We start from the raw sequence: 57,671 nt of genomic DNA on the forward strand, positions 1-57,671 counted from the left end.
CTTCCTGTGACATGCAATGAGCGCCTCCTCATTAATGAGGTGTCCAATGGAAGTAAATCTTAGATTCGGGTCTGACTTCGCCATGTTTGCTATTCTTGCTAATTTGGTTTCCACTTTGGTTCTGCCTCCGTTGTGCAGGAAATGTTTTCTTAACAAGATCGATCTTTGTGTCGCTCGCCTTCCCTCCACCAACATTACATCGGCTTCTTTGGTACTATGCGGCGATCCGACTCCCTGACTACCATTTGGCTTTCTTGCGTTTCATTGCTTGGCCGCCATACTCCTCATACCGTTCCTAAAGAGTACTTAGTATGGGAAGAGTGTCAGGGTCTCCCAAGTTGCCGAGTGATTATTGGTATACATGCCTGGCTCTTCGACCCCGGGGAAGCCCCGTCTAGACTCACCTATTACGCCTAGTGGAATGTTGCCTTCCGGTAAAATGACGCCGTCGGCCTTCCCAATTTCTGCATTTCGAGGCTCATTCACTTTCAGGCCTGCATCCTATCTGTCTACGCTTAAACGGACCTGTTACCATGTCCGCTCCAAGACTCGTTATTGGTGGCGTGGTTGGCGCCTTTCCAAGCAGGGTTCACACCTACTACCTCACTCGACCTAGGCTTGGTCGCTCCATTTTTGCAGGCAATCGATATTGTTTTGATTTACACTCTTTCTTGCGCACCTTACTCTATTTACTCGTATTACTATGTAACCTTGCTGTTTTCCAGTTCCCGACGCTTCATAGAAATACTCTTCTAACTGCTTTCTAACTGCTTTCTAACTACTCTTTTAACTGCTTTCCAACTACTTTTCTAACCGCTCTTACAACTACCCTTCTAACTGCTTTTCTAACGCTTTTCCAACTCCTCTTTTATCTCCCCTTCTTAACTCTTCTGTCCACTCTTTTCTTCCTCTTTTTGTTGCTCCATCTCGGCTTTCCGCAGCTCCCTACTCTATTCATCGGCATTCGGTTTGGATTCTGTCACAAAACGTTTAGAAGTCCAGTTTGTCGGGAGATACCCGATCTGTTAAAATGAGCTTGCAGTTACTAGGAGGGGGAAGTCGACATGAAGCTTAAAGCGACGTTGATTTTATTGGCGCTTTTGGCCGGAACGACGCTTATCGTTTTCCTGTTAATGTACGGGACCGGGAACCAGAATCTACGGCAGAATATGGCGAAGGATTTGCCGACGCACGATGCGGCCCAAGCCTATGTACTGGATCAAAAATTACTTGCCTCTGTAGATGAAATTCAAGCGATCCATCCGGGAGGTCCCTCGTTTTTGATGCTGACAGGCAAAGATGATAACGGACTGGACAAATATGTATGGGTTGCAGGGAAGGACGATTCGATAGAAGTTTATGGAGCTGTTCTTGAGACCGATGGCGTAGCCGAACAAGCCATCGTAGAATCTCTACAGGCCAAAGGGATTGAGACGGATCAAATTGCCGAAATGCACATCGTTCCCCATGACTATAGATCACAGAACATCGTATGGTTTGTCCGGGAAAAGGGTGAAAAGAGGCACATGCTCTGGTATGACTTCGCAACCGGAGATTTAGTCTGGGAAGCCTACGGCGAGCCTACCGCCTGGGAAAGAGACAAAGCCTTCCAATCGTTCAAAAAAGATCGCTGAGCCATTACAGGTCAGCGGTTTTTTTATTTCTTCAGCGCTTCTCCCCACTGCGACAAAAATCGTCATCCTCTCCCCAACCCGTTCTCCCGATCCCCCTATTCCGACATCACTCGAACTTTCTGTATATGTTTGCCATTATAGCGGATAAGAGCCCTCTTAGGGAATCCAATTTAGAGAAAAACTACAATCGGAGTCATTCGAGTATGAGCAATCGCGGTTAGACAGCATCGCTGGCTGCTTTTTGGAGGTGTCGCCGAATAGATATGTCCTCATGATTTTGGTTCGAGCATGAACAAAGTGTATAATAACAAATATAGCATCCTGGCTTAGGATGACAGCTTGGAGGTGTATGATGTCACGACGCCATTTTTTGAAAATGCTTTTTTCTGTTTTCATTCTAGTTTTTGGCGGATTTTGGTCTTTCTTGCGGCGGCTGTTCGGAATGACGGAGGAGCCCGAGCCGGATGAACCCGATCAGGTAGTCGCAGCGGGAGAGAGAACCGAGCAGGAAAGAACAGGACAACTGCTATTCTCAATGTTTCTGCTGAGCGACTTGCATATAAGTCTTTATGATACGACGACATCGGATAAGCTCAAAGCAACTCTGGACGATATTACGCAGTTGAACCCCAACGCCGACGCCGTAGTGATGGGCGGAGATCTGACCGATTACGGCCGAGAAGGAGAATATAAGCTGCTTTGGTCCTTGCTGGACAGCTATGATTTACCCAAACTGCACGCCAATATGGGGAATCACGATTACTATGATATTTGGATTAACGATAAAGGCGGCTTTGCTACGGACACGATGCCGAACGGTAAAACCGATGCCCAGTCAAGAGAGCGGTTTCAGCAGTATATGAATTACGATAAACCCTATGCCGACGAATGGATTAACGGCATTCATCTGATCATGCTGTCTCAAGAAGCTTATCTGCAAGAAAGAGAAGAGGTAGGTGAAGGGGCCTGGTACTCCGACGAGCAACTGAATTGGCTGCAAAATAAAATGGCCGAGCATACGGACGGAGAACCGGCTTTAATCATGATTCACCAACCGCTGCCTGCCGTCGGCTCCGATGGAGGAACACACCGGCTCATCCGGGCCAATGAATTCCGCGAGATTCTGAAGCCCTATCGCAACGTCTTCGTATTCTCCGGGCATACCCACCGCGATTTTTACACGGATAACCATTATGCCACACAGGAAAACATCCACTGGTTCTCCAATTCGGCTGTGGGAAGGCTTCGTCCTTCCGCCCCTTCAACCGACAGTCATGCTCAAGGAATGTATATCCAGGTTTATGAAAAAGAAATCCATGTGCGAGGCCGGGAATTCACCACTCGCCAATGGATTGACGTCGCAGAATGGCGGGTTCCTATGGAATCAGCATCCAAATGATACCTCCATTAAATAAAGCTACATATGCGGCTGAAATAAGGGTAATAATACCCTTGTTTTCATCCGAAAGCTTCAATGCCGGCGTATTAGAGGTAAAAATGCTCTTATTTTGAGCCGCAACATTCATGTGCGGTGCATTAATTGACTGCCGTCATGCTACGCCACACCGCGCTCTGGGGATCTGCCCTCAGTGCGCAAGAATAAACTTGCTAAGCAGCTACTAGTGGGCGCAACAGCTGCAAAAACCCGCTCTCTCTACCGCCGTAAGGCCGTAGGGAGAGCGGGTTTTTATACTAGTACTTCCAATGGAAACTTACTACTCTTCAAACAGCCGTTCTCCCCGGTGAAGCCGCCAAGCGATTCTGGCCACGTGCGGCAGCTCCCTTGCCGTCGGCGCATGCGCTGCCAGATACCGCGTGATCGCCAGCACCATCGTCTCCTGCGCCCTCTTCGCGAGGGGTCCGGACAGCTCGGACCAGCGGTCGTATTCCTGAATTCCAGCCTCCAGCATCTGATAGGAATGGAATTCAGCGTCCTCCCGCAGCAAAGAGTGCCCGAGCGTATTGAATAGCGCCTGAACGTCGCCGTCCCGGCTCATGTAATGCGCCGCCCAGTCGGCCGCTTGTTCCACCTGCTGACGCTGGTTCAGCAGCTCGAGCAGCTCGCTCGGATCGGTCGTATGCCCGCGCTTGGCGGCCTGCTCCGGATTCGCCTTAGGCGCGGTCGGAATATTCAAGAAGCGGTCGAGGTAAATGCTGACCGCCGAATAATAGACCGCCCGCACGGTTGGCGTTCCGGACCCGCGCAGCAAGCTTTTGTGAACGGCATGGGCATGCGTGAACGTATGCAGGACGGCGATCCAATCGCCGAAGTCATTCTGCGTATGGAAGCGGACGATCCGTTCTGCCGCAGCCAAGGCGGCCAGGCGGGCGATGCGCACCGGAGAAACGCCGTCCACCAGCGCTGCAGTTATGGCCGCGATCGTCTCAAGCGGCTCATCCCCGAGCAGCAGCTCCACCAGCGCCTCTTCATCCAGAGGCACAGCGCTCTCCGAATCATCGTCCGCGGCTTCCCGTATGTCCGGCAGCTTGGCGAACGCCTCCCATAATGGCGCAACGAGATTGATCGGATGCCGCCAGTTATTTCTCTCCTCGCTTCTCGTCGGATTGGCCAGCAGCGGAACGAGCGAAGCGAGGACCAATCCCTCCTGCCCTTCGTCCAGATGCTCCAGCATTTCGAAGGCTTTGTTATGAAAATCGAATGTATGTCCGCCATCGAGGTAGAAGTGATCCGTAACGGCAGCAAGCATCATGTCCGCCAGTTCGTTCTTCGCCGCCCCTTGGCGGATAGCCGTTAGAAGCACCCTTTCCGCCCCCTGCGTATCCCGAACCTCCACGCATTGGCGATACCAAGCGGCCAAGCGCTCAAGCGATGCCTCCGTATCCGGCAGCGGCTCCAGCAGGAAACGGGGCGGGCTTCCGGCACAATCGGCAGCCACGCGGCGCAAACCGTGGAATAAAGCGAGAATCCGTCCATAACGGTCCAGCTTCGGCAGAATATTAACCATAGCTGCGAGAATAGTCAGTCCCGAGCCCCAGCCTCTCGAGCGATGGACGATCCCATATTCGATTCCCACCCGCGCGATCTGCTGCTCCGGCACTCCTGCATCAAGCAGAGCAATGACGGATTTGGCAAGGACCAGCGATATGTTCTGCTCCAGCCCTTCCCGCAGCCGCTTCAGATGCTTTTCCGCTCCTCCACGCGTTCGCGGCTCCGGATGGACCCATACGCCGCCTTCCTCCACTTTGACCTCGTAAGTCGGCACGTCATCGGCCCACGGATCGAGCGTCCCCCCGCTGCATATATCGAATCGGGCGTGATGCCAGTGACAGGTTAGAATTCCATCGCATAAGCTCCCCATATGAAGCGGAAAACCCATATGAGGGCAACGATTATCGACCGCATATACCTGTCTTTCGTGCACGAACACGGCGATTCCGCCTTTAATCACCTTTGCCCCGGCGCTTTGCAGTTCCTGCAACGATCCGGCGTAAGTCCACTGGCTCATTCTAATTCCTCCCTAAATCGCTTACATGTCCTATGTGAGTACGAGTATAGGATGAAATAGATCAGAAATGCGGTGATATGCTATAACACATAAGTCATGTCGCTTATTTAACTGCCTATTATTTCCATTATACATAAAAAAGGAGGCAGCAGGGGAAGATCCTTTATTTTGTTATTAGGGAATAGGGGCTTGATTCGATCCAGAGATAACCGGCTAATATAAACGGTCCGGAACGTACAGGCCATACTGACGGAAATAATTACGGTCCATGAACGCCACAGCGCGGCAGCAAACCGTTACGGTGAAAAACCTTCCCGGCTGATCAACAGCCGATCAGGCGGGAACTCGCGACTCATTCCTTCGATAACCCGCTGATAGGCATCAGGCCGGTACCATTCCTCCAGACCCAATCGCTTATAAAGGCTGCGCATTCCCAACTGCTCCGTTCGTTTGCCGCCGCTGCCGTCTCCCATAAAATAATCGTCAACGCATACTCTGTTGGTAACCCGGCTTAGCCTGGCAGCAAAGTCATCACCGGAGGGCAAAACAGGGGCAACCGCGGCCTGGGTCGGAATCCCTGCTTCTGTCAGTTCCTGCAGCGCTTTAAGTCTCGCCGGAATCGGTGGGGCATATGGCGCAAAAGCCTTGCGCACCTCCTCCAAATCCGTCTCCACCGTTACGCTGACCCGAATCCGATCCTGCAAAAGCAGGAACAAATCCTTGTCCCTCGTCACAAGCGGACTGCGTGTCTGAACAAACAGAAAGTCCGGCGGCTCCTCTATCATCGCCTCCAGCAAGGAGCGGGTCACCTGCTCCTTATATTCTACCGGCTGATACGGATCGGTGCTGGAGGACATGAAGATGGTTACCGGTCCTTTACGCCTGGCGCTGCGCAATTCCTTAAGCAGCTGTTCCCTGGCTCCGGTCTTGACATCGACCCAGTTCCCCCACTCCTTGCCGCGAAACAAACCGACAGGCATTCTGCGAACATAACAGTAAGTGCAAGCAAAAGTGCACCCTCCGTAAGGATTCAGCGTATGGGAATACCCCTGCAAAAAGCCGCTGCCCGGATTCAACAGCCTCGCGGATTTTTTATACTCGATATCCTTCTTCATGCTTATCCCTCCTAAGAGATCCTCTTGATCCGAAGCATGCCAAGAGGCGGCTTCAACCCGCAGCCTTGCATTTCACCTAAAGAGCCTCGTCCAATTAAGGACAGCCATTTAGAATCATATTCGCAAACATTCGCCGATCTATTTTGGAAACTTAGTGAAAATATAACACTGCAATCGTGCACTTGCAATGTTCAAAAATAGCATGTCATGCCCGAATGATTTGCATTGCAATTTCCATTGCGGAGGAAATGGATGGATAGCTGAAGCAAATTAGGAAGTCTTCCATAAGGATATTGCCTTTTAGCCTTGTATCGGTTACCTTTGATAACGAAACTTGGAAGGAGTGAGAAGCATTTGTTGAGTGCGTTCATCCTATTCCTGGCCGCAGGGCTGGCCGAGATCGGCGGGGGTTATCTGATTTGGCTGTGGCTGAGAGAGTCCAAACCATCCTGGTATGGCCTCTTGGGAAGTCTGGTACTCATTGTCTACGGGGTTGTTCTCACTATGCAAAGCTTCCCTAACTTTGGCAGAGTCTATGCTGCTTATGGCGGGGTCTTCATCGTATTGGCTGTCTTATGGGGATGGGCGGTGGACAAGCAGACGCCCGATTTCTATGATTGGTTGGGAGCCGCGATTTGTCTCGCCGGTGTAGCTGTTATCCTCTGGGCTCCCCGTTCCTAGCGGACAGGGACGAATTTCTTGGTTTATTAAACATTGAACCGCCTAAGAGAGCCAGTCTCGAATAATTTGCACCCATCCGAAGATGGAGAGCCACAATGGTATACTAAGCAGCACTCCCCAGACAAGACCGGCCAAACCCATTTCCCTCTCTTCCATCGTTCACCCGCCCCTTTGTCGTATTCTATGTTTCGGCGGCACGAAAGGGTGAAGAAGAGCAGGAATCCCCGTCAATCCATGAGGTGCCTCATTCCCTTAAGACTGTGAGGGACTGCCCCTGCAGTACGGAGAGGTGATTCAACCCTCAAGATAGAGAGAGGCTTCCTGCCAATCATGACCGACTCCCACCTTGTGTGCCCGATAGTATCCATTGTTTACCGACATGGGACAATCTAACCTTCCATGGAAATAATACGCTATAAAAAATGCGCAACGCGCGCCTTTCCGGCACGCGTTGCTGTGACCGTTCGATGATTTTCGAACGGATTTCATTAGCAATTGTCTCCTCTCCAGTGACAAGCTTCCAGATGATTCGTGAAAGTAAAGCTAAGATGGCCTCCCTCCGCCTTCGGTCTATTCCCAGTTATTTTTAGTGAGTTGCCGGGAAAGTTGTTGTCCTTGACGAATACGTATATCTCTTATTTCTGCCGAACGTTACACTGCCGGGATAGCAATGGAGGTTTCACGCGCGCGAGATATCAGGAGGCGTTTCGATGCGGCGGGTGGTTATTGCTTTTGGTAGCGTTCATAGGCCGTCTCATAGATTTTCATGTAACGTTCCAGCCCCATCTTCTCCATCTTTTGGACATAATCGTCCCACTCGGAGAACGAAGCGGCGCCCGTAATGAATTTATCTCTCATCTCTTCGATAAAGATATCCAGATCGGATTGAATCGTCGTCAATTCATCCTGCTCCTCGGTCGTAAAGTTAAAGGCGGGCCAGATTTCTTCATCTTTAAGGGTGTAGGGCAGAGCCTTAGTGGTGTTCTCTATTGAAGAGGGACGACCCTCCGCTCCTTTAAAAAACTTATGCTTAATAATGCCCGGATAATAGCCTCCCGGCCAAATCAAATACTGGCTGACCGCCTGATCCAGGTTAAGCCCTTTAGGATTGTTAATGATTTCATCCGTATATTCCAGTTCACCGCTCGGCTGCTCCTTGTAGGTTACGTCCTTAAAGCCCATGAAGAACATTCTCGCTCCTTCATCGCTATAGAAGTAATCCATCCAGCGAACGGCAGCTTCGGGATTTTGATTCTTGTCGGTAATAATGAATTGACCCAAATTTCCGAGCGGAGAACCGATCGCCGTATTTTTCCGATCCCCGTAAGGACCTTCCAAGACTGGCATCCCAATGTAGCCTTGTTGGTTAAAGATCGACTCCGGATTTACATTGGAGACGAAGCCGTATACCCCTTCCGAAGCTCTCGCCGTAAATTCCGCTGTTTTGAGCGATAAAATTTCCTTATCGATCAGCCCTTCGCTGTACAGCTTATTTGTATACTCCAATATTTCTTTATAACGTGGATCGGCAGGAATAAACCGCAGCTTCTTCGTCTCGGGATCTTCATCAATATGGACATTAGCTGTCCCGTGGTTGTTCAGCCCGAAGGAGCCTTTCAGGAAGTCCAGCAGTTGGCTGATTCCTAAGGCGCCATAAGGGATTTCATCCGCCTGCCCGTTCCCGTTCGGATCTCCTTCCTTAATCTGCTTCAGCACATTATAAAATTCGTCCAGCGTCGTCGGCTCCTGCAGGCCGAGGTTATCCAGCCATTCCTTCTTCATCCAGGGCGTTCTCGTTCGCACGGCCATGAATTCAGGATCGCGAATCGTCGGGAAAGAGTAGATGTTCCCGTCCGGCATCGTTATTCCTTTTTTGACAATCGGATAGTCATCCATCAGCTTTTTGAAATTGGGGGCATATTCCTCTATCAAATCATTCAGTGGAAGGAACACCCCTTCTGTTCCATACCGGATCAGATCGGGCTTGGAGACCGCGGTAGCATACAGCAGCTCCGGATAATCTCCCCCGGCTAGCAAAAGATTGCGCTTTTCAGTCAATGTTTCTACTTGAACCGTATCCCACTCCATATGAAGATTGGTCATTTTCTCATATTCCTGCCAGAGCATCAGATTGTTCCAATCGGCGGAGGCAAAAAACTTCCCGGCAAAAGCTTTCATCGTAATCGGCTCATTAACGATCGGCATTCCCGTTTCATTCAAATTATCCAGAATGCTGTCGTCCCTCTCCGCTTTACCGCCCCCGCCTCCACCTCCACATGCCGACAGTAATGTACCTGTCAAAGTAACAGACAATGCGAGCGAACACCACGCTCTTCTCCTCATCATGAATGGCCTCCTCCAGGGATAGACGATTCAGCCTCGACCGGCAACTGCCTGCTAGAGTCACTATATATCAAATCTGCCCGCCAGATCACTCACTGACCGAAATCCCATGTTATAAAAAACAAACGGTAAGCGTTTACAAAGGAGTCAGATTTAATTCACTGGGAACCTGGTACCTGGACAATCTCACTAAATTGGAATCACGCTCCCTTCTTAAGCGGCATTTCGGTACGGATCTTACAAAATACGGACATTCGAAAGTCTGCACCGCATCAAAATCGCTTCCATTTTATTGAATAAACCTCCTGCCGTCAAGGTTATATTCAGCTAACTTGCATTAAAATACGAAATATTTCGAATTTTATAAATATTTAGTAGGTGTAATAGATTCCGTATTCCTAATTCGATTGGGAGCTTGCAGAGAAAGGAGTGCTTCAGGTTAAATACTCCTTCCCCTATTCGGATCTAGATTACTCATCGGAAGAAGAGATTGGACAGAGCGGAAACGCATTGGAATTCGGTCATACGCTGGAAGCCCAAATACAAGGCCAGATTCGGGCCGGTTTCGTCATTGCTGGATTATATGAAGATACTTACGGAGGACAAAAGGCATTGGGCCAGTATACCCACACAGTTTTATCGCAACAAAGGCAATCAGGCCTGCCTGAGGATGACTTTAATGCGAAGGCTCATGGACCGCTGCTAGCAGGATAGGCTGCTTTATGATGAGACCTTTTGGACCATTATCCCCTTCATTCAGGAACTTTCTATTCCGCAACTACTCCCTTACCTCCATCCCTTCATTCGAGCAGTCGATTATGCCATGCCCCTTTCGAGCAGATCGATTAGAGCGCGCCCTTTTCGGAGAGTGATAAGGCCAATGCCCACACTCGGTCCAGAGGAAATCACACGACAGAAATCAACCGTTATTCCTTTGATGCAAAAAAGCTCGCCTGAGGCCGAGGTGGCTATTGCTTATTATCATTCCGCTCTCCTGATTGAAGGGGATAGCGGTCAAAAGCATTCCGGGCTCCTGATCGAAGGGGATAGCGGTTAAAAGCATTCCAGGCTCCTGATCGAAGGGGATAGCGGTCAAAAGCATTCCGGGCTCCTGATCGAAGGGGATAGCGGTTAAAAGCATTCCAGGCTCCTGATCGAAGGGGATAGCGGTCAAAAGCATTCCAGGCTCCTGATCGAAGGGGATAGCGGTCAAAAGCATTCCAGGCTCCTGATCGAAGGGGATAGCAGTCAAAAGGGGATATAGGAGACATATGAAGGGATCTATGACCTGCTAGTATAGGCCCTGTTCCTTAATATTGTGAAGGGGGTATTCCCTATGCCAATGCCTGTGCAGCCATGCAAGTCAGGAGAGGTCCGCGTCGTAAAGAAAGGGACAGGTCCATACCACCCTTCAAGCATCCGTCCAATCCAAGCAGACGGGGTATTGCCACTTCATGTTAGCGTCCAGATTCGCTCGTCGCAGAATCGTCTTTCCCCTTATGCCTCATCCGATATTCGTTAGGGGTATGTCCTTCGTATTTCTTGAAAACTTTACTGAAGTATTTCTCATCCACATAACCAACCATCGCCGCCACCTGAGCAACTTTTAAATTCCGGTTAGCCAGCAGTTCCTTCGCTTTGCTCATCCGGATGCGGGTCGTGTAGTCGGACAGATTCTCCCCGAATACCTGTTTAAACTTTCGAGAAATATATTCCCGGCTTAAATGGAATCGGGCAGACAGATCATGAAGAGCGACTTCCTCATCATAGTGCTGACGGATATACCGCTCTATTTCATAAATCCCGTTACGTTCCCTTTTGCGATTCTCCTCGATCCGCCTGGACAGTTCCATTAGACTTCCGGTCAATTCCTTCCTCCATTGCTCTACCGACAATGTCCCTTCGTCCGTCAGGGGAATGATGCACGGCCCCTGCTCCCGCATCCGGGCATTCGTTCGCTCCGGGTCTTCGGCATCCGCCGCATATTGATTGTGCCAGGCCGTTCTCAGCACCTCGTACTCCTGAATCCACAGCTCGAATTGCTGCAGCGGAATTAACGGGAGCCGGGCTACCGCTTCGAACCAGCGGCCCACGGCCTCGGTGATCCGCCTCTCCTGTCCGCTGCTGACCGCAAAGCGCAAGCTCTCTTCGAAATCGGTCAAATGCAGCGAAAGGCTTGGAGCCGTCTCCTGCTCTGGAAGGTATGGATGTATCCAGCGGCTTCTCCGCAGCAAATCACGCTGTCTCAGCGCGATGCCCGCTTCCCGGAATGATTCAGGAAGCCCTTCCGGAAACGGATGAACCCTGCCTAAACCAAATTCAAATCTCCCGCCCAGTGTCCGGCCGATCGCCTCATTCAAGCTTTCCAGCAGCGAGCCGGAGGCGCTCAAATCTTCCCACAGCAGCAGCACGATTTCGCTTGCGCTGTTCCAGCAGCGAAATGCGTATCCCCTACCTTCCGCTGTAAGAAATTCGTTGCATATATTAATCAGGCTGAAAAAGAGCAGATCTTTGCCGGAGGCGAACTTTTGACGGACTCGTCTGTTCATCGTATCCAGGTGAAGAATGGCTACCTGGCATTCCGGATGAGTAAGCGGCGCTATCTTGAACTCATCTCGCAAATTCTCGCGAATGGAGCGGTAATAAGAGGGCTCGTTCAGTAGCTGCGAGAACATCTGGTCCCAATACACCGGCTTAATCTGATTCATTTCGATCGTCCGTCGGCGTTCACGGCTCCGTTCCTGCTCCTCCTCTTCCCTGAGCTGCACCGCCTTGCTTACGGCGGCATGCAATTCTTCAGGATCGATCGGCTTCAGGATATAGTCGATTCCGCCGTGCTTGACCGTCCCCCTCACGTATTCAAAATCGTCATGTCCGCTAATGACGATCGCCTTGGTCAAGCCGGCATGATGCTGAATCCATTCGAGCAGCTCCACTCCGCTCTGACCCGGCATGATCATATCCGTGAACACGATCTCCGGCTGTTCCCGCTTCATAATGGCAATCGCGGACTGGACATCAGAAGCTTCATAGACCGAAGAGATTCCATACCGCTCCCAGTCCATCAGCAGTTTAATCGCATCCCGCACATGTTGTTCATCGTCCACGACCAGTACTTTCATTGCTTTCCGTCCTTTCTTGCTTCCTCTTTAAGGGGAATCCATAGAATGACCTTGAACCCCTGCGGCTCATTGGCCGCTACCTCCAATCGGGCCAGATCGTCATAGTACAGCTTCAGGCGGAGCAGGACGTTGCTCAGGCCGATATGGTCATTGAAGACTGAGCCTGCCGCCTCTCCCGTCTCCGTTCCGTTCTTCGCCGAAGGGGAGGGTGCGGTTTCATTATCCAGAGCTCCTCCGCTATGATCCCGCTCCAACGAAGCCTTAAGCTTCGCCAACGACGAAGGCGGCATTCCTCGGCCATTATCCGACACTTCCAGCCGGAGCATCCTTCCTGCCCCCGCACCTGCACCTGCACCTGTTCCTGTTCCTGCTACCGCTTCTGCTCCTGTTCCTGTTCCTGCTACCGCTTCTGCTCCTGTTCCTGCTAACACTTCTGCTTCTGCTCCTGCCTCTGCCTCCGTCTCTTCCGCCGTTACAGCTCCGGTCAACCGAATCTGTTGTCCTCGCAGCGACGAATCAAAGCCGTGCTTGAAATAATTTTCGACCAGAGGCTGCAGAATCATCTTCGGAACCGGAGTTTGCAGCACCTCCGGTTCCAGATCAAACTCGCTGGCCAGCTGATTGCCAAACCGCTGCTTTTGCAGATCCAGATAAGCTTTCACATAATCGACCTCCACCGACAGAGGAACGACCGATTGGTTCGTGTTCATGCTGTAGCGCATCATTTTTCCCAGAGAGGAAATAAGGGAATAAATTTGCCGCTGCCCTTGCTGCAGCGCCAGCGTCCCGATCGACTGCATTGCATTATTGATAAAATGCGGATTGATCTGCGCTTGCAAAGCCTTCAGCTCGTTCGTTTTATTAGCCAGCTCCAGCCGGTATTCACGCAATATCAGCTCGTTGATCGTCTCCATCATCGAAGCGAAGCGAGTACCCAATAGCGCCAGCTCATCGCTGCCCTTCACTTCAATCTCTACCTGGAGGTTCCCGGTGCGAATCCGGTTAATATACCCGATCAATCGTTTGATCGGGGCTGTTACATGGAATGAAATCCATAACGTGGCCAGAATAACGATGACCAGGAAACCGATGAACACGAGCGTATTAATTGCGGTCAGCTGCCGGGCATTTTGATACAGAACATCGAATGGAATTCGTTTGACGAGCGTCCACTGAAAGTATGGGGTCTCCAATTTCTCATAAATATTCATTCCCGCAAAGCTCTCATCCCTCCAAGAGAAGCTGCCCTTCTCTTCCCCTCTGCTCAACAAATGCTCCACCCACGGTTCCTTCAGGACTTTGCCCATTTGCTCCGAATCCGGACTATAGACGATCGCTCCCTGCTCGTCCAGTACGTACAGCAGCTCTTCCTCCCGATTGTACAGCCGTTCGACAATGGCACGAATCGTATCCAGCGCTATATCGATGGAGATTCGTCCCAGCACTTCCGTGGATGGCGCATCCAAAATCGTACGGTGAAGAGTCAGAACCATCTGCTGGGGAACATATGGAAAATTATCAAAGTGATAATTGCTGCTCATATGGGTGGTCTCTACCCTCACAACCGGATCCGGGAGCAAGGGAGGGTCCGGTGCAGCCGCCTTCCGGTTGCGCCGAAAGTTGTCATTGATCGCCGCATAAGCATCCCCTCTTTTTTGAAAGTAAAGATACACCTGATGAATTTCCGGCACGGTATGACTTACCGATTGAAGGAAGCGAAAGATCTCTCTCTCATCCATAAAGCTGCTGTAATCATCCAGGGACCTCGGGTAGTTGAACATATCCCGGATAATCGCATCATTATCCAAAGCAAACGAGGCTTTGCGCACAATGTCCAAATAATGAAGCAGATTGGTCTTCCCTTGAAACAACAGGTTGGCGCTGGTGACAACGCTTTCTTGAGCGACGGTTTCTTTCGTGTATTGATAGGTAATGATAATAGAAGTCACGATCGGCACAATCGTGGCCGCCAGTAAAAATACGATCAATTTGTTGCGAAGACTTTGTCTGATCTTGAACATTCTCTCGACCTCTATTCCGGGGTAAAGGTGTTGTAGCCGATCCCCTCCCTTAACGATAAATATTAAACTGGATTTTAACAAGACAGGTCAATATTTTCCACCTCTTCGGTCACCATAGTCGGTGTATTCCAACGCTTACATCCTTTATATTTAGTATTACTCTAGGTTACTCGACGATAAATGATGAGGTGGACTCTGGCAATCTAATCCCTGCAGCTTCCAAGGCCTTGATTGTTGCAATGCCGGTATACTCGGGGCCGGAGAGCTCATCCATAGCCATCGCAGCCAACATAATCTCCATAGCCATCAACGGCCATCTACACGTCGGTATCCGGACAAATAGCAACCGGAGGTGTCCGCATGAACAGCAAAAAAAGAGCCAGCCAATGGCTGCAGCAGATCGTCTTCGTCGGTCCCGCCTTCTTCTTTTTTTGCTTGATCGTCGTCGTTCCGTTCGGGATGAGCATGTATTACTCGTTCACCGAATGGAATGGAGTCACCAGTCACGTTCGCTGGATCGGACTCGATAATTTCCAAACTATTCTGCTGCACGACAAAGATTTTCACCAATCGTTCTGGTTTACGATTCGCTTCACGGCAGCTTCCGTGCTGCTTACCAATCTCGTCGGATTTTCCCTTGCTCTCTTACTGACGCAGGCGCTAAAAATCCGCAACATGCTGCGGACGCTGTTCTTCTTGCCCAACGTAATAGGCGGCCTGCTGCTCGGCTTTATTTGGCAGTTTATCTTCGTCCGGGGCTTTACTACCATCGGTGAACTGACCGGGATCGGACTGTTCGAGCTTCCATGGCTGGGAGATTCCGCAACCGCTTTCTGGGGCCTCGTCATCGTCAGCGTCTGGCACGGCTCCGGTTATTTGATGGTCATCTATATTGCGGGATTGGTCAACGTTCCACGGGATCTGGTCGAAGCCGCCAAGATTGATGGCGCCACCCGATGGCAGACGCTTCGCAACGTTCTCGTCCCTCTAATAATGCCGTCGGTGACCGTCTGCTTATTTCTAACCATATCCTGGGCTTTCAAAATGTTTGACCTGAACCTGTCGCTGACCAACGGCGGTCCATACGGCTCGACCCAGTCGGTGGCTCTCAACATTTATCAGGAAGCGTTCCGCAATAACCGCTATGGTTTGGGAACCGCCAAAGCGCTTCTCTTCTTTATCGCGGTAGCGCTCATTACGATCGCCCAAGTGACGTTTACGAAGAAGAAGGAGGTGGAAGCCTGATGCCCACGGGAAACCGTTACTTCCCGCGCCTGTTCCTTCTGGAAATCATCGCGGTCATACTTGTCCTGCTGTTTCTGGTCCCTTTTTACTTCGTCATCGTCAACTCGATGAAGACCTTCGGGGAGCTGCTGGCCAACACTGCCAATCTTCCCCAATCCCTCTACTTGGAAAACTATGCCCGAGTATGGGAAATCATGAAGTATCCGAAGGCATTCGTTAATTCACTCGCCATTACCGTGCTTAGCAACCTGGGCCTGGTGCTGATCAGCTCCATGGCCGCCTATCGGATGGTCCGCCACCCGAGCAAGCTCAACACGATTCTGTTCTCGGCCTTCATCGCCGCGATGGTGATTCCTTTTCAATCCATTATGATTCCGCTCGTCAAGGTGGCTAATCTGGCCGGGTTAATGGACAGCCGACTAGGTCTGGTCGTCAACTATTTAGGCTTTGGGGTCTCGCTCAACTTGTTCCTATACCATGGTTTCATCAAGTCCATTCCGTTGGAAATCGAGGAATCTGCGCGAGTGGACGGTACTTCCAGCTATGGAGTCTTCTGGCGAATCGTATTTCCGCTGCTGAAGCCCATGACCGTGACGATCATCCTGCTCAACAGCTTGTGGATCTGGAACGACTTCTTGCTGCCGTCACTTATTCTGAGCAGTCCGGACCTGCGGACCATTCCACTCTCGACTTACTCGTTCTTCGGTCAATATACGAAGCAGTGGGATTTGGCTTTGGCCGCTCTTGTTCTCGGGGTCGCGCCGCTTGTCATCTTTTTCTTCGCCTTGCAGAAGCATATTATTGAAGGAATCACCGCCGGCTCCGTCAAGGGCTAGACCTTAGGGGCGGCGCCCTGTTAACGCTTATCGGTCTGCAGGTTCATACAGCCACTGTGACTAAAAGCAATATGAAAACGATAGCGAAATTTCTAATCCGTTGTTCAACCCATTTTACACAAATAAAGGGAGGGCTTTGTCATGAAAAAAACAGTTTGGTTTGGACTCGTTCTTCTGCTGATGCTATCCGTAATAGTGACGGCCTGTGGTCAAAAGAAAGAGGAAGGCAGTCAAGGGAACGGGGAAGCCGGCACCGGAGGAGAAAAGCAGGTTACGCTTAAAATATTCCAATTTAAGGTAGAGATTGCGGAACAGTTAACGCAGCTGGCCACCGAGTACATGAATGAAAATCCCGGTGTAAAAATTCAAATCGATACCGTGGGAGGAGGCTCCGACTATGGCGCGGCGCTAAAAGCGAAGTTCAGCTCGGGAGATAAGCCGGATATTTTCAACAATGGGGGATACAGCGATCTGGATTTGTGGCTGGAGCATCTGGAGGATTTATCCGATCAGCCGTGGGTTAACGACCTGGTCAAAGGCGCCGGAGACGGCATGACTCATGACGGCAAGCTTTACGGCCAGCCGCTCAACCTGGAAGGCTATGGGTTCATTTACAACAAAGATTTGTTTGCTGAAGCCGGAATTACGGAATTGCCTAAGACGATTAGCGATTTGGAGGAAGTGTCCAAGAAGCTGGAGGCTAGCGGGATCACCCCCTTCGTCAATGGATATGGGGAGTGGTGGGTGCTGGGCAACCATTTCGTGAACTTGCCGTTCGCTCATCAAGCGGACCCGGATGCTTTCATTGCCAGCCTGAACGAAGGAAGCGCCAAAATCCCGGGCAACGAAGTGTTCGCGGACTGGATGAAGCTGTTCGATCTGACGCTGCAATACGGCAACAAAAATCCGCTGCAAACCGATTATAAAACCCAAGTGACGGAATTCGCCTTGGGCAAAGCGGCGATGACGCAGCAGGGGAACTGGACGCAGCTGCAAATTACCGAGACCAACCCGGACATTAACGTCGGCTTCCTGCCTATGCCGATCAGCGACGATACCGCGGCTAACGACAAGCTTCCGGTAGGTGTGCCGAACAACTGGGTCATTAATAAAAACTCCGCGGTGAAAGAAGAAGCGAAGAAGTTCTTGAACTGGATAGTTTCTTCTGATATGGGCAAAAGGTACATTACGGAAGAATTCAAATTCATTCCTGCCTTTACCAACGTCTCCGCGGACGAGAGTGTGCTGGGTCCTCTCGCGGCAGATATTATGAGCTATGCGAATGACGGAAAAACCTTGACCTGGAACTGGTTCAAGTTCCCTGGCGGAGAAGCCTCCAGCAAGAAATTCGCAGATGCCATGCAAAGCTATATCGCGGAAAGAACGAACAAGGACCAACTGCTGGAAGACTTCGAGAGAACGTGGGAAAGCTTAAAGAAATAAAAACTATTTCCCAGGCATGCAGAATTGACAATGAATGCTCTGAACGCGCGCTGTTTCCGGCGCGCGTTACTGCGTTGCTTGAGCAGGAAACGAGCTTATTTTCGCCTTTACCATCCCAGCCCGATTCGCTCAGGCGCCTGTTCATCCGATTCCAAACCTCCAGATGCGACTAATTCATGCTTTGGATTTGTGACAGCGCAAAAGCTCCCGAATCGGCCCCAAGCAATGCTTCAATCATGCCCCCGGTTGATTCCAACCTGAGCTTATTTCGCGCATTAGAGGCGTTCAAAACATGAGGGCCCCTGATCATATAAGCCTATATCTCCCAGTCCAACGGATAGATGGGACGCTTCAGGTGACGGTACGTAAAATGGCTCAGGTTAAAGCCGCAGCAACCGGGCGTATCCACTTGTACCGTTCCGACCGCACAGGAGCCGAAGGCCGTCTGCCAGGCGACCGCCGACTTCACGGCGATCAGATCGAAATCGGCCGGATTCAGCCCGAGCGAAGCAACATGCCCGGGGTCCCACGGGGCCACCCTCTTCTCGGTCAGGATGACGGTCACGCTCCCCGTCTCAATGACCGCGGTGCGTCCCATATCCGCCCATTGCCCCGTCATATACGGTCCGATGTGGCGGTATTGGCCGTCGAACAGCAGCCGGACTTTGCCTTCGATCGGAACCGGATCGCCATGAAAAGCATCTGCCTTCCCGCCGACCCGGCCTGTAAACGTTCCGCCGACTCCCGCCGCGATCGCCTGGGACACCGCATCTCCGTCGCGGATAACCATCAAGCTTGTGGCCGGAGCACCGACCAAATGCTGAAGCAGATGGGTGGCATCCCCTGGAGCTCCTCCGCCGACATTGTCCGAGCCTTCGATCAGAATGACCGGCCCGCCGGCGGTCTTAAGCCGCAGGGCCTGTTCGACGCTTTCCTTGGCGCTGCAGCCCGCTACCGCAAATTCCTCGCGCCGCTCCCGGACCAGCCGGACTAGCTTCTCGGCGCATTGTTCGGCCAAGGCCGGATCATTATCCGTCGTCACGACGAAAGCCATGCCGGCATCCTCCACATCGCTGTATGGAAATCCGCCCGCTACAGTGATATTAAGCACTCCAGCTTGCTGTTCCAGCTCGAAGGCGGTCTCCATGATTTCCTTCATGAAACCCCCATGAGTCACCATAGCTTGCGGTGCCACCAATAGCCGCGAATGCCTATAGGAATGCATAGGTTTGACCTCTGAATGGAGCATGCGGCCGAGAAGCAGGGCCGCTTCTACCGCTCTTTCATAGGCATCTATATGCGGATAGGTATCATAGCCGATGATAACATCGGCCAGGTCCACCATCTGCGGGCTGATGTTGGCATGGAGATCCAGCGTTATCGCTACCGGAAGCTCCCGGCCGGTCTTATCGCGGATTCGTCTCAACAGCTCGCCTTCGACATCCCGGCAGTCTTGAGCGACCATCGCGCCGTGTAGCACGACGATCAGACCGTCAATGCCTGCGGGAACCGAACGGACGACCTGCTCCGCCAGCTCCTCGAAGCATTCCGTCGTCACCATTCCGCTCGGAGTGGCCGCGACATGGGTACCGGCGATCAGCTCCGCCTGCAGCTGCTTCACCCCGTCAATAACGCCGCCCATGGACGTCCGGGTTTTCTCGTAGCGCTCGCGGTAAGCTTCCGTTCCCGACACCCATTCCCCCGCAAAATGATGCCGTTCCGTCGTTCCTGGAGCAAATGAATTCGTCTCATGAAACATTCCTATCACGCCGATTTTCATGTTTGCTTCCTCCTGTCTTTATGAACCGAACCGGGCCTATTTCCACAGCCGGACAATATTGCGGGCGGCATGGTACAGCAGGTTCGGCGCCGCCGCGATCGCCTGCTCCAGCGTCATCGGGCCGTTCGCTATCGAATGCATGCTGTCGAACACGGAGTACAGATCGTCGGGCCGATCGGTCAAGCTGCCCGACAGGAGCACTGTCTTCACTCCGTGCCGCTTGGCCAGCGAGGCCAAATAGAACGGCCCCTTCCCATGCAGCGTCTGCTCGTCCGTCCGGCCTTCTCCGACGAACAACCAGTCGGCTTCGGCCAGCAGCGCCTCGATCTGGGCCGCCTCGGCTATCAGCCGCGCGCCCGACTCCATCCGGGCGCCGAGGGCGAGAAGCCCGAACCCGAGGCCGCCGGCGGCCCCGGCTCCGGGAGTGTCGCACAGCCCCGGCTGCTTCAGGCGCTCCTCGACGGCTTGCGCATAATTCGCCAGCCCCCGGTCCAGCTCCTCTACCTGCGCGGGAGTCGCGCCCTTCTGCGGACCAAACATGGCGGACGCGCCATGAGGGCCGCAGAGCGGATTGTCCACGTCGCAGGCGATCCGCAGCTCGGCTTGCTTAAGCAGCGGGTGCAGCCCGGCCAAATCGACGGAGCGGACTTGGGCCAGGCTGGAGGCCACCGGCGGTACGGGCTGTCCGGAAGCGTCCGTAAAACGGGCCCCCAGCGCTTGGAGCATTCCGAGGCCGCCGTCGTTCGTAGCGCTGCCGCCGAGGCCGATAATGAATTTACGCAGGCCGCGCTCCAAGGCATGCAGTATACATTGCCCGACTCCGGCGGTCGTCGTATTCAGCGGATTGCGCTCATTCTCCGGGGCAAGGGCCAGCCCGGCGATGGCAGCCATTTCGATGACAGCCGTTTGCCGGTCCCCCATAATCCCGTAGTAAGCCTGAACCTCGCGGCCTAATGGACCCGTGGCGGTCTGCTCAACTTTTTCTCCTCCCCCGGAATAAAGAAGGGCGTCGACCGTCCCTTCCCCACCGTCGGCGACCGGGAAGACGCGCACCGCCGCATCGGGCATTTCTTGTAGAATGGCTTCCCGGATAATGCTCCCCGCTTCCTTAGAGGTCATGCTTCCTTTGAATGAATCCGGTGCCACGATAAACCGCATGCCGCTCCCCCTTTCAGAAATTTACGCCCACATCCCCCAGCATCTTCCGGGCGCATCTACCGTGAATGTCTGGATATTGCCGGTATCGGCAACCGTGACATAGCATTGCTTCCCGTCCGGCCCACCGAACGTCAGATTGGTGCAATCGGTTCCTTCCAGCCGGACCTCCTGGAGCAGCTCTCCGGCCGGGCTCAGCTTGGCCACCGTTCCTTTGCCATGACGGGTAACGTACAAATTGCCCTCCATATCGCACCGCATTCCATCCAGACCGAAATCGGGGAACCGGATCAGCAGCCGTTTATTGCTCATTTCTTTCGCTTCATTCAAATCATAGGCCCATACAGTACGCTGCACGGTTTCATTCACATACAGCACCCGCTCGTCAGGGCTTACCTCGATTCCGTTCGTCGTCCCCATGCCGGTTTCGAGAAGCGTCACGGCACCGCTCGGGTCGATCCGCCATAGCTGGCCGTTCTTCTCTGACCAATTAGGGTCGCTGGCGAAGACCACTCCATCCCGAGTTATCGCGATATCGTTAGGCTGGTTCATCTTCGGCTCATGAGCGTGGATCGTCCATTCCCTCGTTGTCATATCGACTTTAAAGATGTTGTGATGAACATAATCGGCTATGTACATCCTCCCGTCCCGATCGAAACGAATTCCATTGCCTACGCTTCCACCCGGCAACTCCAGGAAGATTTCACCCCGTCCGTCCGGGGTCACCTTGCCGATCGTATGCTGCTTCTCATAATTCACCGCGTAAATATTGCCTTCCCGATCGGATGCCGGGCCTTCGATGCCGCTGGTAAAGGTATGGCGGGCCGTAAACTCCCGGCTGATATAATTCTGGCTCATCCCTTACCTCTGGGAGAAAGTGCATAGGCTACTACATCGACTTCAATTAAATATTTGCCAATCCCGCTTTCTACCGTGGTGCGAGCCGGATACGGGGCCTTGAACACTTTCTCGTAAGCTTCATTGAATTTCGGAATGTCACTACTCCGACTAACGTGTACGTTCGATTTAATGACATGATCCAGCGTCAATCCCTCTTCGGCCAGAATCAACTCAATGTTGCGGAAGCACTGTACCGTCTGTTCTTCTATCGTATCTCCTACGAGTTCTCTTGTTTCCGGATCGACCCCTACCTGCCCGGACACATAGACAAAATCCCCCGCCCGGACGGCATGAGAAAAAGGAAGCGGAAATTGGGGCGCCTTGCTGCAATGAATCGTTTTGGACATAGGTCATTCATCTCCTTATCATAAGTTATTGAGCATTCTAAAAAATCTTCCATCTCTAAATGCGGCATAAGCATTCATTTCGTTCCAAAGGCAAGAGCCTTCGACACTTCAATATCTGACAGGCTCTCCTTGACAGATGGTCCTTGGCCAGCCAAATGGAATTCCTACAGTTAGTTCTTGCTTTGTTCGCCAAATATCCGGACTAAATGGAAAACCTGCCGTTAGAAATGGGGATAGAGATGGATTGGCTAGATTTGGTCCAAACTAGCTGTATGATTTCCGGCTAGATTGCAAAAATCGTCTAATCTGGTTTATTTACCCGCATAAAATCCAGTTAGCTTGGCGGTAAAGGAAATCAAGCACCTCCAGGCTGAGCCTTCTCTAAAAAATACACGATCAAGTTACTTTACCGCGAGCATCGATCGTAATGATCGATTCGACCTGACCGTTGCGCACGCCGTATATCTGGTCATGCAAGTTGGTCGTCGTGCAGCAATGGTTCGGAATAAAAAACAGCCGTTCCCCGATACGGTACGAAGCACCGGCCGGAACCCGCACATTGCCGTGCTCTTCGCTGAATTTCTCCATATAAATATCGTGATTCCCTCTTACAACTCCGAAGCCCGGACGATGAGAATTTCCGTCGTAGCTGAAGGTTTTGGAGCCGCCGTCGACAATCACTGTACCGGGACGAGGAGTGCTCACCACTGTAGTCATAACGGTCATCGCGCACTGGGATTCGTCAATAATGCCGATGGACAGCTGACCTCCGTCACCGAACACATAGGCGCCGGGACGAATTTCGCTGACTCCGCTTTGCTCTCCAATATACTTGGAGGTTGGCGTCGAGCCGATGCTGATCTCCGGAACCTCTACTCCGGCACGGGCTAGCCATTGCTGGGTCTCGACCAACAGCTCCGCTTCCTGTCTGGCTGCCGAACGAAGCTCGTCCTCGCTCGTCTTGCTGTATGAATAGCCTCCGTGAGTCATCAGCGCGCGTACCTCTACCCCGGGAAGCTGCGCGATTTGCTTCACCAGCTCCCCCGTTTCCTCACCGGGCTCCATGCCGCAGCGATTCAATCCGGTATTCACATCAACGTACAGCGGGATTCGTCTGTTCAAGGCTTCCCCCAGCTCCGAGAGACCTCTGGCCACATCCATGTGATCGACGCTCACCTTGATGTCGGCTATTTCCATTAGCTTGGCCAGCCTCTTCAGCTTCGCCTTGCCGACGATCGGGAAGGCGATCAGAATATCATGGATACCCGCCTCGGCCATCACTTCCGCTTCACCCAATTTGGCGACGGTAATGCCGCAAGCTCCATGCTTGATCTGCTGTTGAGCTATCCAGACCGACTTGTGCGTTTTCGTATGCGGGCGCAGCCTGACTCCGGCCTCCGCAGCCAATCGGGCCGTCGTTAGCAGATTGCTTTCCAGCACGTCCAAATCGATCAGGACGGCCGGCGTTTCTATTTCTTCCAGTGGAATAGGTTGACTCATCTTATTAACCCTCCCTTTCCAAGGCTCTGCCGGCAAACACTCCGGTTACTTTCTCCCCGCGTACCGCTACTTTGCCATTGACCACAACATAAGGAATCCCGACAGGCGCGCTTCTCGACAACTGATAAGTTGCCGTATCCGTAACCGTCTGTTCATTAAAAATAACAATATCCGCCGCGCAGTCTTCCTTCAATACTCCGCGGTTCTTTAGCCCGAAACGGTCGGCCGGCACCTTCGTCATTCGATTGATCATCGTCTCTAGCCGGAATCCATATTCCCGGCAGAACCTCAGCAAGCGGGGAAAGGTGCCGAACGCTCGGGGATGAGGATTTTGGCCGAGCGGAATGCCATCGGAGCCCACCATGTAATACGGTCGGGAAAGCAGCTCCAGGCAATCGCGGTTGAATCGGTCCCAGGCTTCCAGACTGGCCTCATCAAACATAGATTCCGCCGAATCGTGATAACCGACCTGCAGCTTCTCCGCCAGCAGCAAGTCACACAGCATGTCGGGAATCGATTGTCCCCTTTCCTGGGCCACTTCCCGGAAGCTGCGGCCGATATATTGCGGATGATTAGGCAGGTTCGTGAAGTAGCCCCCTACCGGAATCGTATTCTTCTCGATGCCTTCGATCAATCGGGGGCGCTGCTTCGGATCGGCCAGCCGTTCGAGCAGAGCGTCGAAGCCACCCTCGAAGCACCATAGCGGCAGCCAAATAACGACATACCCGCTGCCGGAAGGATAGGGATACAGCTCCAGAGTAAGGTCGACGCCCCGCTCGTAGGCGGCATCGATATGCTCCATCACTTCCTTCACCCGGCCGGCCTTGGGCAAGCTGGTCCGGTAATGGGAAAAATGCAGCTTGGCCCCCGATCGTTCGGCAATTTCAATCGATTCCAGCACAGGATCGATCGGCTCTTCCCGAAAGACGGTACGGATATGTGTGACATACACGCTGCTATTGTCCGCCACCACCTTGCACAATTCCACCATTTCCTCCGTATCTGAATAGGAGCATGGATAATAGCTCAAGCCGGTGGAAAAGGCGACGGCTCCCTCCTTCAGCCCTTGGTCCAGCAGCCTCTTGGCTTGCTCCAAAGACTTGCCGGTCAGCGGCAAATCCCGCATTCCCAACGTTTCGAGACGAAGAGCCCCATGAGGAACCTGATAGGCGGTGTTAATCGCCACGGTCCGGTCAAATTTCATCCGGTACTCCCGCACAGTCGACCAATCCAGCGGGATGTCGGGAGCACCGTTGAGTCCCGCGAGAAATTGGAAGTACATCGCCAGATTGTCCTTGCCAAGAGGAGCGTAGGACAATCCATCCTGCCCCAGCAACTCTGTCGTAATCCCTTGCTGCAGCCCGGAAGCGTGCTGACGATCCCACAGCAGCATAAGATCCGAATGCACGTGAGTATCGATGAAGCCCGGGGACACGATCATCCCTTGAGCATCGATGACCTCCCTCGCTTCCTCCGCGCTTCCAGCGTCTCCCTCGTGGCCGTCGCTTTGACGGATGATCCGGGCTATCTTCCCGTCTCTAACCGCAATCGAGCCCTGGAACCGATCGTCTCCGGTTCCGTCCACAATCGTCGCATGTTTAATTAAAATATCGGCCTTCATGTAAAGCCCCTCTCCTAGGCACTGAATTCCGGATACTTAGAGAAAACGCTCTCAACCGCCTTCAACGTGTCCGCGATCTCCCGCTCCCCATGCACTATGGATACATACCATAGTCCATTGGGACGAATCAGGACGCCTTCCGCCAGCATAAGCTCGGCAAATCGGCTGTATTTGGCCGCATCCCGGCGCCCAAACTGATCGAAATGAACGACCTCGGGCTGATCGGTGAACATCATATGGAACACGGGACCCGGTTGATTGACGATGCCTTGTATATTATATTTCTGCATTAAATTCCGAAGACCTTCCGCCAATGTTTCCGCAATTTTCTCCATCCGGGCGTAGGCGGCTCCGTCATCCTTACCGAGCTCATCGAGAACCGCCATAGCCGCGGCAGTCGATACCGTGTTGCCGTTCAATGTCCCCAGATGATCGACACGGCCCTCCGCCACCAAATTCATGATGTCGTGCTTGCCGGCAACGGCGCTAAGCGCAATTCCTCCTGCCAATGCCTTGCCCATCGTCATCAAATCGGGGACGATGCCGAAGCGCTCATGAGCTCCTCCCAGCCCAAGCCGGAATCCGGTAATGACCTCGTCAAATATAAGGACAATCCCGAGCTGCTCGGTCAGCTTCCTCATGTTCTCCAAATAGCCCTTCTGCGGCGATATACAGCCGGAGTTGCACATGACCGGCTCGGTAATAACCGCAGCGATCTCCTCCCGGCGGTCTCGCAGCGTGCGTTCCAGCAGCTCGGGCTCGTTCCACGGCAGCAGAATAATATCGTCCAGACTATTCTCACTCTGGCCTCCCGTTCCCGGAACGGCTTCTCCGCTGTCTGACCCAGCCGCTTTGCTCTTCATATCCGGACTCGGGAAGGAGGTAAAGATAGCGTCGGACCAGCCGTGATAATGGCCGTGGAATCGGACCACCTTCTGCTTGCCTGTATAGGCTCTGGCCAAGCGGAGCGCCATCATGACCGCCTCTGTCCCGGAGCCGCTGAACACGACTTTATCCGCGCAGGGAAGCAATTCAGTCAGCCGTTTAGCCAGCTCAATCTCCCCTTCATGCTGAAGCCCGAAGGTGTAGCCTTTCTGCATCGCCTGATTTACCCTTTCATTAAGCGCAGGATGGGAATGCCCTAATATCAACGGACCATAAGCGAGCAAATAATCGACATATTCGTTGCCGTCAACATCGTATACTCGCGCTCCCCTACCACCAGCCGCATAGAGCGGAGTTGGCTTCATGGCCGCCCTCAACGAGCTGGCCACCCCTCCTGCCAAATATCGGCTCGCTTCGTCCAGCATTTGTCGGGATTTGTCTACTTTCATTATTAAACTGGCCTCCTTGACGGGGTATAAATCCCCTGCAATATCTATTTAAGAACATCGTATCACGGAGGTCGTTACCCATCAAGAAAAATATTTTACAATTAGAAAACGTTGTTCGATATTTGCTTCTCATCAATATCTGCGACTAATAATATCCACTCTCATACAATACCCGCGTCTATGGAGATCTCTATATGAAATCTCTATCTTTTATATCCTATATCCGCCATCCACCGTATAGAGTGAGCCGGTGACATAGGAGGAGGCATCCGACAGCAGGAAGGCGCCGACCTCATTAATTTCCTCCGGCTTGCCGGTTCTTCCGAGCAGAGTCGAATCCTTAATGAACTGCTGCGTTTGTTCGGGCATTCTCTGCCATGCTTCCTCCGTATTGAAGTCCCCGGGAACAAGCGCGTTAGCGCGAACCCCGTGTTTGGCGTAGTCGATCGCGATCACCCTCGTCATTTGACTGACCCCGGCTTTGGCGGCGCCATAAGCTAGACAATTCGTCTGAGGTATATGTCCCAGAATGGAGGAGGTGTTCACAATGGAGCCTCCCCCGCTTTTAATCATTGCCTGCAGCGTATATTTATTGATTAGAAATGTGCTAGTCAATGTGCCGCGAATCGTCGCCTCCCATTCATCCAAGGCAAGCTCCAAGGTCGGCTTGCGAACATGAACGTAGCAATTGTGATAGACACCGTCCAGCCGGCCGAAATGCGCTTCCACCCGGTCCACCCATTCCTTGACCTGACTCTCGCTGCATGCATCCGACTCGGCAAACAGGAAACGATCGCTGCCATAACTTTCTGCCGTCTTTTTCAGTTCAGGAAAGGCTTCGATCGACAGCAGGTCCGACGCGGCCACCTTCGCCCCCCGTTCCAGAAACATAGTGACGGCTGAGCGGCCGAGCATTCCCAAGGCACCCGTAATTAATATCACTTTACCTTCTAATTGCTTCATGCTTCACCCTCCATTCATGAAATTAACCGCTTACATTACTTCGTTGGCAGCTATAGTAAGTTCATCTTATGAATGATCTGCGGCCTTTATTGCTTAAAATACAACTTCATGCTCAACTCCTCGCAGGCTTGCCGGACCGCTTCCACGGCTTGCTCCCACAATTCGTCGCCAATTCGGGCCGATGGAATCGATATGCCCAAGGATGCCGTCAGCTGCTTAGATGAATTGTAGATAGGTCCCGCGACACAGTACACTCCCTCTACCGCCTCCCCATTGCTAAAAGCCAGCCCGACCTTGCGGATCTCCTCCAGTTGATTCAACAGTTCCTGATAGCTGTGGACTGTATTGGCCGTCAAGGTCCCCAGCTCTTCATCGGGATACAGCTTGCGGATTTCTCCTTGATCCAGCGAGCTCAGAAACATCTTGCCCATGGCCGTCGCATGCAAAGGCAACTTCATTCCGAGATGAGAGACAAAACGGACGGCATGAGAGCTTTGCTTTTCAGCAATGTACAGTATATTTCCTCCATCGCGAATGGACAAAAAAACCGATTCATTAATCGAATGGACAATTCTCTGGGCAATGTGGTGGAATTCAGCAGATAAGCTCGTATTCTGAACATACCGGGAGCCGATTTCAAACAATTTATGCCCGAGGAAGAACATTTTCTCATGCTTGTCGGTTTCCAAATACCCTCTGGCCTGCAAATTTTGCAGAAGCTTATAGGTGCTGCTGGTCGGCATATCGAGCTTTCTCGAGATGTCCATCAAGCTCATTGGCTCCTTCTCTTCCGCAAACAATTCGAATATATCCAGAACCCGGTCCGCAGATTTCACAACCACTTGCTTCTCTTGCTTTTCTTGCTTCTTCACCACATATCCTCTTTTCACGAAAATGATTTTCCATACAAAAAACATTGTAAATTGTTTTCATAAGAAACTCAATCTATTTTCCTAAAATTCATTCTGCATATGCGGTAATGGAAAAACTTCTGTCAAAGTGCTTGTAAGGGAAACGACTGCGTTTAAAAGATACTTCTATAATAATAAAGAAGCGTAGGGACGATGGATATTCACTGAAAAAGAGGATGTGAGAGGCGGGGGTAACCCCGGGGGTTCCGGGGATCAGCATTCTCTTTCACGAAATAAAATCTACTGCAAATGTGCAGCCATTCAGGGGAATTTTCTCGAATTACAGTTCATCTACTGCGAAAATACAGTGGATTTGACTAATTAATCTCGATAGGGGATGAAACAGACGATTCTACTGTACATTTGCAGTCCATCTTCGAAAACGAGGCCATTCTTGCCAGGTTTACTGTACTTTCGCAGTCACTCCCCTGATTGGGCCGGGAACAGATACCCATGCAAGGACAAAACCGCCCTTGGGGGCCCTTTTCTTTCCCCGTCCAGACAGCTTTGAGTTATTTGGACAGCGAAAAAGCGTCCCCCTGCACGAGGTTCCGGTATTGAATCGGGGTAACTCCCTCCAGCTTTTTAAACTTACGGATAAAATTCGTCAGATCCACATAGCCGACCCGCTCAATAATTTGACCCAAATTCAGATCGGTCGTTTTCAACAATAACTTGGCCTCGTTCATCCGAATTTGATCGACATACCGCATTAAGGAATCCCCGGTTTGATTTTTGAAGAAGCGGGTCAAATACGAAGAGGAGAATCCGAATTCGCCTGCAATCTGATCCAGACTGATCGTTGGCTCCTGGTAGTGCTGATCCACATAGGCGACGAGTTGATCGAGCAGAGCCATGTTCTTGCTTTCTTTATGCTTGTCCACATACTCGCACACCCGGTCACAGAACTCGATCATGATCGGCTCCAACGCTTCCACTGTTTCGAAGCGGGAGACGAAGATTCGTTCGATCGCTTGATCGGCATCCTCGATTTTCATATCCATTTCCAGCAAGGTTTTCATCACGGTATTAATCATATCGAAACAGATGAACTCCACTCTCTCGATGGAAATGGGCTGACTCACAATACTCGAGATCATATCCCGGATCACTTTCCGAACCTCATCACTATTTCCCTGCTTAATGGCCCTGACCAGCAGCTTCTCCGGCTCCAGCGGATACCAGATGATGCTTTCCTTCGATTGCTTGACCTCGCTGTAGCAGATGACCTGGTTGCCTCCCTTGACAAGCCGATAGCGGGCGGCATGGTCAGCCTGCGCCAAAGATTTATGAATCTTGACCAAATCGCTGAAGACACGGCCGATTCCTATCGTGATCCCCATCCGGTAATGTTGATTGGCAAACTGCTTCGCTTTGACCCCCAGCTCCGTTAACTGATCCAATCCCTCCGAGCCTTCAAGGATATTGAGCAGAACAACAATTCCGCGGCCTTCCCTGTATTCGGCCCCCCATCCGTCTCCTATTTTTCCGGATAGATTCTCCACCACCTGAATCAGGCTGTATTTGATAATGTCCTGCATTGGCTTCGTATTCTCTTTAATAAACTGCTCGTAATCGTCAATCAACAGAAGCAGAACGGCGAAATACGGCTTATCCATAGTTAAACCGAGGACGGGGCGAATTTCCTCCAGTTCCTCACGGCTTCTTACCCTGCCCTCGACCAAAGACAGAACATAATTTTCCTTCAATAAGCTTGCCTGGCTCTTTAGCTTTTCCAGGAGCCCTTCGTTCTCTCGGGTCACTTCCCCGATCGCTTCCGCAATCAATGCGATTTCATCGGTTTTTCTCGGCCACTCCTTGAGGATTCGCTCATTCGTCAGCCCGCCGGCCAACTTCAAGAGCGGCTTGTAATTCCGAATGGAAAAGACAACCGCCATAAGCAGCCCCAGCGCCAAAACCGCCATCACTGTATAATGAAACAAGCTGCGGGTTTCGTTGACCTTGCCCAGCAATTGATTCGTCGGCATCGCGGTAATATAGGACCAGCCGTTAGTTTCCGACTTTAACGTAACGACAGAATAATCTACCCGATTCATAGAAATCGAGTGAATCGGCTGGCTCGAATCCGGATGCTGAACGGCTTCCCGAATGCTCGCGGCTTGCTCCGGGGCAATGTTGTTCAACACCTGGGTCACCGGCTCGTTGTTTTCATCGACAATCCATGTCATTCCACTGTAATCCTTGAGTACTCTGCTAATCATATGTTTCATTTCGTCTTCCTTGATCAGAAAAAAGACGACCCCATACCCCTTGTCCGCATCGGCTGACAAGGGATGCAAATAAACGACAAAACCGGTGGAATACGCCCCGCCCGCCGCCACTTGCTCCACCGATCGGATCACGGGCTTGTCGAGCGTGGACAGCGTCTGAACAAACTCCTCTTTCCCCCAATGTTTAAAAGGGTACGCCGAGCTAAAAAAATAATCGATGCTGTGAATTCCGCTGGCCGCATACATGACGGATGGCTGTCCACTCCTGTAGTACAGAACGACATCATGGACGAAATCATTGGCCGACCGGTATTTCTTCAAATCCTGGATCGCTTGATAGGTTCCATATCCGCCTTCCGCAACCATAAACGGGGTTAATAGCGGATTGGAGGCAATTTGCAGAGCCATCCGGTTCATCTCGCTCGTTCTGGTGTCCATCGCCTCTTTAATTTGGGTCAATGTAGCGATGGTGGAATCCTCAACCTCCTTCTGCAGGATGGAGAGGAAGGAACCGTATACGACACCGCCGACGATACTCATCAGCATAACGATCAGCAATATATAGGAAAACAGATACTGGTAGAATCGGTTAGACCATGAAGGCACGCGAAATATTCGTTTCATTTTCACCGGCAAGCCTAATCCTTTATTTATATAAGCTCGTATCATGAACGAACTTCCCCCTTATTAAGATCGCCTGTCTTAAACGTAATGGATGCGGCAGAAAAGCTTCACATTAAAAAAACTCCTGCCAAATTATGTAAGCGCATTCACATATGAAGCATGGGCTACAATAGGTATCATACACCATTACTTTGTAACCCACGTCAATTTTATATTGAGTTTTTCTAAATTTACAGCTTTATCCTTTTAGCGAGCCAATAAATATCCCTTTGACAAAATATCTCTGAAGAAACGGATACAGCAGCAATACCGGCAGGTTGGCCACAATGACAACGGCATATTTGATCGATTCGGCCTCCATTAATTTTTTGGCCAGCCCTTCTTGTGCGCCGGTATCCATCATTTGTGCGTTTTGACCCTGAATGAGTATTTCCCTCAGAATAATCTGCAGCGGAAACTTGTCTCTTTCCGTCAAGTAAATTAAGGCATTGAAAAAAGCGTTCCAATGCCCGACAGCATAAAATAAAACCATCACCGCCAGGATCGGGGTGGACAAAGGCAGGACAATTTTAAATAAAATTTTGATATTGGAGCATCCGTCGATCTGTGCGGCCTCCTGTATTTCGTGAGGCAGGCTTTGCTGAAAAAAGGTACGCATAATAATGACGTTCCATACGGAAACCGCATTGGGAATAACCATCGCCCAGATCGTATTGATCATTCCAAGATTTTTGACAAGCAAATATGTCGGAATCATTCCTCCACTGAAAAACATAGTAAACACCAGCAGGGCCATCACTCCATTGCGACCGTACAAGTCTCTTCTCGACAAGGGGTAAGCGGCCAGCACCGTCATCCCCACATTAATCGCGGTTCCTAGAATGGTGTAGAGAATCGTGTTACCATATCCCTGCACAATATCTTTGTTTCCGAACACTTTGGTGTACCCGGTAAAAGTCAATCCTTGCGGCCACAGCCACACTTTCCCGTTCAATACCGCCGCGGGATCACTAATCGACGCCACAGCCACGAACAACAGCGGATAGAGTACAATAATCAATATGAGGGTGAGCATGATCGCATTGACCGCCCCAAACACTCTGTCTCCCCAGGCTTCTTTCTCCAAAACTCCTTTCCCTCCTTACCATAAGCTGGTTTCGCTTACTTTTCTCGATATGTAGTTCACCGAAACGAGCAATATAAAGTTAACGATCGCATTGAAGAGGTCCACCGCTGCGGAAAAGCTGTATTGCGCCTCCAGAATACCGCTGCGATAAACGTAAGTCGAAAGCACGTCTGAGGCTTCCATGTTCAAATCATTCTGCAACAGAAGCACCTTCTCGAAGCCGACTCCCATCAAATTGCCCGCATTCAGAATAAGGAGAATGACAATGGTCGGCATAATGCCAGGAAGGTTAATGTGCCAAATTCTTTGCAGGCGGCTCGCCCCATCCACCTTGGCCGCTTCGTGCAATTGAGGATCAATGCCGGTCAAAGCAGCCAAATAAATAATAGAGCCCCACCCCATATTCTGCCAAACGCCCGAAAACACAAAGATCGATTTGAACCAGCCCGGCTCGGTCATAAACGAGACCGGGGCGCCGCCAAACAGTTTAATCAGTTGATTAACAAGCCCATTGCCTGGGGCCAGGAAAATAAGAACCATCCCCGCCAGCACGACGGTAGACAAAAAGTGCGGCGCATAAGTAACCGTCTGAACCGTCTTCCTGAAAAATGGAGCTCTTACTTCATTAATCATAAGAGCGAGAATAATAGGGACTGGGAAGCCGACTACCAGCTCGTATATTCCAATTCCGAGAGTGTTCTTGATAAGACGCCAAAAGTAATAGCTGTTAAATAATCTTTCAAAATGATCAAAGCCGACCCATGGACTTCCCCAAATCCCTTTGGAAGCCATGAAGTCTTTAAATGCTATTTGCACGCCATACATAGGAACGTATTTAAAAATAACGTAATAAGCGATAACCGGGATGAGCAGCAAGTAAAGCTCCCAGTTTCTCCGGACCGATCTGGCTGCGTAATGCCAATGGTTATTCCGGGGCTTCACAGCTTTAATCGACTTGTGGATATTCGTATGGGCCAATGGCACGTTCTCCTCCTCCCGCACTCTTGCTTGTCTATTTCTCTATCTTGTCAGTCTCTTTTAGTGAGAAATCCGGTCCCCATGGCAAGGCGCCAAGTTCACAGGGACCGGAATGGATCCAATCAGATTACATAGAACTAATCGTTGCTGTATCTCTCGAAGGCAGCCTTATATATCTTCATGTATTCTTCCAGCCCCATCTTGTTGATGGTCTGCACATAGTCATCCCATTCGGCTAAAGGCTTGGCTCCGGTAATGAATTTGGCCCGCATCTCTGATACGTAGGTTCCGATATCCGAGCTTAACCCGGCCAATCGGCTGTTCTCCTCCGGGGTGAAGGAGAACGCCGGCCATACTTCCTTATTGGCATAAGGCTCTAACAGTTCAGCCGCCGCAATGGAATTAGGCAGGCTTTCACCGCCTTTAAAATACTGTTCCGAAATAATTCCCGGAGTTCCTCCCACCGACCAGATCAAGTATTGCGACACAGCCTCATCCAAAGACAGGCCATCCGGATGATTGGCAATTTTGTCCAGATACTCCACCTTGCCGTCCTCAGTCTCTGCGTAGGTCACCCCTTCGAAGCCCATAAAGAACATTCGGCTTCCTTCATCGCTGAAGAAATGATCGATCCAACGCATGGTCGCCTCGGGATGGGCATTCTGATTCGTAATGACAAAGGTTCCCAGAGTGACCAATGGGGAGTTGCTGACAACTGCTTTGTCGCCGTGCGGTCCTGCTAGCGGCGGTGCTCCTTCGTAATAATCAAGCTGCACCCAGCTTACCGGATCCCAGCCAATGTAAACCCCATATCGATCAGATTGTATTCTGGCCAGGAACTCCGATGAATTCATAGTGAAAATGTCCGGATCGATCAATTGCTCTTGGTAAAGCCGATGCGCGAACTCTAGCAGCTCCCTGTACTTCTCGTCCGCAGGGAAGAATCGCAAATCGTTCGTCTCGGGATCTACATCCACATAATTATGCCGGGATCCTCTATTCTGCAAGTCCCACGGACCGTAGAGCCATTTCATCAAATAGCCGGTACTCAGTGCCCCTAACGGAATTTCGTCGGCCTCTCCGTTCCCGTTCAAGTCCTCACCCTTGAACGATTTCAGAAATTGATACAACTCCTCTGTCGTTTCCGGGTTCTTCAACCCCAGCTTTCCTGTCCACTTTGTATTGATCCAAGTTTTCGGATTGATCAGTACCGAAGTAAAAGCCGGATCGTATACTCTCGGGATCGAATAAATATTTCCATCCGGCATAGTTAACCATTTTTTAGCATCTGGGTTGTCTTCCAAAAACTTTTTAATATTAGGTGCGTATTCCTCTATTAGATCATTAAGCTTGATAAATACCCCTTGCTCCCCATACTTCATCACATCGTTGTCAGATAACAGCGTCGCGTAGAACGCATCCGGAAGGTCTCCTCCGGCCAGAATAAGATTGCGCTTCTCACTTAAAATCTCTTGATTGATCATCTGCCATTCAATATCTATACCGGTCATTTTTTCATACTCGTTAAATAGCATGATATCGTTCCAGTCCGGAGTATTCGTTGCCTGAGGAGCCACGAACTTCAGTTTGATCGGTTCATTGACGATCGGAAAACCAGTTTCATTCACGACCTTGACGGCCGCATTCTCCGATCCGGTTTGATCTGCGTCTCCATTCTGCTCTGCGCCTCCGCTACCTTTCTGGCAAGCTGTCGTTAAAGCCAGCGCAGCTGCCATTGACAGAGCCATCCATTTTGTTGCTTTCCCCCTCATATTTAAACCTTCTCCTCCTTCAAAATGGTATTACAGGTTATCGTCCGCCTGAATCTACGGCTGGATTTTCTGTTATCAGGTTTCTCTTATTCGCTAGGCTGATAACGAATATTGATCTCGGCGGCTGAAGCCACCCCTCCGCTTCCCTCGACAGCTTCCAGACGAAGATAGCGGGTGCCCGGGGCGGAGAAATCTACCTTCTTCAAGAAGTAGTCTCTATCCCACGCTCCGGATAAGACCTCGGTATACTGAACCCCATCGGTGCTGGCATAGATGCGATAACCGGTAATGATCCCGTCCGGCTTAAAGTCTGCCCGCGTCTGATAGTCCAACCCGACTATGTCATAGATTCCGCCAAGGTCTATGGTAATAGATTGCGGCAGCGGGTCTTTCGGAGACCACTCCGAATGCCACATCGTCGCCTGATTCCCATCAATCGCTTTGGACGCCTCATACCCTGTATGTTCGCTGGTGGATACGGCAGTCATTTGCTTTTGCGGAACGTAGTAAGGCTTAGGCTCCGGTTGGCTGGGCAGACTGCCGGTATTCCGAATCATCAAATCGGTAATGACAGCAGCATGATCGGAATAGAATGGCTGATCGTTCTCATGCTCCGGAAGCTTCTGATCGCGGACATACGAATCCGTAATTCTCATTTCATCCCCGCGCGACCAAATGTAGTCTATTCTCCCTGGCGCCATTCCATATCCATAATAAGGGCTCCATGTGTTCCCGGGGTCTTTGCCGGCGTCGGGATTCGCCCAACGAAACGAATCGATGAATCCAGCGTCCTCCAGAATCTGGGTCACCGGCCACTGCAGCACAAGTCCGGCATGACCAGGCGCATCGGCGAATCGCTCACTCCAATCGTAATGAGACAGCGTATTAAAGTCACCGGCCAACAGAACAGGAGCGGTATCCCCTTCCAAAAGAGTAGGAATACTGACATGAACAATTTTACGAATATGTTCTATCCGGCGCACCAAGTCGGTCGCAACGATTTCCGCGTTCGTATTCGTTCGGGGGAGATTATAAGTTATCTCACCAACGGTGAGATTAACCTTACACCACGCGCAACCTTCATGATAAATCCAAGCGTTAAACAAGTTTACTTCTTGCCCGTCGGGAAGCTCCACCTTGATCCCGCCAAAATGAAAACTGTTCATCAATCCTTGATAATACATAACCGGATATTGCTTAATTACTGGATAACGACTGAATATCCACAGATTGTCTTTATCAGGCTGATGAGCCGGTTCGTTTGATATTTTAATCCCGGTGTATTGCTGATTTTCGGGCAATCCTTCATTTAAACCTGCCAATATTTTCTCTCCGGATCTGTAAGTTTCCACTGTAAACAGAATATCCGGATTTTCATGACGAATGACTTCAATGATTTGCTGAATATTCTCCTCCCCGCCGGCGGCTCGGCCTCCTTCCCACAGGTTCCAGGTCATGGCCCGGACAGGAGTGCCCAGATCGCCACTGGCGAATTCATGGGTCACTTCTACAGTGAGCTCCCCCTGCGGGACATAGAACTCGGTCGATACAACCGGCCCGCCATCCGGATAAGCTACATGACGAGCCAGAACATCATCGTCTTGACGTATAGTGAATACGACCTCATTCCCGAGTATGGCGCCGCCATCCGTAGTGGCCCGAATGGTACAAATCCGGCCTGCAGCATGATGCGGCAAGGTGCTGCCCTTTGGACTGGCTGAATTAATGACTGCCTGGGCCTCCGTCTGTTCGCCGCAGCGCAGCTCCAATCTAAAGTGCGGGTTGCTCGGGACGGATTCCCCGTAGGCTTCTACGGAGAAGGTAACCGTGTCCTTATTGGAAGCGCTTATTTTATTGTTCGCAAGGATTGAATTAGAATCCATTACCAATAGGACCAAAAGCAAGGTGATAACGAGAATAGAAACGGTTGAAACCCGGACTTTCTTCTTATACACCGATATTCCCTCCTTGTCTGATAATAAATAGTTGATGGAACAGTTGAATGTACCCATTGAATCTGTCAGTTGAATATGCCCATGATTCGCCTATGGATATTAACATTCATGCAGTCATTTCATGGCCATCCTTTTCCCTTTCTCAAGCTTCCCCGAGCCTTGCTTCATGAGCAGGCCGATACGCTCCTTTCACTTTTTCCTCACTGTACCTCGTGCCGCTTTGAATTGTCCATCGGCAGCACAGACGTCCATATGCAATTCTTTACAATGCCCGCCAGCTCTCGCTTTTCAGACCTTTCACTCATGTATTAAGGGTCCCCTAAAAAAAAAAAGGACCGGGGGCCTGAAGGCCCTCCGGCAGAACTATCGTTGTTTAAGCTTTTCGAATACGAGTATAATCTTGCGGAAGCTTATAGATGCTGCTGGCCGGCATCCCCAGCTTTCTCGAGATGTCCGTCAAGCTTATTGGAACGTTTAATTTTGTTTCGCTTGCCGGCTTCGTACTGACCGTATAGCTGTCCGCACGCAGCATCAATCTCTATGCCGAAGGATTGTCGTACGGTTACCTTGATTCCCGCTTTCCTAAGCTGCTGATAAAAGAAGTCCACGGTTGCCTGATCTGGCCGCCCATAAGCTTCCTGCGCACCTAAAGCAGGATTATAGCGAATCAGATTCACATGATACAGCTGTTTCAGGCTCAGTCTTTTTCTGAACAGGGCAATCAGTTCACGCACGTGATCCTGCGTATCGTTTACTCCGGGGAGCAGTACGTAAGCCAGGTATACTTTGCGCCCTGTTTCTCTTATATGTTCATCCAATACATCCATGACATCCGCCAGCGCATACTTTTCATTGATGGGCATCAGCTCGCTCCTCTGCTCGTGAAAAGGTGAATGCAAAGAGAAGGTCAGGTTAATCTGCGGAAATTGCTTAGCCAGCTTGTGAATTCCCGGGATGATGCCGATGGTTGAAACTGTAATTCTTCTCGGGCTGAACCCGAATAGTTCCGGATCGGTCAATATTTGGAGGGCCATAAAGGTTTGGGGATTAGCCAGTGCTTCCCCCATTCCCATAAAGGAAATGCTATCCACCGAACGCTGCTGCATCGCGAAATACAGAATTTGGTCGGTTATTTCGTCGGCACTCAGGTTTCTTTTTAACCCGATAGCTCCGGTTGCGCAGAAGCTGCATCCAAACCCGCAGCCGGACTGGGAAGAGATGCAGTAAGAATTCCAGCCTGCCCGGTATTTCATAGCGACGGCTTCGATTTTATCCCCACCGGGAATTTCAAACAGCACTTTCTCAGCCTGCGGCGATAAAGCCTGGGAGACGGGCCGAATATCCAATAGTGTGCTGCCAAACTGTTGAATTAGCTTATGTCTTAATTTAATGGGTAAAGCCGTCATCTTCTCAAATTCGGCAACTTTCTGCTTGAAGACGGCTTGTACGACTTGTTGAAATCTGAACTTGGGTTCATTCTCGGTGATCAGGAATTCCCGAATCCGTTCATATTTCGTTACGGCTGGCTTGTTCTTTTCTGTATTGTAAAGATTCAGGTTATTTGTCATAGTAGCTTCCTCTCTAATGGAATCAATGTCCAAAATTATTTACTTTTACCGGTGTCTGATCATGCGGTTTTCTTCCCTTACCACTGCCCTTATGGACCTCTGCCGGTATTCCTTCCTGTCTCGATCACGAAAAAGTCCTTACAGCCGCCATTGCCTTGAGTTCGATGCTTATCCGGAATCCCTGCAAAACTTGAAACCCAGTACAGTTGTGTGATCAACACAAAAACCTCCTTATCCTTTTTCCGGACAGGAGGCTTATCTACGCATTGCTACATGGACTGTGCCCTATCAAACAGCAGGACATAACTCCCATGGAATGTTCAAAAAAGCGCAGACTAATCCTATCCAGAAAAAACGCAATCGCTTAACGGTTTTTTCTTATGCGATAGGATTAGTACTTCATTGGCCCAGGATCACCCTTTCTCATTCATTGTGGTACAAGTAATTTCATCCGTGTCATTAGCGGAGCGGGATAAGGGTTAAGCTGGGTAAGCAGCACAAAAAACCCCCTATCCATAATTTCGGGATAGGAGGCAGGAAGACGATAACAGGAAAGGAAACAGCTGCTAATAATATAACTAGTTATCCTGTTACATATATAGAAAAGCCCACACTAATCCTATCCAGAAAAAATACAAAAAGCTGTAATTTTCCTTAATTGAATAGGATTAGTTGTACATCGGCTTTCACCCTTTCGGTTTCAATGTAATTAATTTACCACTTGTTTATGGCAAAAAGCAAGCATTCATTTGTTAAAGCCCTGCATAGGATCGCCCCGAATTCCCCTTACTCCAAAAATTCGTCAACTTCTTCGAGTTTATAGGTATACACTTTCTTCTCGTCCACATGGTAGATAGTCAACAAGCCGCTGCTCTCATCAAAATTCAAGATTCGACAAGGAATTCGCCCCCTGGCTTCATGGTTGTCATTGAGAATCAGCCAAATCAGCTGGCGCTCGGCCATCCAATAGCGAATCCGTTCCACCATAGCGTTATCATCCGACTGAGCTCTGCGCTCCTCAACTATCGTTTTTTCCTCATCCGCTACACGGTTTGGCTGATCGATCGGAAGAATGTGAACTTCCCTTAATCCGGCATGTCTAAATAACCCATTCAGATAGTCGATCGCCTGCTGTTCATCCATGTTCTCAACCGACACATGAACGCAAAATCTATGATTCCTTCCGTTCGCATTGCCTTTAGTCATTGTCTTCTGTGCGGCCTGCCCTTCCCTAGGTAGATTTTCTAAGAAGTCATGTGAATTCTTGCCCGCGGGTGATTCGGATGGTAACCCCGTCTCGCTTGCTTCGCCAACGATCCCGTTAATAGCTATTTCGCCCATTCTATTTCTCTCCTTCGATACTTGATAGGGATGTCGGTTTACCTTTTCTTATCCTAAGCCCATTCCCGCGAATAAAGCCGATTAGTCCCAAGGACTCAACAAATATTACCCTTGTCCTATTATCTCCGTTCTCCTTCCCTTTAGCAAGACAACAGTTTTTGTCGTATTATGGCGAAAAATATTATTATTTCCCCCTATCATTTGAAAAAACAAAGAAAAACATAGAAATAAAGAGATTTATGGATTAAATTGGATTTTACTACAAACCTAAACTATAGTCCCAAAAAAATAGTTCTAAATGACTGGTATAAAATGTATATCATTTTTTGACAAATTGTTATATGATAGTTGCTGTTTGTATCTTTTGGAGTGCTAGAATCGACACCTTTTACTGTTAAACCACTGCGGGATCGGCTCGATTTTTGGCGATACCCGCCTTATTATGATATCCACTTTCCATTTATATCCAAATAATTAAGAGGGTATTGAAAGATCCATTCCGTCAGTGTACCACAATGGTATGAAAGAGTTACACCTACAGCACACCTAATTCATGGAGGGTAAAGAGAAGAAGATGAAGAAAAGTCGAAGTATGCGTTTTACACTAACCCTAATTATGCTTTCCATTCTAACGGCGTTATTTCCCGTTACTGGATTCGCGGAGACGAGCACCCAGGATATCGCGACTAGGCTCTCCGCACTGGATTGGGTCGAAGGCAATGGACAAACCATAGATTTGGGCAATGGTCTGGCTGAGCTAAAGCTTGGAGAAGGCCTGCTGTTTCTGAACGACAAGGACTCTAAAGCTTATCAAACCATTACAGGCGGCGTGCCGTCTGACAGAGAAATCGGAGTCGTCTTTCCCGAGGCGGAAGATCAGCTGTGGGCTGTATACTTCGAGTATGAAGAAACCGGTCATGTCAGTGAAAAAGAAAAAGACAAAATCGATGCCAAGAAGCTTCTGAAAAGCTATAAGGACGGAACCGAAGAAGTCAATAAAGAGTTGCCCGAGGAACACCGGTTATACGTCGATGGATGGGATGTCGCTCCTTTTTACGACGAAAATCTTCACAGCTTGTCCTGGTCGCTGCTTGCGCATGACGGCATGGGGAATAAGCTGATTAACTACAATTCCCGGGTTTTGACGCGGCTGGGTGTCGTGTCCGTTGTACTCGTATCGGACCCCGAGCATTTGGACGCCGACCGTAAAATGATGGAAGAACAAGTTCTATCGGCTTTCCAGTTGAAAGAAGGGCACCGCTATGAAGATTTCGACGAGAGCACGGACAAGAAGGCGGAGTTCGGATTAAGCGGATTAATCCTTGGAGGCGCTGGGGTACTGGCTGCCAAAAAATTAGGCGTATTCGCGACTCTGCTTCTCTTCTTGAAGAAATTCTGGATAGTCGTCATTGCTGGAGTTGGTGCACTATGGGGACTGATCAAAAGACTTAGTGGCAAAAAGGAGACGGCAGAAGAAGCGGCAGGACTTGAAATGAACACAGACTCCGCTGGCGAAGCTCCTTCTGATTCACGCGAAGATCGGCCTTGATAAGCCCGAAACAGGGGAGGGGATCCTTCAGCGGTTAAGACCGCTGAAGGATCCCCCCTCATTTTTTCACCAAAGATTTCATTGTGCAGGCCCTCGCTTATCATAAATTCTAACACAAGCCAACAGGGAATAGCCCTCTTCAAGGATGAAGAAGGCTTAGATCACTTACTATGAACAAGGCCAACAGGTCCTGGTCTACCAATAAAGCTTCCAATCTTTCAGCACACGGACAAGAGCCTCGAAATAATAGTAATCTCCCCAGATGCAGCATTCGTCAACACCGTTGTTCAACGGTTTGCCGTACACGGCATGAAGAAGAATTCCGTTCGAATGAGGGGCGCTTTTCGTCGTATAACGCTCGGTCAGCGACTTCAGAATATGAAGAGAAGCATTCTCGTAAAGCCGCTTATTCTCGTTAATAAGAGGAAGATGCTTCGCCAGCTCCAGCATCCCGCATGCAGCTATCGCCGCAGCCGAGCTGTCCCTTTCCTCTTCACCCGCGGTAAAAATCAAGTCCCAATAGCAAACATAATCTTCCGGAAGCCGGTTCAAATAATAATGGGTTACCTTCTGCCCGAGATCGAGCAAGGACGCCTCTCCCATGTAACGGTAGCTCAGCGGAAAGCCGTAAACGGCCCAAGCCTGTCCTCTTGACCAGCACGAATCGTCCGAGTAGCCTTGCGCCGTTTTACCGTATTTAGGCTTGCCCGTTTCCACATCCATGTAGTAGGTATGATAGCTGGAAGAATCGTCGCGTATCAAGTACCGGGCCGATTGCCGAGCATGGCTCTCCGCTGCGCGGTAATACGCGGGATTACCCGTCATTTCGGAAGCCCAGTATAGAAGCGGCAGATTCATGCAGCAGTCAATAATCATTCGTCCGCGCTGCTGCGGGTTATTTAGATTTCCCCATGCCTGAATAATTCCAGCGGTTTCGAAATAACGTTCCATTAACAGATCCGCGGCTTTAAGAGCGGTTTTCTTGGCCTCCTCATTGCCTGTCAGCTTATAGGCGGCAATGCAGGACAGTGAATAAATAAACCCCAGATCATGGGTTTCGGTGCCGATTCTTTCATCGACCCGTTTACGATACGTTTCCAGTTGGATTTCCGCTGTTCTACGGTATTTCTCGTCACCCGTTACCTCATAAGCAAGCCACAGCATCCCTGTCCAGAACCCGGGAGTCCACTCGATATTGTCCCACGGCTCGTAGACGTTGCCTTTGCTTGCGGGCGACGGAAATTTATCCGTAAACCCATCCAGGTTGCGGTCGATTTGCGCCAGAACATGCTGAATCGCTTTTTCAATAAACGCTTTATTCAGTACAGGAGGCTCTGCAAATTTGCTTTTGTCGCGGATTCCTTCATCGATTACATGATTTCCCAGGATCATAATCTCCTCCATAGATTAACGACCGTCCACGGAACGAACAGCCGTAGTAAACTTCATACTTTCCTTGAAACTGCATCGTTATTTCCTTCTTTGACACCGCAGCGTTATTTCCTTCTTTGAAACAACACTTTAATTCATTGTGTGAGAAAATAGAAGCACGATCGTGAAGATCACGGGCCGGCCATCGTTACTTAAGCCGTAGTCGCCTCCGCCACCCGCACGACATAGTTAACGCCATACGGAAACCCGGTAGCGTGAAACCGGAGTGTTCCGGTTTCCCCATCCTGGGTGAACGACAGCTCTTCCCCGTTGTCCAGCCAGCGGACGGATTCGACTTTCCGCTGCAGGCCAGTGAATGTTTTTTCTCCGGCTCCCCCACCATTAACGGTCACATTCGCATGCCCGCTAATTTTGAGATGGTATATGAATAAATACAGCTTTCCATCGGAAGTCTCTAGCGCGAAATTGTCGCCTTCCCCTTCTATGTCGCTCGGCTTGCCCTCATAGATCGGTTGACCGAATATACGAAGCCAATCTCCTACCATCTCCAGCATCGCCGTTTGAACGGGAAGAATTTGCCCTTCTGCGGTCGGGCCGACATTGAGCAAATAATTCGCCCCGACTTTGCGGCATGCGCACAGACTCTCAATGAGAGCCGGCACCGACTTGTACATGAAGTCGGCCTTCCCGATCCCCCAATGGTCGTTGATCGTCTCACACATTTCGGCAGTCACGTATTTGCTCATTCCTCTGCGATCCATCGGCTTGGGACGGCCCTGTTCGTAGGTGACACTGTCAATCTCGGGATGCCCCACCTCGCCCCTATGCTCGAGTCCCGTGTTGTTGACGATCATCGCTTCCGGCTGCAGCCTGCGGATCATCCCGTACAGCTCATCCAGCTTCCAATCTTCTTCGGGTTTATCCCAATTCCCGTCGAACCAGAAGCCGCCTATCGGCCCATAGCGAGTACACAAAATTTCTACCGATCGGTAAAGATAATCCAGATAAGCTGTGAAATCGTTCACATAGCTCTCCTGATACCAATCCAGGGTCGTATGATAGAACATGGGCAAGAGCCCTTCTTCTCGGCAAGCATCCACAAATTCAGCGATCAGATCTCGCTTCGCTGGGGTGTGGAGTGCGTCATACTCGCTCAATCCCCGGGTATCGTATAGAGAGAAACCATCGTGATGTCTGGTTGTGATCGTAATATAATTCATTCCGGCTCGTTTGGCCGCTCGCGCAATCTCCTTCGGCTTGAATTCGGAGGCCGTGAACGTTTCCTTCAGTTTGGCATATTCGGGTCCGGGAATGTTGCCGATCCGTTGAATCCATTCTCCCTGTCCGAGCTGAGAATACAATCCCCAGTGAATAAACATGCCGAAGCCCAGCTTCTCGAATCGCTCGACTCTCGGCTCAGGCGCCGGAATTCCTGCTTTCTCCATACCTATCCCCTCTTTCACCATTTCTTGGACTTACAGCCATAGGATAACCTCTAGACTTCGATGGTCCCCGGATCCACCCGAACCAGCATGACTGAGCGCAGCTTCACTTTGTCCGCCTGCCAAATTTCGGTAAATGGCGGGTTGCGGTCTTTAATCAGGGCCGATTTCAATGTTAATGAATAGCTTCCCGGCTCGGCCAGCTCCACCTCTCCAAGCACGGAATGAACTTCTGTATAAGGGTGCTGGCAGGCCGGAGAATCTGTTATAATCTGATCCTCTTGTGGCAAGCCGGCGATCCACCGCCCGGCGAAGGCAAGCTTCACCCCGCCCCGGAACTCCTCCTCCAGAGTGGCGTCCGCTCTCTTGAAGCTGACCAGCATCAACCGGTAGGTTCCTGGCTGAGGGATCGTCACCTTCCACTCGGCTTCTCTTGCCAGGGCGGCCTCCTTCGCCTCTGCTATTCCATGGCTTTCTGTAATGCGACCGCTAGTCACATCCACCTTCAGCCTCCCGCAAGGCAGCATCGTAAATCCATTATCGATATCGTTCTCTCCCTCCAGCTCAAGCACGATAACCGAAACATGCTGATCAGGCGCGTGAGCCGGTAAGCCGATCGCCAGCGTATGCAGCTTCAGGCCTTCGTCAAAGCTTTGCTCCGTCTCCAAAGCTTGCTTGTCTGGATCGGCCAGCATGTATGCCTTGCTAACCTTGTTGCGGACACCTCCCAGAATTAGCCGTCCTTCTGCCGGCCATTTGTTGTTATACACATGCATATACAAGCGGCCCGGCTTGGCGGTAACGGCTCCCCAATCGAAATCATACGGATACGGGCTGGCTGACGATTCGTAAATCGCCTCCGCATTGCGACCGGTCCATTCCCCCAGCTCCCGCAACCGCTTCACCGATTCCCCGGGAATCGTTCCCTCCGGCGACGGTCCTACATTGAGCAGCAGATTGCCGCCCTTGCTCACAATATTGACCAGCTTGCGGACGAGCGATTCGGTCGTCTTCCACACCTGGTCCTTCAGGCTGAAGCCCCACGTCTGGTTAAGGGTCATCGGCGTTTCCCACGGACGCGTATCTTCGCCATACATCGGTGTTTCGTTGTCGCCCTTGGATTGGTAGTCGCCCATCCCCTTGAAGTGGCTGACGCGGCTGTTTATCAGACAATCCGGCTGCAGGCTGCGCACATGCGCAACCATATCCTCGCTGTCCTCCCGGGACAATCCACCGGCCGTATCGAACCACAGGAGTCCAATCGGTCCATACTCCGTCAGTAGCTCCTTGATTTGCGGCTTTGCCAGACCATTCCAGTATTTGGTGAATTGCTTCTCTTCCATTTTGTAATCCCATGTATTATTGGCCGCATTGTGAACTGAATGAGGATGATGCCAATCGATAACATGAGAGTAATAGAAGCATAGCCGGATTCCTTCTTCACGGCATGCCTCGGCCAGTTCTTTCATCGGATCGCGCTTGAACGGGGAAGCATCGACAATATTGAACGGCTCGACGGCAGAAGGATACATCGCAAAACCATCGTGATGCTTAGCCGTAATGACGATATATTTCATTCCCGCTTCTTTGGCGATGCGCACCCATTCCCGCGCGCCGAACTGTACCGGGTTGAACTGCCCGGCCAGTTTCTCGTACTCTTTCACGGGAATTTTCTCTCCGTACATATGCCATTCGCCTTGTCCGGGTATGGCATATAACCCCCAGTGAACGAACATTCCGAATTTCGCTTCCGTCCACCATTTCATACGCTGCTCTTGCTTAACTTCCGTTGAGTTCGACAATTGGCTCCTATCCTTTCTCCCTTTATGGTTCTCATGGCTTTAATCCCGCCGTAAACATCCCTTAACACTAACCTATTCATGCCGGCCAGTATGGAATTCATCTTTATGGGCTGAGCTCGTTCGTTCATCGCTTCTGGGGACGGTCATCGTTTCTGACGATGGAACCCGGGTCCCCTGACCACGGACCAGCCCCCACGGCGGATAAAGCGCCTGCCGGTGAATTAGCTGTTGAACGTCCCGTTCACGTCGAGAGTTTGGGCCTCCACCTTTTTCTTTCTCCGGCTGCCCGCGATTTTCTCCTGCAGCTTCTCGTAATATAGCTCCTCGTCGATCGGGAATTCCACCCAGTCGTCCGTCCATGTAGACAGGTGCATCGCATTGGATAAAGACAGCCCTTTAATGCCTTCTTCTCCCGGAGCCAGCAGCGGCGTTCCGTTACGAATGGCATCTACAAAGTTTTGAAAAATAACGATATGCCCGTCCTTGGCCGGTTGACGCACCGGTATTTCGCATTTCCAGCATTCCGGCTGGCCGAAGCCTCCGGTAAAGCTGCGATTGAATTCCGGTTCGGAAACCGTTAGCCGCCAGAACGTCATCTTTCCGTTCTCGATGACGATTTTGCCGCGATCCCCGGTCACTTCGTAACGATTCGTTCCCGGAGCTTCCCCCGTCGTCGTCACGAACAAACCGGTTGCCCCGTTCTCGTATTCGACATAGGCGGTCACATCGTCCTCTACTTCAATATCGCGATACTTGCCGAAGTGGCAGAACGCTCTCATCCGCTTGGGCATCATATCGACCGTCCACTGCCACAAATCCAGCTGATGCGGGTCCTGGTTAATCAGTACGCCGCCGCCTTCTCCGGCCCAGGTCGCTCTCCACGTTCCGGAATCGTAATAGCTTTGGGGACGATACCAGTTCGTGATGATCCAGTTGGTCCGCCGGATGTTCCCGAGTTCCCCTGATTGGACCAGTTCTTTCAGCTTCTGGTACAGGGGAAGAGATCGCTGATTATACATCATGCCGAATACTTTCCCGGATAAGGCAGCCGCTTCATTCATTTCCCTGACCTGCTTCGTATAAACTCCGGCCGGCTTCTCCGTCAGAACATGTAATCCCCGCGCGAACGCCTGGATGGCTATCGGCGGATGATCGTAATGCGGCGTAGCAATATAGACGGCGTCCACACACTCCGCCTCCAGCATCGCTTCTACACTATTGAACAAACGCACGTTTTCTCCCAAATGGTCTTTCGCCCAAGACAGCCTTGCCGGATCGATGTCGCAAGCAGCGGCTGCCCGCGCTCCCGCCACTTCATTTTGCAATAAATAATTAGCAGTCATCGAACCCATATTGCCCAATCCAATAATTCCGATTCTCACTTCGTTCATGGTCGATTTCACCCTTATCAGACAAATTTGACTTGCAAAATTCTAACTTGGAGTTCGGGCAGGGAATCGCTGGTGTCGCGATTTTATTTTTACCCGATATTCATTGGAGTGTAAAAAATGGGCAGGGTCTTGTCCTCCTGATTTAACCCTGCGTCCATTCTGTAAGGAGACCAAAGTCCAACGGCGTATCCCCCTGGCGGCATGGCCGGAAGACCGTCACAAATTCTGCCTGCTTGACCCCGGATCGTCTGCGAATAAGGGCGCTCCTCCGTCCGTTTTCCGGCATGGCCGGCGATTCAGCCAAATAAAGGAGTGAGGCTTCCCCGTCCCAGCCGTATACTTGCATACGCTCGCTCTCCCCTTCGTTCTCGTCCCATTTCCATTCCAGCATCCACGCATTCCCGCATCCGTCGATGTTGACGATTTCCTTGAGATAAGGATACCCGTCCTCGGAGGATAGTCTGGAAGGGTCGACCGGATGAAAGCGATGCGAAGGATGAGCGACCGGAATCCCCGGCGTATGCATCACCCAATCGATGACCTGCTCGCGATCGCAGGTTACGGTGCAAATGTCGATCAGCATGTCCTCCGCCAGTGTAACCCTCCGCTCGATCCTAACTCCTTCATAAGCATCGGCTACTTCGGCGATAAGCCGGATGACGCCGTTGTCCTCCTCTGCGGTACGCAGAGTTCCGTTCGAAGCGCTCTGCGAACGCCCTCCGATGACGATCGTGTTATGGGCGATCGTCTGCCGGAACCAGGCATCGTGCAGCGGATTGTTGTACGGCAGCATTCCGGCATCGGTCAGCCAGCAGCGCCCCCCCGCATAATACATCAGATGAAGCTTGTCGTAATGACCGTGCCAATCGCCATGCTCGCCGTAGTCGAGATAAACCGATTGCGCGGCCGGACTGTCCCCGGTTCGGGCGACCGCCATTCCCGGCTTGTGCAGCAGACAAATCGACGGCTTGTTCGCAGGATTGCCCCCGCCATTCGACACGTCATTCATCACGCCAAATCCCCCGCCCGCTCCGGATTCCAGCGGCCGCCCGAACAGCAGACTATACAGCGATGTACGCTCCGACTCTGCCAGCAGTTCCTTCCCGATTCCGTATTGAGCATAAGCAAATTCAAAGAGGTGAACGTGGTCGCGCAGATCGACTTCGACGGAATCGTGGATAGCCGGGAACGTATAATCCGGCCAACGAGCTTGAAGAGGAATGCGGAACATGGCCGCGAATTTGTCATGCTCGTACAGCTTTTCTCCCAACCCAAGGGCGCACCAGACGATCGACAGTTGGGCCTCCAAAGTATAAAAATGATAGCCCCAAGCTCCCTCGAACCAGAATCCATCCGTTCCAACGCTGCGCTCCATCTGAAACAGGAAGCCGTTATCCGGATCGTGCAGGGCACGGTTCAGCAGCGACTTGTCCTGCACAGCTTCGGCCACTGCGGCCATAGCGAAATTATGATAAGCCTGCCAGTTCGATTCATAGCGCGGATTGCGATTAATGACTTCTATCGCCGGATAGAACAGCTGATTCGCGATGATATTCTGCTCTTCCTCCGTGAGCTGCCCGTTCAACCGCAGCACGGTAAACGCCTGAGCCAACGGCCCAAGCCAGGCCGCCTCGGACAAGGTCTGATTCTGCACCCTGGCCCCGTATTTTCCCGCCTCTCCCCCTTGTTTGCCGAATATATCGTGGAGGACAAAGGAGGAATACCGTTCGGCATAGAAGAGCAGCACCTGCCTCGCCCAGTCCGCCCATTTCCGTTCTCCGGTCACCGCATACAGAATGGCGGCAAGCCGGGTGCGGCTGCTGTATGAGCTGTGTTCCCCTTCGATAGCTGCCTCGTCCCAGGGCGAACCGCTCCAGACCTGCGAACAGACGCGGCACAGATGATGATGACGGTCTATCCGCTGCAGCCGCGCGCCATCGTCCGGACAGAAGTAATTATGAACGAAGCCGCTTGGCGTAAGCGGAATATCGAGAGGAAGCTCCAGGATCGGCTCAAGCCCGTCGGCCAGAAACATCAAAGCCCGCTGCGCCCAATCATATTCGGACACCCGTTGTTTCAGGTCGTTCTTCCATCCCGTTGTTCCTAATGGATACATTTAACTCCCCTCCATCTACAAGTTTCACTTTCCGCGAATCCACTGCAAAAGTGCAGCCTTTGAGTGAGATATTGTCCGATGGCTGCTCATGTACTGCAAAAATACAGTGGTTTCGGCCATTTCGGGCTCGATATGGGATGAACTGGTGATTCTACTGTATTTTTGCAGGCAACCTTCGAAAACGAAGGGATTCTTACTTTATGTACTGTATTTTTGCAGTAGATTCAGGCCACCACCGCTAGATGCCGGCCAACAGGCTTATTTCCCCGACAACCGATCGGCCAGTTTGTTCAAATGGTCTAAAGACAGCTGCAGACTGTCCATCGGATTGCCCGGACACCGGTCCTGCTCCACGGCATACCACTCCACTCCGTTCTGCTCTCCCCATAGCAGGATCGGCTCGAAATCGATGCTTCCTGTGCCAATCTCCGCCGTTTCCTCCCGTCCATCCGTCGTCATATCCTTCAAATGGATAATCGGCATCCGATTGGAGTAGCGGCGGATGAATTCCAGCGGGTCCTTGCCGCCCTTCTTCACCCAGTACGTATCGATTTCGGCAAGTATGGCATTGTCGGCTGCAGGCTCCAGCAAATATTCAAGCGCCGTCACCCCGTCTACCTCGGTAGCGAATTCGAACGCATGATGGTGATAGGAGAAGCGGAAGCCTTGCTCGCCGATCTTGCGGGCAATATCGTTCAACTCGCATCGCATCCGGCGGTACCCTTCCGGATTCTGGTATTCCTGCGGCATGTAGGGGCAGATGATGTCGTTGGTGCGGAACATCCGGGCCTCCGCCAGCACGGTATCCAGCTCATCCCGCAGTCTATCGAGCAGAACGTGGAAACCGGCCGTAGCAAGGCCTGTCTCCCTAAGAGCGGCAGCGATGTCGGCTGCAGGCCACCCTCTAAGACCGGATATTTGCACGGCAGGCCAGCCCATCGCTTTCAAATCTCTGAGAACCCCCGGAAAATCCTGCTCCGTTTCTTTATGCACGGTCATCAACTGCGCGGCAAACTTGTGTTTCATAGTGATTCCTCTCCTCTATAAATGTAAAATCGTCGTCTTTGTCTTGGCCTGGGGGCGCAGCTTCCTTCAACGCATCGTTCTCCGCAAGCCTGAAGCCATAAAGAATGCCTTCGTTATGACCGTTACGTTACGATAGGCAGGCAACATCCCCGCCGGAATATATCAGCGGGATGTAAAAATCAGAAGCCGGAAGTTAGAGCTGACGCATCCACTTCCGGCTTTTTGTGTCGCAAGGAAGGGCGCTTCCCCTTATTTCTTGCTCGCGTTGTATCCATCCATATATTCTTTCAAAATTTGTGCTCCGATTCCGTTGCTCCAAGCGTCAATTTCCGCCTGAACGGCTTCCCATTCGCCTTTGCCCATGACATAATTGGTCGATGCTTCGATCAGTTTTTTAGTGTGCTCCGGGTTTTTACCTAAAGTTTCAGATAGAATGGAAATGAATGGGTTTTCGACTCCCGCTTTTTCAAATTCGTCCAATACCGCTCTCTGCTCTTTGCGGATTTCCGGAATCAGGGAGGAAGCATAGTAGTATTTGTCATATTCGTTCTGCAGAATCAGAATGGCCGGCTTCTCTTTATCAAACAGCTTCTTCTGTTCGTCGTTCCGCTCGATCTCCCCGGTTTCCAGATTGTACTTGTCATAATGAATACCTTCAATCCCCGCCTTGGAGATAATGGTCGCTTCCTCGGAGGCGCTCCAGTTCAGGAATTCGACGATCTTCTCGGCCTTCTCCTTAGGCACTTTGGACGGAATGACCCAGATGCCGAAGTAGCCTTCGATCATCTGCACTCCCTTATCGCCGTTCGGTCCTTCAATGAACGGGATACCGACCAATTCTGCATTCGGATCGGCCTTCTTCATGACGGACATGTTGCTGTCATCCAGCATGCCTACGTTATCAACCATGGCTCCGGCCATCCCGGACTTGAATTTGTCCTTGGATTGAACGGTTTTCGTTACCGGGGCATCCTTGTCAATCAGGCCACTCGTATAGGCCATTCGGATCCAGTCCAGATAATCTTTATATTCCGGCGTCTGGAAGTAGGCCACCGCTTGGCCGTCCTCTACCTTGTACGAGTAAGGCAGCCCGAAGGAGAAGCCGATCGGGTTCAGAGAACCGAACCAGGGAGAGTTGAACGGTCCGGCCACCATCGGAATCGTATTGCCTCCGCCAGCGGGATCTTTCTCCTTGAATACCTGCAAGGCGTGTGTAAATTCATCGAGCGTTGCGGGCACAGGCAAATTATACTTGTCGAGCCAGTCCTTGCGGATAAAGATGTTGGAGTTCCCTCCTCCATAGATTCCCCGCGGTCTGGGAATGCCGAATGTTTTGCCGTCGACGGTCGTGTTGTTCCAGGTGTACTCGGGGATTTTCTGAAGATTGTCGTTCTTGGCGACCAGCTCGGTCAAGTCATGAAAAGCTCCTTGCTTAGCCAGCTTCACATACTTGTCATCCTTGCCGTCTGTCAGCAGAATAAGATCGTACTGGTTCCCGGCCGCAATCGCAATATTGACCTTATCGGTATAGACGTCGCCCGGGACGACCTCCAGATTCAGCTTGATGTTCGCCCGCTTCTCTATTTCCTCCAGAGTCTTGTTGTTCTCCAGAATAGGCGGTTCTCCCGCGGCCAGAATGGTCAATGCTTTAATCGTCGTCGGCTGACTGTCACTGCCCTCCTCCTTCCCTGAAGAAGAGGTCTGACCCCCTTTGTCCCCGGAGGCGCATCCGGCTGCCGTTCCCATGGCCAATGTAAGAGCTAGTGAAATGCTCACCCATTTAGTAATCTTCATTCTATTAACTCCCCTCGTAAATATCGGTTGTTGAATTTCTGCGGTTCGGAATTCGATGCAATCAGAAGGGTACTCCTATTCTTTAATGGATCCGAGCATCGCCCCCTTCGCAAAATGCTTTTGCAGAAACGGATAAACGAGCACGATAGGAATCATCGCTACGATAATAGCTGCCATCTTGACGTTATCGCCTACCTGGCTGACCAGCTCGAAGTCCAGATTCGCCTCATTCGTAAAATTGGAGTTTCCGACGACAACCATTTGCCGCAGCAGCACCTGGATCGGCCATTTTTCCGGATTGCTCAAATAAATGATCGCAGAGAAGAAATCATTCCAGTATGAAACCATGAAAAACAGGGAGAAGGTGGCGATGATGGGCATGGACAGCGGAATGACGACAGACCACAGGATCCGCATCTCTCCCGCCCCGTCAATCCGGGCCGCTTCGTCAAGGCTCTCCGGGAGATTCTGGAAGAACGTTTTCATGACCAGAATCGTAAATGCATTCGTCGCCGCGGGCAAAATAAGAGCCCAATAGCTGTCCAGTAAGCCCAAGCTTTTGACCAGCAAATATTTCGGAATCATCCCGCCGCTGAAAACCATAGTAAACAGCATTAGCAGGAGCATCAGTCGGCGTCCGGGAAGTGTCTTCCTGGAAATCGCATAAGCCAATGTAATGGAGACGATCAGGTTGACGAACGTGCCGAGCGCCGTTAAATAAATCGAATTGCCAAGGCTGCGAACGAACTGATTCGTCGAGAACAGATAACGGTACGCTTCCACCGTAAATTCCTTAGGAAAGAGATAGAATCTTCCGCCGACCGATTCACTGACCGGGCTTAGGGAAACGGCAAGCATGTACCAGAAAGGTATAACGACCAGCAAGCATAGTCCGAACAGGAACAGGACATTCATGCCGTCAAAAATCGATATTTTCCGTAATTTCATGTGGGTCCTCCCTAGAATATTCCCTCTTCGTTAAAAAGCTTGGCCATAAAATTGGCGATCAGCATCAGAATCAAGCCGACTACTGAATTAAATAGACCTATCGCAATACTGTAGCTGAATTCGAATCGCTGCAAACCGACCTTGTACACATAGAGATCAAAGACGTTCGAGACGCTCTCATTGAAGTTGTTCCACATCAGGAACACCTGCTGGAAATTGGAATCCATGACCGACCCGAGACGAAGAATGAGAAGAATAATGATCGTGCCTCTTATACAAGGAAGAGTAATATGCCAAATATTATGCCATCGGTTCGCTCCATCCACCTTGGCTGCTTCGTACAGCTCCGGATTGACTCCGGCCAACGCCGCGAGAAAGATGATCGTTCCCCATCCGGCATCCTTCCACATTTGTTGAAACAGGACAACCGGACGAAACCACTCGTTACTCATCAGGAACGGGAGATTGTTCTGCACCCATATCTCGAGATAATGGTTGATCACTCCGGACGGCCCCAGGAAGATGAATGTAATTCCGACTATAATGACCCAGGATACGAAGTGAGGAAGATAGAGCACCGTTTGCACAAAACGCTTATATATGCTGGAGCGGACTTCGTTAAGCAGGAGCGCCAGAATAATCGTAAAAGGAAAGTAGAATAGAAGATTATACAAGCTCAGCAGTAAAGTATTCCTCAATAACTCCGAGAAGGTATCTTCGCTGAAAAATCTCTGAAAATGCTCCAGGCCTACCCATTCGCTCTGCATAAATCCGAGGTAAGGACTGTACTCCTGAAACGCGAGCAGAACACCCCACATCGGTCCATAATGAAAGATCAGAAAATACAATATTCCGGGTGTTGCCAATAAATAAAACCATAGATGCTTGCGAAAGGTATGCTTTCTTAATGAACCCTTCCCTATATGCTGCGTATTTTTGTTCAAGGAAACCTCTGCCATGATTCACCCTCCACTTTGTCTAGTTCCGGCAGAACCGAATATACATGAAAGCGCTCTACCCCTCAACATGAAAGATTTGTAAGGACTGTATTTTTTAGCTGAACAAAAAACTGCACTCCATGCAAAAATATGCACTTGTCCGCTTTTTCCCTTATTTTATAAGGGTTTGCGCGGTCGTCTTACGCCAAACACCGCGCGTCGGGAGTTTCGCGCGATGCGGAAAGCCTAACCGTATTCTCCGCCTTGTTGTCATTTTTTGCACCTGGGAAAAGTGCGAGTAGAAGGGTGGCGTCTAGGAGAAAGGTAGCGTAGCGTCTAGGAAAAGTGCGACTAGTAGGGAAGCGTCTAACTGGATTTTATGTAGGTAAATGGAAGCTAACGGGGCAAATGTACCAGACTAAATGGAAAAACTACATTTAAAATGGAGATTTTTTGCGGATACCCCGCTTTTCAAACTAAATAGATGGAGGTTTTCCATTTAGTATTCGTTTTTAATCTCGAAGGGAGCAAATTAGCCGCATGAAATCCATTTAGATCCCCGATTGTCAGAGTAGACCGCTAATAGGTTATAAATCTTTATAATTCAAATATATAAAAAGTCCGCAAACGCAAATAGATGCGTCACGGACCTTCTCTGTACATTTCCCGATATTTCGTCGGGGTTAGTCCTTCATGCTTTTTAAACACCCGATAATAATAAGAAGGCTGGTAACCGACACGGTAAGCAATGTCGTTCACTTTATCATTCGTCGTAAGCAGCAGCTCCTTCGATTTGTCCAGCCTCAGTCGGGTCAGGTAATCGATGAAGTTGACACCCGTCACTTCCTTGAACCCGGAGCTTAGCTTGTAAATGCTGATGCCGAACCGATCGGAATACGATTCCAGGGAAATATCCTGCGCATATTCCTCCGCCATCCAGGCAATGACTTTATCCACGGTTTCCTTCATCCATTGATCCTGGACCTGGCTCATCGTTTCGGTCATGGTGTCCATGTACATTTCCAGCTTTTCTTTGAACCAGGCCAACATTTCATCCGGCTCGCGCAGTTTATTAAGCTCGTCATACAGATTCGGGCTGCTGTACAGCCCCTGAGGACTGAAACCGGACAGAAGGATGTGGTGAAGCAGGACGCCCAGCAGTTGGTTCATCCCTTGACGCACGACGATTTCCTTCTCCCCGTTGGTGGTCAGCTCCTCCACAAACCGGCGAAGCAGATTGACCGCTTCGTCGCGCTCTCCCGAACGGACGCTGCGCACCCATTCTTTTTCCAGCGCGAACGGATACAGGCTGACTTGAGGATGTCCTCCCATTTGCTCAAGATCGAGAATCTGGTTCATTTCCTGCACATTCCGGAAGCCGAACGACAGGTTAACTTCCCGGTACGCTTCAGGCAGTTCGGAGATGGATGACGTCTGGCTGGCCAGGCCCACCAGAACATTCATTCTGAGAATAGCCGACAGCGACTGAATCAGACTGTCCCCGAACTCGTACAGCTGCTGTCTCGTTTCCTCCGGCTCGAGCTCCTCGGGCATGACTACCAGAATACTGACCGACAGCTCCTGTTCATTCACTATTTCCGCTTGCTCGAACCTTCCCGTCGCCAGCTCCGCAATAACATTGGAGGCGGCAAACGTAACCAATTGCTCGTCGCCTTCGTCGAACCGGTCCAGCAGCTTGGAGAACCCTAGCAATCGGACCACCAGCAATTGGAACACCTTCCCTTCGGTGTCCCACCCATATTGCTCCATCCGTCTGCGCAGTTCATCCTCCGTCAAATGATTCAAATGATCATGCAGCAATTGGAAGAGGAAGATTTCCCGCAGATTGACCAGATTCTGCTCCATTCGTTCATGCAGCAGCTTGCTCTCGCTGTTCAGGAACTGCCACTCGCGCTCGATGAACTCAATCTCGTCTTTGGTAGCATCGGCCGCATCGTTCCTGGACGAACGGAAAAGCTGCATGAGCCGGACAATGGGCTGGTACAGCTTGAGCGAGGCAAACCAGGAGAGACAGATGGCTACAACCATCCCCAATCCTCCCACGGCAAGGAGAATGCGGGAAGTGTATACGACCGGCTGCGTCAGATTGGACAAAGAAGTTGCCGATACATAGATCCAGCCGGTTCTTGGAATGGTGCCGAAGGAGACCGTATACTTCTCCCCGTTCCATTTTGTATAGAAGGAGCCGCTCTCCCGGTTCTGCTCATTCACCTGCTGGCGCAACATATATTCGAACGGACGGTATTCCGCCTCTTTGGCATACTCCGGGTCCAGCCAGTCTCCGTTACCCTTGAGCATAAAGGCGGTCGCTTGAGAATCGTGCTCCGTCTGAATCAGTTGATTCATCGCCTCTTCGTCGATGATCGTCAGGAAATAACCATAGGGAGCCTTGTCCGGAACCAGCCGTATGAGCGACAAATACCCTTGGGCGACCGTCCAGTACTGCGGCATTTCTTTAATGTACAGCGAACGGAAAAATTCCAATTCCTCGGGATTATTAATCGGGACGGCCACGTTGGCTTTTAACGGCGAAATATAGAGGCCGGAATCGGGAAGATAGAGCCGGACTTCGCGGATTAACGGATTGGAATCGCCCATGATGAGCAGCATTTTGGCCAAATCATGAGTAAACACAATCTCTTTCTTGAACGATTCGATCGTCATTTCTCCCAGATTTCCTTGCAATATCGGAAAAAATGTCCACATCGTCGACATTTTCTCCAGCTGCAGCAGCTGCTCCTGAAGCTTGTCCGCCATCGTTTCGAGGCGAAACTCGTGAGCCCGGTGAACCTCCTGCTCGATCTGCTTCGTACCGACATAATAAGTCGCGATCGCAAGCAGGGCCGTCGGAATACTCGTCACCAGGAGCAATATAATCAGGCTCTTGCGGTAGAACCCGTTTTGCCTTGTTCTTAACAGGCTGGGCAACACCTTGTGTTTAAATGGAGTGAACATGTGGCCTCCCAAGGATAAAAGGCTCCGCCGTCCATGCTATATAAGTGGCACTAAAGAAAGCGATCATTCCGTTCCGAAGGAAAGTGCCTCCGAAGCTTCAAACATCATACTCCTTCCCCAAAAAGTGAAGATGAGCTTCGAAGCAATTCCAGGTACTTTTCGGGGACCCCGATCAAACCAATAGCCCCCCTTCTATTTGGATGGGCCTTCGGATGGTAGGAATACAAAGCCAAAACTCGCCCTGGAAGCATCTTTCTTTCTCCACTTCATGAGCTTTGAAATCT

The 57,671-nt window shown here is 50.9% G+C and carries 41 protein-coding genes; 8 read left to right on the top strand and 33 right to left on the bottom strand.

All coding sequences use genetic code 11. The features are described 5' to 3' along the window. The first annotated feature begins 1,064 nt into the window (after positions 1-1,064). Both KJS69_RS20635 and KJS69_RS20640 read left to right on the top strand, forming a co-directional pair. Positions 1,065-1,634: a hypothetical protein gene (locus tag KJS69_RS20635; protein WP_213585686.1), complete on the top strand. Its 570-nt coding sequence runs from the start codon at positions 1,065-1,067 to the stop codon at positions 1,632-1,634. Positions 1,635-1,983: 349 nt separating this feature from the next. Next, positions 1,984-3,033, top strand: coding sequence for a metallophosphoesterase family protein (locus KJS69_RS20640; protein ID WP_213585687.1), 1,050 nt, complete (start codon positions 1,984-1,986; stop codon positions 3,031-3,033). A 316-nt stretch (positions 3,034-3,349) separates the two neighbouring features. Here the strand turns inward: KJS69_RS20640 and KJS69_RS20645 are convergent, their stop codons facing one another. Both KJS69_RS20645 and KJS69_RS20650 read right to left on the bottom strand, forming a co-directional pair. After that, the gene (locus KJS69_RS20645) at positions 3,350-5,101 is read right to left on the bottom strand and encodes a Rieske (2Fe-2S) protein (protein ID WP_213585688.1); all 1,752 of its coding nucleotides are present in this window, start codon (positions 5,099-5,101) and stop codon (positions 3,350-3,352) included. A 296-nt stretch (positions 5,102-5,397) separates the two neighbouring features. Next, positions 5,398-6,216 (bottom strand): SPL family radical SAM protein, encoded by an 819-nt coding sequence (locus tag KJS69_RS20650; RefSeq protein WP_213585689.1) that lies wholly within the window; start codon positions 6,214-6,216, stop codon positions 5,398-5,400. A gap of 354 nt (positions 6,217-6,570) precedes the next feature. Here KJS69_RS20650 and KJS69_RS20655 point away from each other — a divergent pair, with 354 nt between their 5' ends. Beyond that, positions 6,571-6,897: a YnfA family protein gene (locus KJS69_RS20655; RefSeq protein WP_213585690.1), complete on the top strand. Its 327-nt coding sequence runs from the start codon at positions 6,571-6,573 to the stop codon at positions 6,895-6,897. A 723-nt stretch (positions 6,898-7,620) separates the two neighbouring features. Here the strand turns inward: KJS69_RS20655 and KJS69_RS20660 are convergent. Continuing rightward, positions 7,621-9,240, bottom strand: coding sequence for an extracellular solute-binding protein (locus tag KJS69_RS20660; protein ID WP_213585848.1), 1,620 nt, complete (start codon positions 9,238-9,240; stop codon positions 7,621-7,623). Between the two features lie 429 nt (positions 9,241-9,669). Between KJS69_RS20660 and KJS69_RS20665 the strand changes: the two genes are divergently transcribed. Continuing rightward, positions 9,670-9,954 (top strand): hypothetical protein, encoded by a 285-nt coding sequence (locus KJS69_RS20665; protein WP_213585691.1) that lies wholly within the window; start codon positions 9,670-9,672, stop codon positions 9,952-9,954. Between the two features lie 205 nt (positions 9,955-10,159). On the opposite strand, the gene KJS69_RS20670 is transcribed toward KJS69_RS20665, so the two are convergent. The 4 genes from KJS69_RS20670 to KJS69_RS20685 all read right to left on the bottom strand — a co-directional run bounded on the left by KJS69_RS20670 (position 10,160) and on the right by KJS69_RS20685 (position 14,690). Further along, positions 10,160-10,459 (bottom strand): hypothetical protein, encoded by a 300-nt coding sequence (locus tag KJS69_RS20670; RefSeq protein ID WP_213585692.1) that lies wholly within the window; start codon positions 10,457-10,459, stop codon positions 10,160-10,162. Positions 10,460-10,697: 238 nt separating this feature from the next. Continuing rightward, the gene (locus KJS69_RS20675; RefSeq protein ID WP_213585693.1) at positions 10,698-12,362 is read right to left on the bottom strand and encodes a response regulator; all 1,665 of its coding nucleotides are present in this window, start codon (positions 12,360-12,362) and stop codon (positions 10,698-10,700) included. After that, positions 12,359-14,383 (bottom strand): cache domain-containing sensor histidine kinase, encoded by a 2,025-nt coding sequence (locus tag KJS69_RS20680; protein ID WP_213585694.1) that lies wholly within the window; start codon positions 14,381-14,383, stop codon positions 12,359-12,361. Before KJS69_RS20680 ends, KJS69_RS20675 begins: the two co-directional genes overlap by 4 nt. 166 nt (positions 14,384-14,549) lie before the next feature. Then, the gene (locus KJS69_RS20685) at positions 14,550-14,690 is read right to left on the bottom strand and encodes a hypothetical protein (protein ID WP_213585695.1); all 141 of its coding nucleotides are present in this window, start codon (positions 14,688-14,690) and stop codon (positions 14,550-14,552) included. A 53-nt stretch (positions 14,691-14,743) separates the two neighbouring features. Here KJS69_RS20685 and KJS69_RS20690 point away from each other — a divergent pair, with 53 nt between their 5' ends. The 3 genes from KJS69_RS20690 (at position 14,744) to KJS69_RS20700 (ending at position 17,907) form a co-directional block, all read left to right on the top strand. Beyond that, the gene (locus KJS69_RS20690; protein ID WP_213585696.1) at positions 14,744-15,628 is read left to right on the top strand and encodes a carbohydrate ABC transporter permease; all 885 of its coding nucleotides are present in this window, start codon (positions 14,744-14,746) and stop codon (positions 15,626-15,628) included. After that, complete coding sequence (locus KJS69_RS20695; RefSeq protein ID WP_213585697.1) at positions 15,628-16,464, top strand: carbohydrate ABC transporter permease; 837 nt, start codon at positions 15,628-15,630, stop codon at positions 16,462-16,464. The genes KJS69_RS20690 and KJS69_RS20695 overlap by 1 nt, the downstream gene beginning before the upstream one ends. Positions 16,465-16,605: 141 nt before the next feature. After that, positions 16,606-17,907: an ABC transporter substrate-binding protein gene (locus KJS69_RS20700; protein ID WP_213585698.1), complete on the top strand. Its 1,302-nt coding sequence runs from the start codon at positions 16,606-16,608 to the stop codon at positions 17,905-17,907. 316 nt (positions 17,908-18,223) lie between these two features. Here the strand turns inward: KJS69_RS20700 and KJS69_RS20705 are convergent, their stop codons facing one another. From KJS69_RS20705 to KJS69_RS20780, 16 genes are all read right to left on the bottom strand, one after another. Continuing rightward, positions 18,224-19,687, bottom strand: coding sequence for a M81 family metallopeptidase (locus tag KJS69_RS20705; protein WP_213585699.1), 1,464 nt, complete (start codon positions 19,685-19,687; stop codon positions 18,224-18,226). A 36-nt stretch (positions 19,688-19,723) separates the two neighbouring features. Then, the gene (locus KJS69_RS20710) at positions 19,724-20,845 is read right to left on the bottom strand and encodes a glycerate kinase (RefSeq protein ID WP_213585700.1); all 1,122 of its coding nucleotides are present in this window, start codon (positions 20,843-20,845) and stop codon (positions 19,724-19,726) included. A 21-nt stretch (positions 20,846-20,866) separates the two neighbouring features. After that, a complete protein-coding gene (locus KJS69_RS20715) occupies positions 20,867-21,700 on the bottom strand; it encodes an SMP-30/gluconolactonase/LRE family protein (protein ID WP_213585701.1) in 834 nt (277 codons plus the stop codon). Further along, positions 21,697-22,089: a RidA family protein gene (locus KJS69_RS20720; protein WP_213585702.1), complete on the bottom strand. Its 393-nt coding sequence runs from the start codon at positions 22,087-22,089 to the stop codon at positions 21,697-21,699. The genes KJS69_RS20715 and KJS69_RS20720 overlap by 4 nt, the downstream gene beginning before the upstream one ends. 396 nt (positions 22,090-22,485) lie before the next feature. Continuing rightward, the gene (locus KJS69_RS20725) at positions 22,486-23,589 is read right to left on the bottom strand and encodes an alanine racemase (RefSeq protein ID WP_213585703.1); all 1,104 of its coding nucleotides are present in this window, start codon (positions 23,587-23,589) and stop codon (positions 22,486-22,488) included. 4 nt (positions 23,590-23,593) lie between these two features. Next, positions 23,594-25,210: an N-acyl-D-amino-acid deacylase family protein gene (locus KJS69_RS20730; RefSeq protein ID WP_213585704.1), complete on the bottom strand. Its 1,617-nt coding sequence runs from the start codon at positions 25,208-25,210 to the stop codon at positions 23,594-23,596. Between the two features lie 14 nt (positions 25,211-25,224). Then, entirely contained in the window at positions 25,225-26,544 is a 1,320-nt protein-coding gene (locus KJS69_RS20735; protein ID WP_213585705.1) for an aspartate aminotransferase family protein, read from the bottom strand. Positions 26,545-26,754: 210 nt separating this feature from the next. Continuing rightward, positions 26,755-27,507, bottom strand: coding sequence for an SDR family NAD(P)-dependent oxidoreductase (locus KJS69_RS20740; protein ID WP_213585706.1), 753 nt, complete (start codon positions 27,505-27,507; stop codon positions 26,755-26,757). Positions 27,508-27,593: 86 nt separating this feature from the next. Further along, positions 27,594-28,379, bottom strand: a complete 786-nt coding sequence (locus KJS69_RS20745) for an IclR family transcriptional regulator (protein WP_249730637.1) — start codon at positions 28,377-28,379, stop codon at positions 27,594-27,596. A 551-nt stretch (positions 28,380-28,930) separates the two neighbouring features. Continuing rightward, positions 28,931-31,318, bottom strand: a complete 2,388-nt coding sequence (locus tag KJS69_RS20750) for a helix-turn-helix domain-containing protein (RefSeq protein WP_213585708.1) — start codon at positions 31,316-31,318, stop codon at positions 28,931-28,933. A gap of 193 nt (positions 31,319-31,511) precedes the next feature. Next, entirely contained in the window at positions 31,512-32,399 is an 888-nt protein-coding gene (locus tag KJS69_RS20755) for a carbohydrate ABC transporter permease (RefSeq protein ID WP_249730638.1), read from the bottom strand. Between the two features lie 15 nt (positions 32,400-32,414). After that, positions 32,415-33,341, bottom strand: a complete 927-nt coding sequence (locus tag KJS69_RS20760) for an ABC transporter permease (protein ID WP_374706689.1) — start codon at positions 33,339-33,341, stop codon at positions 32,415-32,417. 173 nt (positions 33,342-33,514) lie between these two features. Then, on the bottom strand, positions 33,515-35,149 hold the full coding sequence (locus KJS69_RS20765; protein ID WP_213585709.1) for an extracellular solute-binding protein: 1,635 nt from the start codon (positions 35,147-35,149) through the stop codon (positions 33,515-33,517). 86 nt (positions 35,150-35,235) lie between these two features. Beyond that, positions 35,236-37,104, bottom strand: a complete 1,869-nt coding sequence (locus KJS69_RS20770; protein WP_213585710.1) for a discoidin domain-containing protein — start codon at positions 37,102-37,104, stop codon at positions 35,236-35,238. Positions 37,105-37,514: 410 nt separating this feature from the next. After that, positions 37,515-38,672, bottom strand: coding sequence for a Cfr family 23S rRNA (adenine(2503)-C(8))-methyltransferase (locus tag KJS69_RS20775; RefSeq protein ID WP_213585711.1), 1,158 nt, complete (start codon positions 38,670-38,672; stop codon positions 37,515-37,517). A gap of 786 nt (positions 38,673-39,458) precedes the next feature. Further along, positions 39,459-40,013 (bottom strand): hypothetical protein, encoded by a 555-nt coding sequence (locus KJS69_RS20780; protein ID WP_213585712.1) that lies wholly within the window; start codon positions 40,011-40,013, stop codon positions 39,459-39,461. A 574-nt stretch (positions 40,014-40,587) separates the two neighbouring features. On the opposite strand from KJS69_RS20780, the gene KJS69_RS20785 reads away from it, so the two are divergent. After that, positions 40,588-41,562 (top strand): DUF2167 domain-containing protein, encoded by a 975-nt coding sequence (locus KJS69_RS20785; RefSeq protein ID WP_213585713.1) that lies wholly within the window; start codon positions 40,588-40,590, stop codon positions 41,560-41,562. A 195-nt stretch (positions 41,563-41,757) separates the two neighbouring features. Here KJS69_RS20785 and KJS69_RS20790 read toward each other — a convergent pair whose 3' ends face one another. The 10 genes from KJS69_RS20790 to KJS69_RS20835 form a co-directional block, all read right to left on the bottom strand. Continuing rightward, complete coding sequence (locus KJS69_RS20790) at positions 41,758-42,954, bottom strand: glycoside hydrolase family 88 protein (protein ID WP_213585714.1); 1,197 nt, start codon at positions 42,952-42,954, stop codon at positions 41,758-41,760. 191 nt (positions 42,955-43,145) lie between these two features. After that, complete coding sequence (locus KJS69_RS20795) at positions 43,146-44,399, bottom strand: alpha-L-fucosidase (RefSeq protein ID WP_213585715.1); 1,254 nt, start codon at positions 44,397-44,399, stop codon at positions 43,146-43,148. 50 nt (positions 44,400-44,449) lie between these two features. Continuing rightward, positions 44,450-46,198, bottom strand: a complete 1,749-nt coding sequence (locus KJS69_RS20800) for an alpha-L-fucosidase (protein ID WP_213585716.1) — start codon at positions 46,196-46,198, stop codon at positions 44,450-44,452. Positions 46,199-46,419: 221 nt separating this feature from the next. Beyond that, positions 46,420-47,589, bottom strand: coding sequence for a Gfo/Idh/MocA family protein (locus KJS69_RS20805; RefSeq protein ID WP_213585717.1), 1,170 nt, complete (start codon positions 47,587-47,589; stop codon positions 46,420-46,422). A 142-nt stretch (positions 47,590-47,731) separates the two neighbouring features. After that, positions 47,732-49,705 (bottom strand): heparinase II/III domain-containing protein, encoded by a 1,974-nt coding sequence (locus KJS69_RS20810; protein WP_213585718.1) that lies wholly within the window; start codon positions 49,703-49,705, stop codon positions 47,732-47,734. A 258-nt stretch (positions 49,706-49,963) separates the two neighbouring features. Beyond that, positions 49,964-50,731, bottom strand: coding sequence for a sugar phosphate isomerase/epimerase family protein (locus tag KJS69_RS20815; protein ID WP_213585719.1), 768 nt, complete (start codon positions 50,729-50,731; stop codon positions 49,964-49,966). A 249-nt stretch (positions 50,732-50,980) separates the two neighbouring features. After that, the gene (locus KJS69_RS20820; protein WP_213585720.1) at positions 50,981-52,525 is read right to left on the bottom strand and encodes an extracellular solute-binding protein; all 1,545 of its coding nucleotides are present in this window, start codon (positions 52,523-52,525) and stop codon (positions 50,981-50,983) included. A 75-nt stretch (positions 52,526-52,600) separates the two neighbouring features. Further along, a complete protein-coding gene (locus KJS69_RS20825; protein WP_213585721.1) occupies positions 52,601-53,473 on the bottom strand; it encodes a carbohydrate ABC transporter permease in 873 nt (290 codons plus the stop codon). An 11-nt stretch (positions 53,474-53,484) separates the two neighbouring features. Next, positions 53,485-54,432 carry an ABC transporter permease gene (locus KJS69_RS20830; protein ID WP_213585722.1) on the bottom strand — a complete coding sequence of 316 codons (948 nt, stop codon included), beginning with the start codon at positions 54,430-54,432 and terminating at the stop codon, positions 53,485-53,487. Positions 54,433-55,053: 621 nt separating this feature from the next. Continuing rightward, the gene (locus tag KJS69_RS20835; RefSeq protein WP_213585723.1) at positions 55,054-57,387 is read right to left on the bottom strand and encodes a helix-turn-helix domain-containing protein; all 2,334 of its coding nucleotides are present in this window, start codon (positions 57,385-57,387) and stop codon (positions 55,054-55,056) included. Positions 57,388-57,671: the final 284 nt, after the last annotated feature.

It is taken from the genome of Paenibacillus sp. J2TS4 (assembly GCF_018403245.1).
In the GTDB taxonomy this organism is placed as follows: domain Bacteria; phylum Bacillota; class Bacilli; order Paenibacillales; family NBRC-103111; genus Paenibacillus_L.

Bases quoted from the DNA above. Each gene is read 5' to 3' on its own strand.
- KJS69_RS20635 (WP_213585686.1), top strand. From the start codon at position 1,065: ATGAAGCTTAAAGCGACGTTGATTTTATTGGCGCTTTTGGCCGGAACG.
- KJS69_RS20640 (WP_213585687.1), top strand. From the start codon at position 1,984: ATGATGTCACGACGCCATTTTTTGAAAATGCTTTTTTCTGTTTTCATT.
- KJS69_RS20645 (WP_213585688.1), bottom strand. From the start codon at position 5,101: ATGAGCCAGTGGACTTACGCCGGATCGTTGCAGGAACTGCAAAGCGCC.
- KJS69_RS20650 (WP_213585689.1), bottom strand. From the start codon at position 6,216: ATGAAGAAGGATATCGAGTATAAAAAATCCGCGAGGCTGTTGAATCCG.
- KJS69_RS20660 (WP_213585848.1), bottom strand. From the start codon at position 9,240: ATGAGGAGAAGAGCGTGGTGTTCGCTCGCATTGTCTGTTACTTTGACA.
- KJS69_RS20670 (WP_213585692.1), bottom strand. From the start codon at position 10,459: ATGCTTTTGACCGCTATCCCCTTCGATCAGGAGCCTGGAATGCTTTTG.
- KJS69_RS20675 (WP_213585693.1), bottom strand. From the start codon at position 12,362: ATGAAAGTACTGGTCGTGGACGATGAACAACATGTGCGGGATGCGATT.
- KJS69_RS20680 (WP_213585694.1), bottom strand. From the start codon at position 14,383: ATGTTCAAGATCAGACAAAGTCTTCGCAACAAATTGATCGTATTTTTA.
- KJS69_RS20685 (WP_213585695.1), bottom strand. From the start codon at position 14,690: ATGGCTATGGAGATTATGTTGGCTGCGATGGCTATGGATGAGCTCTCC.
- KJS69_RS20690 (WP_213585696.1), top strand. From the start codon at position 14,744: ATGAACAGCAAAAAAAGAGCCAGCCAATGGCTGCAGCAGATCGTCTTC.
- KJS69_RS20695 (WP_213585697.1), top strand. From the start codon at position 15,628: ATGCCCACGGGAAACCGTTACTTCCCGCGCCTGTTCCTTCTGGAAATC.
- KJS69_RS20700 (WP_213585698.1), top strand. From the start codon at position 16,606: ATGAAAAAAACAGTTTGGTTTGGACTCGTTCTTCTGCTGATGCTATCC.
- KJS69_RS20705 (WP_213585699.1), bottom strand. From the start codon at position 19,687: ATGAAAATCGGCGTGATAGGAATGTTTCATGAGACGAATTCATTTGCT.
- KJS69_RS20710 (WP_213585700.1), bottom strand. From the start codon at position 20,845: ATGCGGTTTATCGTGGCACCGGATTCATTCAAAGGAAGCATGACCTCT.
- KJS69_RS20715 (WP_213585701.1), bottom strand. From the start codon at position 21,700: ATGAGCCAGAATTATATCAGCCGGGAGTTTACGGCCCGCCATACCTTT.
- KJS69_RS20720 (WP_213585702.1), bottom strand. From the start codon at position 22,089: ATGTCCAAAACGATTCATTGCAGCAAGGCGCCCCAATTTCCGCTTCCT.
- KJS69_RS20725 (WP_213585703.1), bottom strand. From the start codon at position 23,589: ATGAGTCAACCTATTCCACTGGAAGAAATAGAAACGCCGGCCGTCCTG.
- KJS69_RS20730 (WP_213585704.1), bottom strand. From the start codon at position 25,210: ATGAAGGCCGATATTTTAATTAAACATGCGACGATTGTGGACGGAACC.
- KJS69_RS20735 (WP_213585705.1), bottom strand. From the start codon at position 26,544: ATGAAAGTAGACAAATCCCGACAAATGCTGGACGAAGCGAGCCGATAT.
- KJS69_RS20740 (WP_213585706.1), bottom strand. From the start codon at position 27,507: ATGAAGCAATTAGAAGGTAAAGTGATATTAATTACGGGTGCCTTGGGA.
- KJS69_RS20750 (WP_213585708.1), bottom strand. From the start codon at position 31,318: ATGATACGAGCTTATATAAATAAAGGATTAGGCTTGCCGGTGAAAATG.
- KJS69_RS20765 (WP_213585709.1), bottom strand. From the start codon at position 35,149: ATGAGGGGGAAAGCAACAAAATGGATGGCTCTGTCAATGGCAGCTGCG.
- KJS69_RS20775 (WP_213585711.1), bottom strand. From the start codon at position 38,672: ATGACAAATAACCTGAATCTTTACAATACAGAAAAGAACAAGCCAGCC.
- KJS69_RS20780 (WP_213585712.1), bottom strand. From the start codon at position 40,013: ATGGGCGAAATAGCTATTAACGGGATCGTTGGCGAAGCAAGCGAGACG.
- KJS69_RS20785 (WP_213585713.1), top strand. From the start codon at position 40,588: ATGAAGAAAAGTCGAAGTATGCGTTTTACACTAACCCTAATTATGCTT.
- KJS69_RS20790 (WP_213585714.1), bottom strand. From the start codon at position 42,954: ATGATCCTGGGAAATCATGTAATCGATGAAGGAATCCGCGACAAAAGC.
- KJS69_RS20795 (WP_213585715.1), bottom strand. From the start codon at position 44,399: ATGGAGAAAGCAGGAATTCCGGCGCCTGAGCCGAGAGTCGAGCGATTC.
- KJS69_RS20805 (WP_213585717.1), bottom strand. From the start codon at position 47,589: ATGAACGAAGTGAGAATCGGAATTATTGGATTGGGCAATATGGGTTCG.
- KJS69_RS20810 (WP_213585718.1), bottom strand. From the start codon at position 49,705: ATGTATCCATTAGGAACAACGGGATGGAAGAACGACCTGAAACAACGG.
- KJS69_RS20815 (WP_213585719.1), bottom strand. From the start codon at position 50,731: ATGAAACACAAGTTTGCCGCGCAGTTGATGACCGTGCATAAAGAAACG.
- KJS69_RS20820 (WP_213585720.1), bottom strand. From the start codon at position 52,525: ATGAAGATTACTAAATGGGTGAGCATTTCACTAGCTCTTACATTGGCC.
- KJS69_RS20825 (WP_213585721.1), bottom strand. From the start codon at position 53,473: ATGAAATTACGGAAAATATCGATTTTTGACGGCATGAATGTCCTGTTC.
- KJS69_RS20830 (WP_213585722.1), bottom strand. From the start codon at position 54,432: ATGGCAGAGGTTTCCTTGAACAAAAATACGCAGCATATAGGGAAGGGT.
- KJS69_RS20835 (WP_213585723.1), bottom strand. From the start codon at position 57,387: ATGTTCACTCCATTTAAACACAAGGTGTTGCCCAGCCTGTTAAGAACA.